Annotated in this window: 64 protein-coding genes, 2 tRNA genes and 1 pseudogene (1 of these 67 only partly in view); 33 read left to right on the plus strand and 34 right to left on the minus strand. The window is 62.8% G+C overall.

What is annotated here, in order from left to right; all coding sequences use genetic code 11:
- Positions 1-1,444 (plus strand): chaperonin GroEL (gene groL, locus NKH49_RS24145; protein WP_352928243.1); only part of this gene is annotated, 1,444 nt, incomplete at its 5' end.
- Positions 1,445-1,690: 246 nt separating this feature from the next.
- On the opposite strand, the gene NKH49_RS24150 is transcribed toward groL, so the two are convergent.
- Positions 1,691-2,290: a TetR/AcrR family transcriptional regulator gene (locus NKH49_RS24150; protein ID WP_352928245.1), complete on the minus strand. Its 600-nt coding sequence runs from the start codon at positions 2,288-2,290 to the stop codon at positions 1,691-1,693.
- A gap of 95 nt (positions 2,291-2,385) precedes the next feature.
- Between NKH49_RS24150 and NKH49_RS24155 the strand changes: the two genes are divergently transcribed.
- The 3 genes from NKH49_RS24155 to NKH49_RS24165 are packed head-to-tail and all read left to right on the plus strand — an operon-like array spanning position 2,386 to position 4,295.
- Positions 2,386-3,396, plus strand: a complete 1,011-nt coding sequence (locus NKH49_RS24155; protein ID WP_352928247.1) for a zinc-dependent alcohol dehydrogenase family protein — start codon at positions 2,386-2,388, stop codon at positions 3,394-3,396.
- Between the two features lie 49 nt (positions 3,397-3,445).
- Positions 3,446-3,892 (plus strand): OsmC family protein, encoded by a 447-nt coding sequence (locus NKH49_RS24160; protein ID WP_352831811.1) that lies wholly within the window; start codon positions 3,446-3,448, stop codon positions 3,890-3,892.
- A gap of 16 nt (positions 3,893-3,908) precedes the next feature.
- Entirely contained in the window at positions 3,909-4,295 is a 387-nt protein-coding gene (locus tag NKH49_RS24165) for a nuclear transport factor 2 family protein (protein ID WP_352472667.1), read from the plus strand.
- 26 nt (positions 4,296-4,321) lie between these two features.
- On the opposite strand, the gene NKH49_RS24170 is transcribed toward NKH49_RS24165, so the two are convergent.
- Both NKH49_RS24170 and NKH49_RS24175 read right to left on the minus strand, forming a co-directional pair.
- Positions 4,322-4,933, minus strand: a complete 612-nt coding sequence (locus NKH49_RS24170) for a LysE family translocator (RefSeq protein WP_352928249.1) — start codon at positions 4,931-4,933, stop codon at positions 4,322-4,324.
- 86 nt (positions 4,934-5,019) lie between these two features.
- Positions 5,020-5,439, minus strand: a complete 420-nt coding sequence (locus tag NKH49_RS24175) for a nuclear transport factor 2 family protein (protein WP_352684920.1) — start codon at positions 5,437-5,439, stop codon at positions 5,020-5,022.
- A gap of 219 nt (positions 5,440-5,658) precedes the next feature.
- Here NKH49_RS24175 and NKH49_RS24180 point away from each other — a divergent pair.
- Together NKH49_RS24180 and NKH49_RS24185 are read left to right on the plus strand one after the other, a co-directional pair.
- Positions 5,659-6,102 (plus strand): annotated as a pseudogene (locus tag NKH49_RS24180) (cupin domain-containing protein); the annotation flags it as partial.
- 96 nt (positions 6,103-6,198) lie between these two features.
- The gene (locus tag NKH49_RS24185; RefSeq protein WP_352874705.1) at positions 6,199-6,531 is read left to right on the plus strand and encodes a helix-turn-helix domain-containing protein; all 333 of its coding nucleotides are present in this window, start codon (positions 6,199-6,201) and stop codon (positions 6,529-6,531) included.
- A 34-nt stretch (positions 6,532-6,565) separates the two neighbouring features.
- Here the strand turns inward: NKH49_RS24185 and NKH49_RS24190 are convergent, their stop codons facing one another.
- The 8 genes from NKH49_RS24190 to NKH49_RS24225 all read right to left on the minus strand — a co-directional run bounded on the left by NKH49_RS24190 (position 6,566) and on the right by NKH49_RS24225 (position 10,073).
- On the minus strand, positions 6,566-6,907 hold the full coding sequence (locus NKH49_RS24190; protein ID WP_352928321.1) for a YkgJ family cysteine cluster protein: 342 nt from the start codon (positions 6,905-6,907) through the stop codon (positions 6,566-6,568).
- Between the two features lie 50 nt (positions 6,908-6,957).
- On the minus strand, positions 6,958-7,122 hold the full coding sequence (locus tag NKH49_RS24195) for a hypothetical protein (protein ID WP_023722752.1): 165 nt from the start codon (positions 7,120-7,122) through the stop codon (positions 6,958-6,960).
- Position 7,123: 1 nt separating this feature from the next.
- Positions 7,124-7,531: a hypothetical protein gene (locus tag NKH49_RS24200; protein WP_352472663.1), complete on the minus strand. Its 408-nt coding sequence runs from the start codon at positions 7,529-7,531 to the stop codon at positions 7,124-7,126.
- On the minus strand, positions 7,531-7,758 hold the full coding sequence (locus NKH49_RS24205; protein ID WP_023677608.1) for a hypothetical protein: 228 nt from the start codon (positions 7,756-7,758) through the stop codon (positions 7,531-7,533). The genes NKH49_RS24200 and NKH49_RS24205 overlap by 1 nt, the downstream gene beginning before the upstream one ends.
- Positions 7,759-8,101: 343 nt before the next feature.
- Complete coding sequence (locus NKH49_RS24210; RefSeq protein WP_010915421.1) at positions 8,102-8,311, minus strand: cold-shock protein; 210 nt, start codon at positions 8,309-8,311, stop codon at positions 8,102-8,104.
- Between the two features lie 97 nt (positions 8,312-8,408).
- Complete coding sequence (locus NKH49_RS24215) at positions 8,409-8,744, minus strand: hypothetical protein (RefSeq protein ID WP_352928251.1); 336 nt, start codon at positions 8,742-8,744, stop codon at positions 8,409-8,411.
- Between the two features lie 8 nt (positions 8,745-8,752).
- Entirely contained in the window at positions 8,753-9,544 is a 792-nt protein-coding gene (locus NKH49_RS24220; protein ID WP_352928253.1) for an SDR family oxidoreductase, read from the minus strand.
- Between the two features lie 67 nt (positions 9,545-9,611).
- Entirely contained in the window at positions 9,612-10,073 is a 462-nt protein-coding gene (locus NKH49_RS24225; protein WP_352928255.1) for a RidA family protein, read from the minus strand.
- Positions 10,074-10,170: 97 nt separating this feature from the next.
- Between NKH49_RS24225 and NKH49_RS24230 the strand changes: the two genes are divergently transcribed.
- Positions 10,171-11,022: a LysR family transcriptional regulator gene (locus NKH49_RS24230; RefSeq protein WP_352928257.1), complete on the plus strand. Its 852-nt coding sequence runs from the start codon at positions 10,171-10,173 to the stop codon at positions 11,020-11,022.
- Between the two features lie 19 nt (positions 11,023-11,041).
- On the opposite strand, the gene NKH49_RS24235 is transcribed toward NKH49_RS24230, so the two are convergent.
- Complete coding sequence (locus NKH49_RS24235) at positions 11,042-11,797, minus strand: SDR family NAD(P)-dependent oxidoreductase (RefSeq protein ID WP_352928259.1); 756 nt, start codon at positions 11,795-11,797, stop codon at positions 11,042-11,044.
- 83 nt (positions 11,798-11,880) lie between these two features.
- Positions 11,881-12,549: a glutathione S-transferase family protein gene (locus NKH49_RS24240; protein ID WP_352743453.1), complete on the minus strand. Its 669-nt coding sequence runs from the start codon at positions 12,547-12,549 to the stop codon at positions 11,881-11,883.
- 147 nt (positions 12,550-12,696) lie between these two features.
- Between NKH49_RS24240 and NKH49_RS24245 the strand changes: the two genes are divergently transcribed.
- Entirely contained in the window at positions 12,697-12,876 is a 180-nt protein-coding gene (locus NKH49_RS24245; RefSeq protein ID WP_352928261.1) for a CsbD family protein, read from the plus strand.
- Between the two features lie 63 nt (positions 12,877-12,939).
- Here the strand turns inward: NKH49_RS24245 and NKH49_RS24250 are convergent, their stop codons facing one another.
- The gene (locus NKH49_RS24250; protein ID WP_502907929.1) at positions 12,940-14,067 is read right to left on the minus strand and encodes a metallophosphoesterase; all 1,128 of its coding nucleotides are present in this window, start codon (positions 14,065-14,067) and stop codon (positions 12,940-12,942) included.
- A 122-nt stretch (positions 14,068-14,189) separates the two neighbouring features.
- Between NKH49_RS24250 and NKH49_RS24255 the strand changes: the two genes are divergently transcribed.
- Complete coding sequence (locus NKH49_RS24255) at positions 14,190-14,783, plus strand: hypothetical protein (RefSeq protein WP_352452760.1); 594 nt, start codon at positions 14,190-14,192, stop codon at positions 14,781-14,783.
- A gap of 62 nt (positions 14,784-14,845) precedes the next feature.
- Here the strand turns inward: NKH49_RS24255 and NKH49_RS24260 are convergent, their stop codons facing one another.
- Positions 14,846-15,439: a TetR/AcrR family transcriptional regulator gene (locus NKH49_RS24260; RefSeq protein ID WP_352928264.1), complete on the minus strand. Its 594-nt coding sequence runs from the start codon at positions 15,437-15,439 to the stop codon at positions 14,846-14,848.
- Between the two features lie 150 nt (positions 15,440-15,589).
- On the opposite strand from NKH49_RS24260, the gene NKH49_RS24265 reads away from it, so the two are divergent.
- The 5 genes from NKH49_RS24265 to NKH49_RS24285 all read left to right on the plus strand — a co-directional run bounded on the left by NKH49_RS24265 (position 15,590) and on the right by NKH49_RS24285 (position 20,073).
- Positions 15,590-16,372, plus strand: a complete 783-nt coding sequence (locus NKH49_RS24265; RefSeq protein WP_352928266.1) for an NIPSNAP family protein — start codon at positions 15,590-15,592, stop codon at positions 16,370-16,372.
- A gap of 114 nt (positions 16,373-16,486) precedes the next feature.
- Positions 16,487-17,245, plus strand: coding sequence for an SDR family NAD(P)-dependent oxidoreductase (locus tag NKH49_RS24270; RefSeq protein ID WP_352928268.1), 759 nt, complete (start codon positions 16,487-16,489; stop codon positions 17,243-17,245).
- 264 nt (positions 17,246-17,509) lie between these two features.
- Positions 17,510-18,907, plus strand: a complete 1,398-nt coding sequence (fumC, locus tag NKH49_RS24275) for a class II fumarate hydratase (protein WP_352588580.1) — start codon at positions 17,510-17,512, stop codon at positions 18,905-18,907.
- 159 nt (positions 18,908-19,066) lie between these two features.
- On the plus strand, positions 19,067-19,501 hold the full coding sequence (locus NKH49_RS24280) for a DoxX family protein (RefSeq protein WP_352928270.1): 435 nt from the start codon (positions 19,067-19,069) through the stop codon (positions 19,499-19,501).
- Between the two features lie 140 nt (positions 19,502-19,641).
- Entirely contained in the window at positions 19,642-20,073 is a 432-nt protein-coding gene (locus NKH49_RS24285) for a DoxX family protein (protein ID WP_352472645.1), read from the plus strand.
- 245 nt (positions 20,074-20,318) lie between these two features.
- On the opposite strand, the gene ppx is transcribed toward NKH49_RS24285, so the two are convergent.
- Entirely contained in the window at positions 20,319-21,851 is a 1,533-nt protein-coding gene (gene ppx / locus NKH49_RS24290; RefSeq protein ID WP_352541623.1) for an exopolyphosphatase, read from the minus strand.
- On the minus strand, positions 21,851-24,052 hold the full coding sequence (locus NKH49_RS24295) for an RNA degradosome polyphosphate kinase (RefSeq protein WP_352472643.1): 2,202 nt from the start codon (positions 24,050-24,052) through the stop codon (positions 21,851-21,853). The genes ppx and NKH49_RS24295 overlap by 1 nt, the downstream gene beginning before the upstream one ends.
- Before the next feature lie 149 nt (positions 24,053-24,201).
- Between NKH49_RS24295 and NKH49_RS24300 the strand changes: the two genes are divergently transcribed.
- Positions 24,202-24,447 carry a zinc-finger domain-containing protein gene (locus NKH49_RS24300; RefSeq protein ID WP_254820632.1) on the plus strand — a complete coding sequence of 82 codons (246 nt, stop codon included), beginning with the start codon at positions 24,202-24,204 and terminating at the stop codon, positions 24,445-24,447.
- A gap of 19 nt (positions 24,448-24,466) precedes the next feature.
- Positions 24,467-25,681: an FAD-dependent monooxygenase gene (locus tag NKH49_RS24305; RefSeq protein WP_352928272.1), complete on the plus strand. Its 1,215-nt coding sequence runs from the start codon at positions 24,467-24,469 to the stop codon at positions 25,679-25,681.
- Between the two features lie 27 nt (positions 25,682-25,708).
- On the opposite strand, the gene NKH49_RS24310 is transcribed toward NKH49_RS24305, so the two are convergent.
- Positions 25,709-26,380 carry a TIGR02117 family protein gene (locus NKH49_RS24310; RefSeq protein WP_352771166.1) on the minus strand — a complete coding sequence of 224 codons (672 nt, stop codon included), beginning with the start codon at positions 26,378-26,380 and terminating at the stop codon, positions 25,709-25,711.
- A 104-nt stretch (positions 26,381-26,484) separates the two neighbouring features.
- Between NKH49_RS24310 and NKH49_RS24315 the strand changes: the two genes are divergently transcribed.
- Genes NKH49_RS24315 through NKH49_RS24325 form a run of 3 tightly spaced genes read left to right on the plus strand, consistent with a single transcriptional unit; the run spans position 26,485 to position 28,511 of the window.
- Positions 26,485-26,748 (plus strand): metal-sensing transcriptional repressor, encoded by a 264-nt coding sequence (locus NKH49_RS24315; RefSeq protein ID WP_023719742.1) that lies wholly within the window; start codon positions 26,485-26,487, stop codon positions 26,746-26,748.
- A complete protein-coding gene (locus tag NKH49_RS24320) occupies positions 26,745-27,767 on the plus strand; it encodes a cation diffusion facilitator family transporter (RefSeq protein WP_352928274.1) in 1,023 nt (340 codons plus the stop codon). Before NKH49_RS24315 ends, NKH49_RS24320 begins: the two co-directional genes overlap by 4 nt.
- A 30-nt stretch (positions 27,768-27,797) precedes the next feature.
- Positions 27,798-28,511, plus strand: coding sequence for an urease accessory protein UreH domain-containing protein (locus NKH49_RS24325; protein ID WP_352928276.1), 714 nt, complete (start codon positions 27,798-27,800; stop codon positions 28,509-28,511).
- A 74-nt stretch (positions 28,512-28,585) separates the two neighbouring features.
- Here the strand turns inward: NKH49_RS24325 and NKH49_RS24330 are convergent, their stop codons facing one another.
- The 5 genes from NKH49_RS24330 to NKH49_RS24350 form a co-directional block, all read right to left on the minus strand.
- Positions 28,586-30,502: a multicopper oxidase domain-containing protein gene (locus NKH49_RS24330; RefSeq protein WP_352501894.1), complete on the minus strand. Its 1,917-nt coding sequence runs from the start codon at positions 30,500-30,502 to the stop codon at positions 28,586-28,588.
- A gap of 255 nt (positions 30,503-30,757) precedes the next feature.
- A complete protein-coding gene (locus NKH49_RS24335; protein WP_031212005.1) occupies positions 30,758-31,507 on the minus strand; it encodes an amino acid ABC transporter ATP-binding protein in 750 nt (249 codons plus the stop codon).
- Positions 31,508-31,576: 69 nt separating this feature from the next.
- The gene (locus NKH49_RS24340; RefSeq protein WP_352771783.1) at positions 31,577-32,734 is read right to left on the minus strand and encodes an amino acid ABC transporter permease; all 1,158 of its coding nucleotides are present in this window, start codon (positions 32,732-32,734) and stop codon (positions 31,577-31,579) included.
- A gap of 4 nt (positions 32,735-32,738) precedes the next feature.
- Positions 32,739-33,926, minus strand: a complete 1,188-nt coding sequence (locus NKH49_RS24345) for an amino acid ABC transporter permease (protein ID WP_352472636.1) — start codon at positions 33,924-33,926, stop codon at positions 32,739-32,741.
- A gap of 63 nt (positions 33,927-33,989) precedes the next feature.
- Complete coding sequence (locus tag NKH49_RS24350; protein ID WP_254820740.1) at positions 33,990-35,018, minus strand: amino acid ABC transporter substrate-binding protein; 1,029 nt, start codon at positions 35,016-35,018, stop codon at positions 33,990-33,992.
- A 427-nt stretch (positions 35,019-35,445) separates the two neighbouring features.
- On the opposite strand from NKH49_RS24350, the gene NKH49_RS24355 reads away from it, so the two are divergent.
- The 4 genes from NKH49_RS24355 (at position 35,446) to NKH49_RS24370 (ending at position 38,493) form a co-directional block, all read left to right on the plus strand.
- Entirely contained in the window at positions 35,446-36,615 is a 1,170-nt protein-coding gene (locus NKH49_RS24355; RefSeq protein ID WP_352928278.1) for a cystathionine beta-lyase, read from the plus strand.
- 252 nt (positions 36,616-36,867) lie between these two features.
- Positions 36,868-37,539 (plus strand): RNA polymerase sigma factor, encoded by a 672-nt coding sequence (locus NKH49_RS24360; RefSeq protein ID WP_352928280.1) that lies wholly within the window; start codon positions 36,868-36,870, stop codon positions 37,537-37,539.
- A 103-nt stretch (positions 37,540-37,642) separates the two neighbouring features.
- Complete coding sequence (locus NKH49_RS24365) at positions 37,643-38,167, plus strand: DUF4142 domain-containing protein (protein WP_352472633.1); 525 nt, start codon at positions 37,643-37,645, stop codon at positions 38,165-38,167.
- An 11-nt stretch (positions 38,168-38,178) separates the two neighbouring features.
- Positions 38,179-38,493: a cupredoxin domain-containing protein gene (locus NKH49_RS24370; RefSeq protein ID WP_352928282.1), complete on the plus strand. Its 315-nt coding sequence runs from the start codon at positions 38,179-38,181 to the stop codon at positions 38,491-38,493.
- Between the two features lie 105 nt (positions 38,494-38,598).
- Here NKH49_RS24370 and NKH49_RS24375 read toward each other — a convergent pair whose 3' ends face one another.
- The 3 genes from NKH49_RS24375 to NKH49_RS24385 form a co-directional block, all read right to left on the minus strand.
- Complete coding sequence (locus NKH49_RS24375; RefSeq protein ID WP_352928284.1) at positions 38,599-39,819, minus strand: anion transporter; 1,221 nt, start codon at positions 39,817-39,819, stop codon at positions 38,599-38,601.
- Positions 39,820-39,877: 58 nt separating this feature from the next.
- Positions 39,878-39,954 (minus strand) — tRNA-Arg (locus NKH49_RS24380).
- Positions 39,955-40,004: 50 nt separating this feature from the next.
- Entirely contained in the window at positions 40,005-40,310 is a 306-nt protein-coding gene (locus NKH49_RS24385) for an ETC complex I subunit (protein ID WP_352472630.1), read from the minus strand.
- Positions 40,311-40,470: 160 nt separating this feature from the next.
- Here NKH49_RS24385 and NKH49_RS24390 point away from each other — a divergent pair.
- Positions 40,471-40,547: transfer RNA gene (locus tag NKH49_RS24390), tRNA-Pro, on the plus strand.
- Positions 40,548-40,671: 124 nt separating this feature from the next.
- On the opposite strand, the gene NKH49_RS24395 is transcribed toward NKH49_RS24390, so the two are convergent.
- Positions 40,672-41,496 carry an alpha/beta fold hydrolase gene (locus tag NKH49_RS24395; RefSeq protein WP_352928286.1) on the minus strand — a complete coding sequence of 275 codons (825 nt, stop codon included), beginning with the start codon at positions 41,494-41,496 and terminating at the stop codon, positions 40,672-40,674.
- 126 nt (positions 41,497-41,622) lie between these two features.
- On the opposite strand from NKH49_RS24395, the gene NKH49_RS24400 reads away from it, so the two are divergent.
- Entirely contained in the window at positions 41,623-42,651 is a 1,029-nt protein-coding gene (locus NKH49_RS24400; RefSeq protein WP_352928323.1) for a GlxA family transcriptional regulator, read from the plus strand.
- 439 nt (positions 42,652-43,090) lie between these two features.
- On the opposite strand, the gene NKH49_RS24405 is transcribed toward NKH49_RS24400, so the two are convergent.
- From NKH49_RS24405 to NKH49_RS24420, 4 genes are read right to left on the minus strand one after another with little or no spacing between them, the layout of a single operon-like run.
- Positions 43,091-43,426: a hypothetical protein gene (locus NKH49_RS24405; RefSeq protein ID WP_352615716.1), complete on the minus strand. Its 336-nt coding sequence runs from the start codon at positions 43,424-43,426 to the stop codon at positions 43,091-43,093.
- Between the two features lie 10 nt (positions 43,427-43,436).
- Positions 43,437-44,138: a DnaA regulatory inactivator HdaA gene (gene hdaA / locus NKH49_RS24410; RefSeq protein ID WP_352928288.1), complete on the minus strand. Its 702-nt coding sequence runs from the start codon at positions 44,136-44,138 to the stop codon at positions 43,437-43,439.
- A gap of 5 nt (positions 44,139-44,143) precedes the next feature.
- Complete coding sequence (locus NKH49_RS24415; protein ID WP_352615714.1) at positions 44,144-45,340, minus strand: AI-2E family transporter; 1,197 nt, start codon at positions 45,338-45,340, stop codon at positions 44,144-44,146.
- Positions 45,312-45,869: a CDP-alcohol phosphatidyltransferase family protein gene (locus tag NKH49_RS24420; RefSeq protein WP_352472672.1), complete on the minus strand. Its 558-nt coding sequence runs from the start codon at positions 45,867-45,869 to the stop codon at positions 45,312-45,314. Before NKH49_RS24420 ends, NKH49_RS24415 begins: the two co-directional genes overlap by 29 nt.
- 199 nt (positions 45,870-46,068) lie before the next feature.
- Here NKH49_RS24420 and NKH49_RS24425 point away from each other — a divergent pair, with 199 nt between their 5' ends.
- The 8 genes from NKH49_RS24425 (at position 46,069) to NKH49_RS24460 (ending at position 51,022) form a co-directional block, all read left to right on the plus strand.
- A complete protein-coding gene (locus NKH49_RS24425) occupies positions 46,069-46,713 on the plus strand; it encodes a glutathione S-transferase family protein (protein ID WP_352615711.1) in 645 nt (214 codons plus the stop codon).
- Positions 46,714-46,825: 112 nt separating this feature from the next.
- Entirely contained in the window at positions 46,826-47,491 is a 666-nt protein-coding gene (locus NKH49_RS24430) for an Imm52 family immunity protein (protein WP_352472625.1), read from the plus strand.
- Positions 47,492-47,584: 93 nt separating this feature from the next.
- Positions 47,585-47,992 carry a hypothetical protein gene (locus tag NKH49_RS24435; RefSeq protein WP_352472624.1) on the plus strand — a complete coding sequence of 136 codons (408 nt, stop codon included), beginning with the start codon at positions 47,585-47,587 and terminating at the stop codon, positions 47,990-47,992.
- Positions 47,993-48,103: 111 nt separating this feature from the next.
- Positions 48,104-49,168 carry a phosphoribosylformylglycinamidine cyclo-ligase gene (gene purM, locus NKH49_RS24440; RefSeq protein WP_352615706.1) on the plus strand — a complete coding sequence of 355 codons (1,065 nt, stop codon included), beginning with the start codon at positions 48,104-48,106 and terminating at the stop codon, positions 49,166-49,168.
- A complete protein-coding gene (gene purN / locus NKH49_RS24445; RefSeq protein WP_352928291.1) occupies positions 49,165-49,869 on the plus strand; it encodes a phosphoribosylglycinamide formyltransferase in 705 nt (234 codons plus the stop codon). The genes purM and purN overlap by 4 nt, the downstream gene beginning before the upstream one ends.
- A 59-nt stretch (positions 49,870-49,928) precedes the next feature.
- Positions 49,929-50,216 (plus strand): type II toxin-antitoxin system ParD family antitoxin, encoded by a 288-nt coding sequence (locus NKH49_RS24450; RefSeq protein WP_352472621.1) that lies wholly within the window; start codon positions 49,929-49,931, stop codon positions 50,214-50,216.
- Positions 50,209-50,502 (plus strand): type II toxin-antitoxin system RelE/ParE family toxin, encoded by a 294-nt coding sequence (locus NKH49_RS24455; protein ID WP_352472620.1) that lies wholly within the window; start codon positions 50,209-50,211, stop codon positions 50,500-50,502. The genes NKH49_RS24450 and NKH49_RS24455 overlap by 8 nt, the downstream gene beginning before the upstream one ends.
- 4 nt (positions 50,503-50,506) lie before the next feature.
- On the plus strand, positions 50,507-51,022 hold the full coding sequence (locus NKH49_RS24460; protein ID WP_352472619.1) for a SixA phosphatase family protein: 516 nt from the start codon (positions 50,507-50,509) through the stop codon (positions 51,020-51,022).
- Positions 51,023-51,130: 108 nt separating this feature from the next.
- Here the strand turns inward: NKH49_RS24460 and NKH49_RS24465 are convergent, their stop codons facing one another.
- From NKH49_RS24465 to NKH49_RS24475, 3 genes are all read right to left on the minus strand, one after another.
- Complete coding sequence (locus tag NKH49_RS24465; protein ID WP_352928294.1) at positions 51,131-51,403, minus strand: DUF680 domain-containing protein; 273 nt, start codon at positions 51,401-51,403, stop codon at positions 51,131-51,133.
- 277 nt (positions 51,404-51,680) lie between these two features.
- Positions 51,681-51,914, minus strand: a complete 234-nt coding sequence (locus NKH49_RS24470; RefSeq protein WP_352472617.1) for a DUF680 domain-containing protein — start codon at positions 51,912-51,914, stop codon at positions 51,681-51,683.
- A 378-nt stretch (positions 51,915-52,292) separates the two neighbouring features.
- Positions 52,293-54,033: the 3' portion of a cation:proton antiporter domain-containing protein gene (locus NKH49_RS24475; protein ID WP_502906660.1), read on the minus strand. The gene runs 482 nt beyond the window's last position; 1,741 of the gene's 2,223 nt are visible here — the last part of the coding sequence; its start codon lies off the right edge, out of view; the stop codon is at positions 52,293-52,295.

The raw sequence follows: 54,033 nt of genomic DNA on the forward strand, positions 1-54,033 counted from the left end.
GCAGATGGTCCGCGAAGTTGCTTCGAAGACCAACGACATCGCCGGCGACGGCACCACCACCGCGACCGTTCTGGCACAGTCGATCGTCCAGGAAGGCCACAAGGCGGTTGCCGCCGGCATGAACCCGATGGACCTCAAGCGCGGCATCGACCTCGCCGTCGCCGACGTCGTCGCAACGCTGATCAAGAACGCCAAGAAGATCAAGACCTCGGAAGAGGTTGCCCAGGTCGGCACCATCGCCGGCAATGGCGACGTTTCGGTCGGCTCGATGATCGCGGAAGCGATGCAGAAGGTCGGCAATGAGGGCGTCATCACGGTCGAGGAAGCCAAGACCGCCGAGACCGAGCTCGAAGTCGTCGAAGGCATGCAGTTCGACCGCGGCTATCTCTCGCCCTACTTCGTCACCAACGCCGAAAAGATGGTTGCGGATCTGGAAGACGCCTACATCCTGCTCCACGAGAAGAAGCTCTCCAACCTGCAAGCCATGCTGCCGATCCTCGAGGCTGTCGTGCAGACTTCGAAGCCGCTGGTCATCATCTCCGAGGACGTCGAAGGCGAGGCCCTGGCCACGCTGGTCGTCAACAAGCTGCGTGGCGGCCTGAAGATCGCTGCCGTCAAGGCGCCGGGCTTCGGTGATCGCCGCAAGGCCATGCTGGAAGACATCGCCATCCTCACCGGTGGCCAGGTCATTTCCGAAGACCTCGGCATCAAGCTCGAGAATGTCGGCCTCAACATGCTCGGCCGCGCCAAGAAGGTGTCGATCTCCAAGGAGAACACCACCATCGTCGACGGCGCCGGCAAGAAGGCCGAGATCCAGGGCCGCGTCGCCCAGATCAAGCAGCAGATCGAGGAGACCACCTCGGACTACGACAAGGAGAAGCTGCAGGAACGTCTCGCCAAGCTGGCGGGCGGCGTTGCCGTCATCCGCGTCGGCGGTGCGACCGAAGTGGAAGTCAAGGAAAAGAAGGACCGCGTCGATGACGCCCTCAACGCGACCCGCGCGGCCGTCGAAGAAGGCATCGTTCCCGGCGGCGGCGTCGCACTGCTGCGCGCTTCGCTGAGCATCAAGGCAACCGGCGCCAACTCCGACCAGACCGCGGGCATCAGCATCGTGCGTCGCGCGCTGCAGGCTCCGGCCCGTCAGATCGCGGCCAACGCCGGTGCGGAAGCATCGATCGTTGCCGGCAAGATCCTTGAGAACAAGGGCGCGACCTTCGGTTACAACGCCCAGACCGGCGAATATGGCGACATGATCGCCATGGGTATCGTCGATCCGGTCAAGGTTGTGCGCACAGCCCTGCAGGACGCGGCCTCGGTCGCCGGCCTGCTGGTCACCACCGAAGCCATGATCGCGGAGGCTCCGAAGAAGGAGTCGGCTGGCGGCGGCATGCCTGGCGGCATGGGCGGCGGCGGCATGGGCGGCATGGGCGGCATGGACTTCTAATCCAGCCAATCTCGCAAGCTTACGGAAAGGGCGGCAGCGATGCCGCCCTTTTTCGTTTATGTGGCGGAAATTGAGAGGCCGTCCGATCCCAAGTAAGCAGGCGCGTATCCCGCAGGACGCGTCTGTTCGGCTACCATGCCGTTGCTTCCAGGCGTCGCGGCGGCGCAGAACATGAATCGTCGAGCTGCAGCCTTGGCCCTTTTGGCGGAACGCCGCGCCGCCTTCGATGCGATGAAGGCATAAACGTCAATGCACCGCGGCAGCGGCGCTCTTGGCCGGCAATGCCCCCTCAATCAGCGCCGCGACCTCATCGGCTACCGCCAGCACCGGGGCGCGGTCGTGGGTGGCGCGTGCGATCACCATCAGTCCTTCAAGCGATGATTCGACCAGCAATGCCAGCGCGTGCGCGCGTCGCTCGGGCACCCCTGCCCTGACGAAGGCCGCCCTGAGCAAGCCTATCCATTGCTCGAAGGCGGACCGGCACAATTCGGCCAGTTCCGGCATGTCGATCGGCGAGTCCAAGACCACGGGCGCGATCGGGCAACCGAGCGTGAACTGATTGTCTTCCAGCATGCGCGCGACCGACTGGTAGATGTGGTGGACGGCCACCGCCGGGTCCTTTTCGGCCGCAAGGGCCTCGCCCAGCCTTTTCGAGACGTCCTCGACGCTGTCGCGCGTCACCTCGATGACCAGCTGGTCCTTGCCGCCCGGAAAATGAAAATAGAGCGAGCCTCTCGGCGCGCCTGAGGCGCTCAATATGTCGTTGAGCGAAGTGCCGTGATAGCCGCGCTGCCGAAGCAGGCGCCCCGTGGTCTCGAGTATGCGGGTACGGGTGTCGTTCGCCATGTCAACCTCTGTCAGGAGTGAGCATTATAGGCCTTGCCTCGAATATGACAATCGGTCTACATAATATGTAGATCAGTCTACATATCGAGAGGCAAATGCGCAGTTATCGTCTTGAAGGAACCTGCGGGACCAAGTGCCTGGTGATGCGCGACGAGGCGCAGCCGACGCCGAAGCCGCACGAGATCGTCGTGCGTGTCCGCGCCGCTTCGCTCAACCGCCGCGACACGATGATCCTCAACGGCAGCTATCCACTGGCGCCGCGCCAAGGGGTCGTTCCGCTGAGCGATGGTGCCGGCGAAGTTGTTGCGGTCGGCGAGGCCGTCACCCGCTTTGCGGTCGGCGACCGCGTCACCGGCAGTTATTTTGCGCGCTGGATCGATGGCCGCATCAATGCCGGTCTGATCGACCAGCTTGGCTGCACGCTGGACGGGATGCTGGCCGAATACGCCGTGCTCGACGAGCAATGGGCGGTGCGGCTTCCCGATCATCTCGACTGGCATCAAGCGGCGACACTAACCTGCGCCGGCCTGACCGCCTGGAATGCCGTGACGGCGGCCGAAATGCCGAAGCCCGGCCAATGGGTTCTTGTCATCGGTTCAGGTGGCGTCGCGCTATTTGCGCTGCAATTCGCCAAGCTGCTCGGCTGCCGTGTCGTGGCAGTCAGCTCGCGCAACGAGAAGCTGGACCGGCTGCGGGCGCTGGGCGCCGACCTCGTCGTCTCGACCGCCGACATGCCGGAATGGGGTGCTGCGGTGCGCGAGCAGATCGGCGGCATCGACCTCGTCGTCGAGACCGGCGGCCCGCCGACCTTCGCGCAATCGATGATCGCCTGCGCGCTTTACGGGCGCATCGTGCTTCTCACCATACAGGATGCGAAAGGCGGGACGGTGCAGATCCCCGGCCCGGTCTACCAGCGCAGCCTCGCCACCATCAGCCGCCTGTTCGTCGGCAATCGCACCAACCTCGAAGCCATGCTGCGCGCCATCTCGGTGCATCGCCTCAGGCCTGTCATCGACAAGGTGTTCGCCTTCGACGAGGCCAACGACGCCTATCGCTATTTCCAGCAAGGCGACGTCTTCGGGAAAGTGGTCGTCGACAGCGCCTGACTGGTCCGCCCCAAAATCTGATCGACCCTCAAATCAAAGGAGAGACACAATGACCATTCGTGAAGCAAAGGCCCAATGGCAGGGATCGTTGAAGGAAGGTTCGGGCCGGCTGAAGCTCGGCAGCGGCGTCTTCGAAGGCGCCTACTCGTTCCCGTCGCGTTTCGAGAACGGTCCCGGCACCAACCCCGAGGAATTGATTGGGGCGGCGCATGCCGGCTGCTTCTCGATGGCGCTGAGCACCGTCCTCGGCCGCGAAGGTTACACTCCCGCACGCATCCACACGATCGCCAAAGCGCATCTCGGCGCCACCGCGGCCGGACCGACGCTGACCCGCATCGAGCTGGAGACCGAGGCAAGCGTCGCCGGGTTGGCGGCGGGGGAGTTCGAGCGGCTGGCGCAGACGGCCAAGGAGAGCTGCCTCGTGTCGCGGGCGCTGGCCGGCGTCGCAGTGATCACGCTCAAGGCCCGCCTCATCGAAACCGCTACCGATCACTGAAGGGAAGGAATATCCAATGACACAGGAACTCGTCATCGACATCGCCGCCGCCAAACGCTCCGCCGAAACGGCCGAGATCATGCGGCGCTACAACGACGTCTTCCAGCGCCACGACCCGTCGGCGCTCGACGATCTGGTGGCGGAAGATTGCGTGATCGAAAACACCACGCCGGCCCCGGACGGCGCCCGCCGCATCGGCAAGGGCGCCTGCGTCGAACTGTGGTCGGCGATCGCAACCGGACCCGGCACGCGCTTCGACATTGAAGAAACTTTCGTCGCCGGCGATCGGGCGACGATCCGCTGGCGCTACTGGATGGGCGACGGCAATTCGCTGCGCGGCGTCAACCTGATGCGCGTGGCGGACGGGCAGATTGTCGAGGCCATGGGCTATGTGAAGGGATAGATTTGCGCTGCCCGCGACCTTCCTGTCTACCGGTCCGCCAGCGCCAGTTTGGCGCCGAGCATGACAAAGGCTCCGGCGAAGGTACGGCGCATCCAGGTCAGCACCTTTGGCCGCGACACGACATGGCTGCGGATTGACGCCGCGAAAACGCCGTAGCCGACAAAGACCACGAAGGTGAGCAGCATGAAGATGCTGCTGAGTTCCAGCATCTTCGACAGCGCATGCGGTTCGGTGGTGCTGACGAATTGCGGCAGGAAGGCAAAGAAGAAGATCGACAGTTTTGGGTTGAGGATGTTGATGAGGATGCCCGAAGTGATCACTTTGCCGGCCGAGCGCGGCGCAACATTTTCTTCGACGCTCAGGCCACCCTTCTCCTTCAGCGTGTTCCAGGCCATGTAGAGCAGGTAGGCGACGCCGAGATATTTCAGCGTCTCGAAGGTGACGGCACTGGTGTGCAGCAGCGCCGCGAGGCCGGTGATGGCGGCCGCCATGTGCGGAATGATGCCGAGCGTGCAGCCGAAAGCGGCAATGATGCTGGCGCGCGCACCACGCGAGAGCCCGGCGCTCAGCGTATAGAGAACGCCGGTACCGGGCGAAGCCACGACAATCAGCGACGTCAATAGAAATTCGATGCTCACGGATGGTCTCCCGGTGCTGGCCCTGCCGCCGGCAGCGTAATCAGCGAAACGTGCGGGCACAAGCCAACCTGAGAGCCTATGCGCATTCAGATCATGCTGTTGGCGTGCAGCTTGCTATCGGCAATAGGCTGCCGAACTTCCCAGTGTTCGACCAGCTTGCTGTCCTTCAGCCTGAAAATGTCGACAATGGCCAGGCCCTCCTCCTCCGGTTCGCGTTTTGCGTGCATGTGCACGATGACGAAATCCCCTTCTGCAAAAATCCGCTTCACCTCTCCCCTTACGAGGGGAAATGACTGTTTGAGCTGCTGCAGATAGGCTTTGAAGCCGTCCGCACCATCCGCAATGTTCGGATTGTGTTGGATGTAGCGTTCGCCAAAATGCATCGAAGCAGCTTCGATGTTGCCCTGGTTTACCGCTTTGTCGATGAAGTCCAGGACGATCGTCTTGTTGGTCTCGAGCGAATTATGGATCTTGGCTGGAACTGGATTTGATGGTTCGTCACGCATGTTTTTGCTCCTTCAGGTGCCTGCTTCTGCCCGGTGTGGACGGGAGCGTCCGCAGGCCGATATTGCCAACATGATCAGCCACGCTTGTGAGACGGTCGATACGCTATTCGTCTAGATTCTTATCCAATCGTCTAATATCGTCAATCTGGTTATCGGCCGAGGATGGTTCTCATGGATGCCTTGTCCGAAGTTCTTGCTTCGCTGAGATTTGGCAGCGCCATGATCGGCAGCGCGACCCTGCATCGGCCCTGGGGTATTTCGGTGGATCCGACAAGGAATGCCGCCATCCACGTCATCCAGAACGGCGAATGCTGGCTGCGGTTAGCCGGTGAAAGGGAGCCGATCCGCTTAGGCGAGGGAGATGTCATCCTTGTCGCGAGCGGTATCGGGCATACCCTTTGCAATCCGGCGGATGCACCGACGGCATCGATATCCGCCGTCTTTTCCGCGAATCGGAGCGAAGCGGGACCGAAAAGCGAAAGCGTCGCGACAACTCTTCTTTGTGCGAGATATTCACTCGACGGCGTCGGGCCATACCCGATGGTTTCGCTGCTTCCTCCGCTGATCCGTTTGACCCGAAATCAGATTGGCACCAGCGAGCCGCTGCGGCTTGCCCTGGAACTTCTGCAGGTCGAAGCGAAAGGCGATCTCGGCGGCCACGACATTGTCGCCCCACGCCTTCTCGACAGCACGTTGATCTTCTTGTTGCGTGCCTGGATCGAACATCAGCCACTCGGAACAGGGGGATGGTTTGGCGCCTTGCGCGACAAAGGCATTGCGCAGGCTTTGCGCCTGATCCACGAGCGGCCGGGCAATCCCTGGACCATCGCTTCCCTTGCCAGCGGCGCGGCACAGTCTCGAGCCACCTTCGCGCGTCGCTTCGCTCAACTGGTAGGACAGCCGCCGCTATCCTATGTGACCCGGTGGCGGATGAACCTTGCCGCCAGGGCGCTGCGGGAAACGAACCAGAACATCGGCGAGATCGGGCGCGCCGTCGGATATGAATCGGTGCCGTCGTTCTCGCAGGCATTCAAACGATTGACCGGACGATCGCCCGGCCTCTACCGCAGCGACTTTCGCGCATCTGATTGACGAAATTCAAACTGGGACGCCAGCCCGAGGGCCGTCATTCAAGCGTCGGCAGACCGTGAGCCCGACGCGCGATCAGGCAGTCGTCATCGCCCGGCATGCAGGCGCGGCAGACGTCGGGGCGGATGTCGTAGATGCCGCAGGCCGTTGACTTGCCGACCTCGCCGCACAGTGCCGAACAGCGCGCGCCGTCGCAGCGCATACCGGCTTCGTCGGCAGCCACGTATTTTTGCGGGATAAGGTCGAGCTGCGCGTCATCCTCGGTGGAGAAGCGCGGCCATCTGGACGAGTAGGCGCAGCAGGCGCCACAGGTCTGGCAATCGAAGGCAACCGGACCGGCGCCCTCTCGTGGCGACGTAAACTCCTCTGCGACCGCCAGGGCAAGCAGCCTTGGCGCAGATTTCCGGCCGGCATTTTGCTGCAAGGACGCTATTTCTTCTTGGGCTTGCGCGGCGGTGCTTCCGCCGGCGACCTGAACAGATCGGTGCCCGCCTCGGCGGCTTCGCCGGTTTTTGGCGCGGCCGCCGGCTTGGCCGGCTTCACGGCGGCAGCAGGCGCTGCCGGCTGGCCCTTGGCGGAAAACTTGATTGCCATATCAATCCTCGTCAGAGAAACGCGATGATGGCGCATTCGGATTGCGAAGGCGGCCGATGAGCGCCGAAACGGCCGTGATGTTCATTTCTTCGGGCGACCAGTTCCTGGCTTCCTCGATGTGCCGGGGCGCCAGTTCGCGATGCGTGCTGCCGCTGTAGGCAGCATCCGGATAGGTCACGCGCTCGTGCGTCTTGGCGTTTTCCCGGACATATTCGATCAGATAATTGGGGCATTCGGCGCGGCCGCGCACGCCGAGCCGCACCTGAGCATCGCCGTGGACACGCCGGCAGCGCTCAAGCTTTTCGAGCACGCGCCGGACATATTCGACCGGCTTGTCTAGTTCACCCACGACATCGGCGATGGTCGAATCGGCGGCGATCGCCTTTTGAGGCACGCGTTTGGTGGCCATCAGCGTTTGCCTGCGCGTTTCGGCGAGGCCGCGAGCGCAACCGCCGCCGCCATGTCGTCGGCTTCCTTCTCCAGGCGCAATTCGCGCAGCCGCGCGGTCTTGGCTTCGCGGGCCTGGCTGACGGCATCCCGTTCGGAATTGATGCGGTCGAGCGACATCGACTGGGTCCGCGTCTTGCTGAAAATGGATTCGGCCTGGTCGCGGGGTTTTTTTGAAGTTGCGGTCAAGGTCTTTCTCCCGGGTCGGAGCACGCCGCCGAAAAGTGGCGAGACTGGTCTTTCGGCCAGGATCCCGCACAAAGCAATACGGCAGCCGGTTTCAAATTGCTGGAACGTCCTTAGCACGTCCGGGCCGTCGAGCAGCGCTCTTTCGGCGGTCGAAGCGCAAAAATGAAAAAGGCCAGGCACCGCCTGACCTTCCATAAGAGCGCCTGCGCATCCCGAGAGACGCGCAAAGAAACGTTCTTCTCATGCGCATGAGCGGGACTTAACATCCCCGCGATCGTGCGCTGGAATTTGCCATTCACCGGTGCCAGTACATCCGTGGTCACCGGTGAGGCTGAATTCCGTTTTAGGCCGCCTTCAACTGGTCGGCGGACATCTTGCCCGACTTGTTGTCGCGGACCATCTCGTAGCCAAGCTTCTGGCCCTCGACGATGTCGCGCATTCCGGCGCGCTCGACGGCTGAGATGTGGACGAAAACGTCGGCAGAACCGTCGTCAGGCTGAATAAAACCAAAACCCTTGGTGGCGTTGAACCATTTAACTGTGCCTGTGCTCATAACGAACCCTTTCCATGGCAAATATTCGTTCGCCGTCATGCGGATGCACAACAACGTTTGTCTCGACTTTGATGGGGGAAGTTCGCCAAAGGCGCGCCTAGGCACGCGGATAACAAAAGTCGGTCAAACAAATATCGACAAAATTCTTATAGACTTCTTTGCGCGTTGTGTCAATTTTTTTTGATTTGCCACACTCGCGGAGACGCGCGGCGGCGGCCCGCGCCAGCACATCGGACGGCGAAAGCCGGGCTATTGCCCGCCGAAAAAACCAATCAGCCGGGAACCATTTTGGCGCCGGGGCATTTTTTTCGGTGTCGAAAGCCGTTCTCGAAAGAGCGATCTTGAGAAAAGGCGGACGACAAACAGGACGCCCCCCGCGCAGATAAAAGGCACGAGGGGCGTTCCTGTGATGCGACCATTCGCGCCGCTGCACCCTGCCCCTCACAGCATGGCCCGGCTGAGCCCGCCATCCACCGGCAAAGCCACGCCGGTGATATAGGCGGCGTCGTCGCTGGCCAGGAACGCGGCAACCGCGCCGAATTCGGCGGGGGTCCCGTAGCGCTTTGCCGGGATTTCGGCCTGACTCTCGGCGGCGATCACAGCAGCGTCCACACCCCTGTCGGCGGCGTCCATCGCGTCGAACCGCTTCGTCCGGTCCGTCGCAAAACGGCCAGGCAGCAACAGGTTGACGGTGACGCCGTCCGCCGCCACTTCGCCGGCCAGGGTCTTGGCCCAGCCGGCAAGCGACGCGCGCAACGCATTCGAAGCGGTGAGGCCGGGGATCGGCTCGCGGACGGACGTGGAGGAAACGGCGATGATGCGCCCCCAGCGCCGCGCCCGCATGCCTGGCAGGAAAGAAATGGCGATGCGCATCTGGCTCAGCACCATGCTGGTGAACTGCTTCTCCCAGACACTCGCATCGAAGACGCTGGCCGCGAAGGGCGGCGGGCCGCCGCCATTGAGCAGGACGATGTCGATCCGCTGATGCTCGTCCTCGATGGCACGGATCAGCCGGGAGACGCTGTCGTTGTCGGAAAGATCGGCGCTGAAGGTCGAGCAGACGGGGCTGGCGGACTCGATCGCGCACCGCGCCGCATCCAGGGTCTCCTTCCCGCGTCCGACCAGGATGATCTCGGCGCCTTTCGCCGCGAGCGCTTCGGCAACGCCGAAACCGAGGCCCTTGCCTCCGCCGAGAACAAGCGCCTTCCGCCCCTCAAGATTTGCGCTAATCAAGCCAAGTCTCCTCTGGTTTCACTGCGCAGCCTCGGGATCAGGCCCGAGGCCATGCTTTGGGCGTGCATCAGCGAACATGCACAATGGCGTCGGCTTCGACCGGAACATTGGCCGGCAAGCCGGCCATGCCGAGCGAGCAGCGGGCGTGCTCGCCACGCTCGCCGAAAACATGGAGCAGAAATTCGGATGCTCCGTTGCCGACCTCCGAATAGGCCGCAAAGCCGGCCGCCGCGTTCACATAGACGGTCAGCTTGGCGAATCTCACGACGCGGTCGAGATTGCCGTCCAAGTCCTTGTCCAGCCAATAGACGATGTTGGCCGCGCAGAGCCGGGCGGCGTTCCGCGCCGCGGCCAGATCGATCTCTGCGCCGACCTGGCCGATCGCAGCGATCTCCTGCCCGATCTCGGGGATCTGACCGGAGACATAGACGATGTCTGCGACCCGAACCGTCGGCGAGAACGGCAAAGCGGGCCGATCGAGCGACGGCCAGGCGACACCGAACTCCTCAAATCTTTGTCTGTAGGACAAGGTGGCTGCTCCTGTTTTCGTTGGTGCGAGCGGACCTTGAATTCAGATCGGGCTTTCGGGTAGCCTGATAGTGCTGACACAGCTATCAGGAATTCTTATGACTGGTGATATCGACGTCAGGCTGCTGCGCGCCTTCGTCACCGTGGCCGACACGGGAACGGTGAGCCGGGCCGCCGATCGGCTTGCCCGCACCCAGGCGGCGGTGAGCATGCAGCTTCAGCGCCTCGAGGGTGCAGTCGGCGCCGAGCTGCTGCGCCGTTCGCCGCGCGGCGTGACGCTGACCGAGGCCGGCGAGATCCTGCTCGCCTTCGCCCGCAAGGCCATCGCGATCGGCGACGATGCCAGGCGCGAAATAGAAGGCCGCAGGCTGGTCGGCCGTGTCCGGCTGGGCATCGTCGAGGATTTGGCGGTGACGCGGCTGCCGTTGATCATTGCCGAATTCCGCCGCCGGCACCCTTCCGTGGAGATCGAGCTGACATCAGCCAGCAGCAGCGATCTCAGCAAGTCGCTGGGCGAAGGAAAATGCGACATCGTCATGGCCGATCCGGCGCGCTTCACAAAGGCGCCGCGAGGCCATCTGTCACGACAGTTGGTCTGGGCGGCAAGCCGCATGATCGAGATCGATGACGAGGTCGAGCTTCCGCTGATCATCTTCGAAGGCGCCTGCTCCTGGCAGGACAGAATGCTGGCCTCGCTCGCCGAGGCCGGGATCGGCTGGAAGATCGGCTGCCGCGTGTCGACTTTCGCGACGCTGATCTCGGCGCTGAGGGCCGGGCTTGGCATCGGCCTTCTGCTGCAGGAAGGACTACCGCCCGACTGCCAAAGCCTCAACGGACGCTTCAACCTGCCGCCGGCGCCGATGGCGGATTTCGGCGTCTACCTCGCGAGGGACCCGTCGCGGCTGGTCGAGGAGTGTGGCGATTTCCTGCGGGCGGGATTTGAGGCGTAGCGAAAATATCTGACGCCGTTCACCGTTCCTGGTCGGTCGGGCGGATGACGATCTCGTTGACGTTGACGTGTGCCGGCTGGCCCACGGCGTAGAGAATGGCCGCGGCGATGTCCTCGGCGGTCAGCGCCTCCATGGCGGCGAGCCGCTGGTCGAGCCCGGCCTTCGCCGCCGGGTTGGTGACATGGTCGCCGAGTTCGGTGCGCACAAGGCCAGGCTCGATGACGGTGACGCGAACCTTATCGGCATAGACTTCGCGGCGCAGCGATTCGGAAAAGCCAACGACGCCGAACTTGGTTGCGGCATAGCCGCTGGCGCCGGGATTGGCGACGCGGCCGGCGATCGACGAGACATTGACGATGTGACCCTTGGCGGCCCTGAGATGCGGCAGCGCCGCCTTGGTGACGCCCATCAGCGCCAGCAGGTTGAGCTCGATCATGCGGCGCCAGTCGTCGAGCAACGCCTCGGCGGCCGGCGACAGAAGCATCACCCCGGCATTGTTGACGAGGATGTCGAGGCGGCCCCATTCGGTGACAACCTTGTCGACCATGGCGGTGACATCGTCGTTGCTGGTGACGTCGGCCTCGATGCGGAGCGCCGTGCCGCCGGCCTTTTCGATACGTGCGGCCAGCGCTTCGAGACGATCGGCGCGACGTGCGGCAATCGCCACCTTGGCCCCGGCGGCTGCGAGCGCCGCAGCGGTTGCCTCGCCGATGCCCGAGGAGGCGCCGGTGACGAGTGCGACCTTGCCGGCCAGTGCGGAAGAAACAGAAGTCATTGTGAAGTCTCCAAGGCCCCTGCCCGAGCTTCAGATAGGCCGTGGGCCGCAAAGCGGAAGACCGGCTCCTCGGTTGCTCGGCTCTATTCGTCGGGACCGGGCTCCGGCCAAGGCTCTTTCGCCGCCTCGGCATACCAGTGGCGCATCGCCGGTATTGAAAGCACGGCGTCGACATAGGCGCGGGTGTCGGGCGCCAGCGTGCCGCCATAGGTGTCGAAGCGGGTGACGACCGGCGCGTACATGGCGTCGGCCGCGGTGAAACGGCCAAACAGGAACGGGCCGACTTTGCCGTGTTTTTCGCGGCATTCGCGCCATAGCCCTTCGATGCGCGCCCGTTGCGTCTCACCTTCGGCGTCGAGCGGCTTGTAGCCTTTCGGCCGGCGCAAATTCATCGGCCAGCCATAGCGGACCTCGCGAAAGCCGGAATGCATCTCTGTCGCCGCCGAGCGGGCCAGCGCGCGGGCGCCGATGTCGGCCGGCCAAAGCTCTTTCCCGGGAAACAGCTCGGCGAGATATTCAAGGATGGCAAGGGTTTCCCAGACGATCCGGACCTCGCCATTCGGCAGCCGATGGTTCAGCACCGGCACCTGGCCGGTCGGCGATATCCTGGCCAGATTGGCCGCGGTCTCGGGCGTGCGCAGGCGCACAAAACCCTCCTCGAACGGGATCTCCAGGTGCTTCATCGCCAGCCATGGCCTCAGTGACCACGACGAAAAACACTTGTTGCCGATGAAGAGCGTGAATTCAGCCATTGTTCCTCCGGCCCTGTCTGTTCGGGCGTTCTGGTGCACCCTATCCTGTCGGCTTCGCGGCCGGAAGCTATCCCAATCGACGGGCAGAACCCGGAACCTAAGCGATCCGCGACCGTTTCTCCAGGCGAACGGTTCAGGAGATGCGAGATGGTGAACAAGGATCAGGTTGCCGGCGTTGCCAAGCAAGCCAAGGGCTCGGTCAAGCAGACCGCCGGCAAGGCCACCGGCAACAGGCGCACCGAGACCGAAGGCGACGTCGACAAGGCGACCGGCAAGATGCAGAAGGCTTACGGCGACGTGAAGGACAAGGTGAAGAAGGCGCTTTGAGGGTGGCCCTTCGCAAACGAGGAAAAGGCGGCTCGGCCGCCTTTTTTGGCCCTCTCCTGCCCGTCAGAAAGTCAGGCTTTTGCTGTATGCATTGGTGAAGGTGACCTCGCCATGATCTCCGGCGGCTTCGCCCAGCACCACATCCATGCTGTTTCCCGTCACCCGCGCCAACGCAAAGCCGCCCATGAAGGCGGCCTTCGGCTTGAACAAGTCGACCTCGTCACGGTGGTAGATCATCGGCGTCGCGTGCTGGTGGCCATGGAAGATGCCGACGACGTTGTAACCCTTCAGCACAGCCAGCAGCGCCTGCCTGTCGGCTTCGCTCCACCAGTGCGGCGGACCCTTGCCGCCGTCGTCGAAGGTTTTCTCGGCGGCGTCCCATCTTTCGATCGAAAAAGTATCCCAGCCATAATGCTGGAACAGGATGACCGGGCGGCCGTCGCCGGCATAGGTGGCCAGGTCCTGCTTCAGCCATGGCAGGCTGCTGGTGGCGCCATGGCCGGTATCGCCGGCGAAACGGTGCGTCTGGACAAGATGCAGGCCGCCCCAATCCCATGAATAGCAATCGGTCCCGACATCGTAGTCGGTCGCCGGCGCAGGCGGCTTGAAGAACACGCCGGGGCGGTGGTTGATCTCGACGTAGTCGCGCATTTCGCGGCGGTACCAGTCGACATGCGAGCGCGGGCCGTTCTGGTCGAGGTCGTGGTTGCCGAGGCCGACATAGACCGGCATGTGCACGCGGTCAGGGCCGACGCCTTGCTGGTAGCGCTGGCTGAACTGAAGCAGTTGCGTGCCCTCGCTGGGCTGGGTGATCTGGCCGCCGCCATCATCGGTGATGTCGCCGCCAACGACGAGGCCGAGCGGCGTGCCGATGTTGCCCGTCGAGCGCAGGCCGGTGGCAACGCCATCGATTTCAGCCGGCCATTGCCTGTCGCCGACGCCGTTGAGTGCGGCGACATTGCGCAGCAAGGCAGCGTCTGTCTTGCCCTCCTGCTCGCAATGCGGGCTCAATCCGTTTGCCATGCGGCAGGCATGGACATCGGCGATGAACAGAAAAGTGGCGTCGATCGGCGGGATGCGCTGGCCGGTCTGGCCGAAGGCCGGGTGCGAAACGGCGCCGGCCGCGGCAAGGCCCGCTGCCTGCATCAGGAACCTGCGCCGGGAAACCGGCCGGGCGGGAATGCGATACATCATGCGCTAAAATTCAGCACGACGCGGACCGGCAGTCCAGTTGCTCGCAAAGTATGTCGACACGTTCTCCCAGGTCTGGCATTGCTTTCGGCATTCAACTTGCGCGGGCAAAGGAGGACGCCATGAAAGCTACATCCATCGGCATGACAATGGCGATTCTGGCGGTGACGAGCGCAGCGCATGGCGCCGGGTGCATCGACGCCAAATCGGCCAAGGCCGGCTTCATTCTCGAAAGGCCCGGCATCCACAGCGAATTTCGTCCGGCGGCGGGCGGAATGGTGGCGGTTGCCAACAAATACCAGTCGCAATCGCCGCAGTCGCAGTACCTGTTCGGCGGGCTGATCGAAGTGTTTCGCGACAGCAGCACGGGGCAGCTGGCGATGATCCCGTTTTCCGATCTCAGGAAGGTGTTCCCGCTGAAGGCGGGTGCCAAGAGCAAGATCGTATTTGCCCGTCTCGCACCGAACAAGCCGCCGAAGGGCACCGAGACGCTGGAGATCAACGTCAAGGGCAAGGAGACGTTCAGCCTGGGTGATTGCAAATACTCCGTGCTCGCAGTCAAGCAGACGATCAGGAGCGAGGCCGGCGAGACGCGGGACGAATTCATCGCGCTTTACGCACCCGACCTGCAGGCAGTTGTGGCCAGGCGCTATGACGAGGGCACCAGTGCCGAAAGCGTGGTCGGCTACGAGCTGATCAAGCCGCTGCCGAATTAGGAGAGCTCGGCCTCCCCGCCTCGGTCGCGATATCAGCGACTGCGGCCTCTGTCCTGCCAGCGTTAAAGCGCTCTGTGCAGTATCCTGCGACGTCGCCTCGTGACTCCCTGTTCCAATGCCATCAGGCAATCGCGCAGCACGCTTGCGTCCTGCGCGGTCTTGGCCATCGACATGGCGCCGGAATAGGTGGCGACAGCCAGCGACGCGAAGCGCTGCGGATCGATGCCCTGCTCCCGGCCCGCCTGCTGGTCGGCCCTGACCTTGTCGGCGATCGCCTGACGCCAGGTAGAAAAAATGCTGGCAAGGGCAATGCGGAAATCCGGATCGGCAAGCGACAGTTCATGCGCCAGGTTGTTGAGCGGGCAGCCGCGCACGAATCCCTGCTGCTCCAGCTCCGCCGCGATGGCCGCGAACACGGAGCGCACGCCCTCGCGCGCTGAGGGAGCCATCCGCACCGGCGCGATCCATGTCTCTTCTACGGCGGCGGCGACCCGCTCCTCGATCACTGCGAGCGCCAGCGCCTTCTTGGTTGGGAAATGGTGGTGCAGCGCGCCGCCGGTGACGCCCGCCGTCGCCATCAGGTCGCCCATGCTGGACGCATGATAGCCGCGTGCCTGAAACGCCTCCTCGGCGACATCGAGCACCTTTTTGCGCATGCCTTGGGGGTCGTTGGTGCGTTTTTGAGGCCGCGACCTTGGGCGAGCGGATATCTCTGCTGACATCTTCACACGATAGCAGATTGACAAAACAGGACAACCGGTCTGTTTTGTAAAACAGGATGACTGTCCTGTTTTGGAGATCGCGCAATGAACCCGCCTTTGAACGCCCTACCTAATCCCGATCTGCTCGCCTCGCCCGTCGTCGAACTCAGGCAATACACGCTGAAACCCGGCAGGCGCGAGACGCTGATCGGCATCTTCGACAATCACCTGATCGAGGGCCAGGAAACCGCGGGGATGACCATCATCGGCCAGTTCCGCGATCTCGACCGGCCGGATATGTTCGTCTGGCTGCGCGGCTTCGACGGTATGGAAGCGCGGAAAAACGCTCTGACCGCCTTCTATGACGGGCCGGTCTGGACTGCCTGGCGCGACGCCGCCAACGCCACGATGATCGATTCTGACGACGTGCTGCTGCTGAAGCCGGCCTGGCCAGGCGCCGGCCTAGACCTCTCGGGATCACTACGATTACCCCAGGCGGACCTCGAAAAACCGTGCGCAGGCAGCGATTTGCAGGCAATTGTTGTCATCAGGATTCATCATTTGCAACCGGGCCTGGAAGCCCGTTTCGCCAATGACTTCCAGACCGCGGCCCTTCCGGTGCTCGCCGCATTTGGCGCGTCGCCGCTCGCCGCCTTCGTTACCGAGCATGCCGAAAACAGCTTTCCGCGGTTGCCGGTGCGGGCCAGCGAAAACGTCTTCATCAGCATCACCGGTTTCGCCAGCGCCGATGCACATGCCCGCCACGAGGCAGCCTTGGCTGCCTCCCCGGAGTGGCAAGTGTTCGAGCAGAGCGTGCAGTCACGTATGGCCAAGCCGACTGAGACTTTGCGGCTGTCGCCAACCTCACAATCGCTGCTTGGGCGGTGAGACGAGGCGAAGTTTCATACGCTGGGATAGGCAGGCGACTTGACCCGGAGTGCAGGCAGCGCTGCTCTGGGGTTCATGCCGCCGGCGGAAGACGGCAATGCGCGGGAGTGTTGGATGAGACTAGGCGGCAAACGGGCACTGGTCACCGGCGGCTCGGACGGGATCGGGCTGGCAATCGCCGAGGCTTTCTTGCGCGAAGGCGCGGACGTGCTGATCGTCGGCCGCGACGGCAAAAAACTCGACGCCGCCCGCAAGCAGCTCGGGGATAATGTCGACACGCTGTCGGCCGATTTGTCGGCCATTGCCGGCATCGATGCCGTGGTCGAGCATGCCAGGCGCGGCCCACCTGTCGATATCCTCGTCAACAATGCCGGCGTAGCGTTCCTTGTGCCGTTCGAGACCGTCAGCGAGGACCAGTTCCAGCAGTCATTCGCGCTCAACGTCACGGCGGTATTCTTTCTCACCCAACGGCTGTTGCCGCATCTCGCGCCGGGTGCGGCTTCGGTGATCAACATCTCGTCCTATTTCGCGCACAAGATGATCCCGAAGCGGCCGTGCAGCCTCTATTCGCTGTCGAAGGGCGCGCTCAATTCGCTGACCAAGTCGCTCGCCTTCGAGCTCGGGCCGCGCGGCATAAGGGTCAACGCGATCGCGCCCGGCACGGTCGACACAGCGATGCGGCGCAGGTCGATCGAAAACCTGCCTGAGGCCGCGCAAGCCGAGCTCAAGGCCTATGTCGAGCGCAGCTATCCGCTCGGCCGCATCGGCCGGACCAGCGACCTTGCCGGCATCGCGGTCTATCTCGCCAGCGACGAAGCAGCATGGACCAGCGGCGGAATCTTCGCCGTGGATGGAGGATACACGGCGGGGTAAGGTTGCGAGCTCCCCCCTCGAGGGGGAGATGGCCGGCAGGCCAGGAGGGGTCGTCTCGCGTGGAACACCAGCCTGTTCCGTCCGCTATGGGAGTTGCGTCAAGACCTACCGCCTCCCTCTGTCGCCTTCGGCGACATCTCCCTCTCAAGTGGGGAGATTGCCAGCACCTTCAACCGGTTTGCATTCCCGTCACCCGCAATCTCCGCTTGAAGGCATTTGTGCAACGCGATACGCCGTTTGCAAATTGCAAACCGGAGAGACTTCGTGAGCGCGCCAGAGACCAGAACCGAAACCGACACGTTCGGTCCCATCGAGGTCGCCGCCGACCGCTATTGGGGCGCGCAGGCGCAGCGTTCGCTGGCCAATTTCAAGATCGGCTGGGAGAAACAGCCGGCCTCGATCGTTCGGGCGCTGGGCATCGTCAAGCGGGCGGCAGCGGAGGCCAATATGGAGCTGAAGCGGCTCGATCCGGCGATTGGCAAGGCCATTATCGAGGCCTCGCAGGAGGTCATCGACGGCAAGCTGAACGAGCATTTCCCGCTGGTCGTCTGGCAGACCGGCTCAGGCACCCAGTCCAACATGAACGCCAATGAGGTGATTTCCAACCGGGCGATCGAGCTTTTGGGCGGCGTCATGGGATCGAAGAAGCCGGTGCATCCCAACGACCACGTCAACATGAGCCAGTCGTCGAACGACACCTATCCGACGGCCATGCACATCGCCTGCGCCGAGCGCATCACTCACGACCTGCTACCGGCGCTAAGACATTTGCATACGGCACTCGAGGCCAAGACCAGGGCTTTCGCCCACATCGTCAAGATCGGCCGTACCCACACGCAGGACGCGACGCCGCTGACGCTCGGCCAGGAATTCTCGGGCTACGCGGCGCAGGTCGCCTCGTCGGTCAAGCGCATCGAGATGACCCTGCCCGGCCTGCAGGAGCTAGCACAGGGCGGCACCGCGGTCGGCACCGGCCTCAATGCGCCGGTCGGTTTTGCCGAAAAGGTGGCGGCGCGCATCGCCGCGATCACCGGCATCGATTTCGTCACCGCGCCGAACAAGTTCGAGGCGCTGGCCGCCCATGATTCCATGGTCTTCTCGCACGGCGCCATCAATGCCTGCGCGGCGGCGCTGTTCAAGATCGCCAACGACATCCGCCTGCTCGGCTCCGGCCCGCGTTCGGGCCTCGGCGAATTGTCGCTGCCGGAAAACGAACCGGGCTCCTCGATCATGCCGGGCAAGGTCAATCCGACCCAATGCGAGGCGATGACGCAGGTTTGCGTGCAGGTGTTCGGCAACAATGCGGCGATCAGCTTCGCCGGCAGTCAGGGCCATTTCGAGCTCAACGTATACAATCCGCTGATGGCCTATTGTTTCCTGCAATCGGTACAGCTGCTGGCCGACGCTTCCGTGTCGTTCACCGACAATTGCGTCGTCGGCATCGAGGCCCGCGAAGACAACATCAAGGCAGCACTCGACCGTTCGCTGATGCTGGTGACGGCGCTTGCGCCGACGATCGGCTACGACAACGCCGCCAAGATCGCCAAGGCGGCGCACAAGAACGGCACCACGCTGCGCCAGGAAGCGCTGGCCACCGGGCTGGTCAGCGAAGCCGATTATGAGCGGCTGGTGCGGCCGGAGGACATGACGCATCCAGGCTAGGGCGTTGATATGCCTGGATCTCAACACCCATGTTGATCGCGAAAACGTTACCTTGGTGAACAATCCGTAACCAATCTGGCATCTTTGGTGAACAGTCGGCCTGCGCTAACTAGACGGGTATCCCAAGCCGTTTGGCCAAATCCTTCTGGAGAGTTACGCATGTCCACCAACACGTCCGCCAATAATTCGTTTGCCGGTTCCGGCACCGCCGCCGGCGCCTCGGGCACGATCCTGCTCGCCCGCATCCTGCTTTCGGTCATCTTCCTGCTTTCGGGTTTCGGCAAGCTGACGGCGATTGCCGGCACCGCCGGCTATTTCGGCAGCCTTGGCCTGCCGCTGCCGATGGTGACCGCCATTGTCGTCGGCCTTATCGAACTGCTTGGCGGCCTGGCCATCCTCGTCGGCTTCCAGACCCGGATCGTCGGCTGGGTAATGGCGATTTTCACCGTCGCCACCGCGCTGGTCGCCCACACCGGCTGGGCCGATCAGATGCAGATGATCAATTTCATGAAGAACCTCGGCATTGCCGGCGGCTTCCTCGTGCTCGCCTCCTCGGGCCCAGGCGCGTATTCGATCGACGCCAAGCGCGGCTGAAGCAGTCCAGCATTTCCTGAACAAAAGGGGCGCGGAATTTTCCGCGCCCCTTTTTCGTTGTCGTTTGTGCCTGTCGGTCCGCTGACCGGAATTCTGCTAGGATCGGGCTCTTGGCCACCCGGCCGACAACGGAGGTTACCATGCCCCGCAATGCGCTGCTTTTGCTTTCCCGACTGCTGTTCGCCGCACTGTTCGTGCCGTCCGGCTTCCACGCGCTGACCGACATTGCCGGCACGACCGGCTATTTCGCCGGCCTTGGCCTGCCGCTGCCGACGCTGGCTGCCTGGGGCACCGGGCTGTTCGAACTGATCGCCGGGCTGCTCATCCTTGTCGGCTTCAAGACGCCGATCGTGGCGCTGCTGCTCGCCGCCTTTTGCGTCGCGACAGCGTTCATCGGCCACTATGGCCAGGGCGGCGGCGATCCGACGCTGACCTTCATGCATTCGCAGATGCTGATGAAGGACATCGCGATATCAGGCGGTTTTCTGGCGCTGGCGATGGCTGGCGCGGGTGCATGGTCGGCCGACGGCCGGATGGCTGCGGTGGGATCCAGAGGAATTGCTTCAGTCTAGATCCAGCTTTCTCGACCGTCCAATTGTCGAAGTCGGCGCTGCCCCTCATCGCCCTGCCGGGCACTTCTCCCCGTATAGTGACGGGGAGAAGGAAGCTGGCCGAGATCTCGGCACCGTTACTGCAACGCTGGAGGTGAGCGAAATCCTTTGCGAAGGTGCCCTTCTCCCCGTCACTATACGGGGAGAAGATGCCGGCAGGCAGATGAGGGGCGGCGCAGACCTGAAGCGATTGCCTGGCTGAGACACTACTTCACCGACATGCTAGGCCCGCCCTCGACCGCCAGCACCAGCCGACGGTTGGTCACCCTTGCCAGTTGTGCCAGCCGGCCGGCGGGCCGCTCGCCGTAAAGATCGGCCAGCGCTGCCGGCAGCACCAGCGCCAGCACGCCATTGCCGCGGTTTTCCCATTTCAGTCGCGACATGACGCCGGGCATTGCCGCCGTCAGGAGATAGACGACGCGCAGCAGCGCCGCCAAGACGCGGGCGCGCTCGAGATAGCGCGGTGTCGCCAGTCCGCGGATTTCCGGAGCGGCTTCATTGAACACGCCCTCGTGGCGAAACAGGCTGACAAGCGCCAGGAAGGCGCGGCCGGGATGATCGACGCCGATGAAGGAGGCGTGGGCGATGATGTTGAGCGATTGCTTGCCGCGATATTCGGGATGGGCACGCCAGCCGATATCGGCGAGCAGGCAGGCGGCGTGGCGGTAGCGCGCCTCATCCCTGGTCTCGTCGATGCCGAAGGCGGCGAACGCCTTGCCGGTCCACTCGACAAGCTCATGCGCGTGGTCGACCGAGCGCGAGCGCAGGCGGGCAAGCTCTTCCGCCGCCGAGATCAGCGGATCGGCTTTCTGCTCGGCCTTGTCGAGCAGCGAATAGAGAAAGCCCTCGCGCACGCCCAGCGCCGACACGATGATCTTCGACGGCTGCATCGCCGCCATGATCTCCTGCAGCACGATGGCGCCATAGGGCAGCAGCGAGCGGCGGTTCTTGGAGATGCCCTCGATGCCTTTGATCTTGTCGATCTCGGCCTTGGCAACCTGCCGGAGGAAGTTCGCGGCGCTTTCGATGCCGATCTCGTAATGGTGCATGACGCCGAGCGGGTAGTTGGTCATTTCCATGTGCAGCCGGGCGAGGTTTCGCCAGGTGCCGCCGACCGTGTAGAACGCCCTGCCCTGCCCGCCCTTCAGCAATTTCGCCCGCGCCAGTTGCTCGCGCGTGATCCTTGCCGCCTGGGTCAGCGAGTTCTTCGCCATGTCCTGCAGGCGCAAGCCGCCCAACGGCAGCGTGATGCCGTCACCGATCGTCTCACCGTCAATATCGATCAGCTCGAGGCTGCCGCCGCCAAGGTCGCCGGCAATGCCGTTGGCCGGATGGAAACCGGAAATGACGCCGAGCGCCGAATAATGGGCTTCCTCGCGGCCGCTCAGCACCTGGATCTCGGTCTTGAGCACATCCTCGGCGCGGTGGATGAAGTCGGGGCCGTTGACGGCCTCGCGAGCGGCGGCGGTCGCCAGCACATATATGCGCTCGGCGCCGGCCTGGTCGGAGAGCGCGCGGAAGCGGCGGAACTCTTCCATCGAGCGCGTCACCGCCTCGGGATCGAGCTTTCCGGTCGAAACGATGCCGCGGCCGAGGCCGGCCAGCATCTTTTCGTTGAACAGCAAGGTCGGCGAGCGCGCCAGTCCTTCATAGATGACAAGACGGATCGAGTTCGATCCGATATCGATGATGGACAGCGGTCGGCGGTCCTGAAGCCGGCCCTGGGACGCTGAAATCATCAGCCCGTCGCTGCGTTCTGTTTCTTGCGGCGCTTGAACTGCGCGATGCGCTTGGGCGCATGCGACTTCAACGCATCGCCCCGTCCGGACAGGCTCGGATTGGTCATGAAATATTCCTGCGCGTTGAACGGTTCCTCGCCCTCCTCCAGCACAACGCGCCGGGAGGTTCCGTCAGCCAATACGTCGAAACTTTGCTGGTTGTCCATGATGTTGCCGAGCATGATCTGGCCGAGCACCTGCTCATGCACAGTTGGATTGGTGATCGGCACCATGGTCTCGACGCGGCGGTCGAGATTGCGCGGCATCAGATCGGCCGAGGAGATATAGACGATCGCCCCGTCCGAGGGCAGGCCGTGGCCGTTGCCGAAGCAATAGATGCGGCTGTGCTCGAGGAAACGGCCGACGATCGACTTCACCCTAATGTTCTCCGATAGGCCGGGCACCTGCGGTCTCAGGCAGCAGATGCCGCGCACGACGAGATCGATCTCGACGCCGGCGCGGCTGGCATCGTAGAGCGCATCGATGACGATCGGGTCGACCAAGGCGTTCATCTTCATCCAGATGCGGGCCGGCCTGCCCTCCAGCGCGTGGCTGATCTCATCCGAAATGTGCTGGAGGATGCGGTCGCGCAGCGTAAACGGCGAGATGGCCAGCCGCATCTGCTCGGCCGGCTCGGCATAGCCGGTGATGAAGTTGAACAGCTGGGCGACATCGCGCGCGATCGTCGGATCGGTGGTGAAGAAGGACAGGTCGGTGTAGATGCGTGCCGTGACCGGGTGGTAGTTGCCGGTGCCCAGATGCACGTAATTGCGCAGCCTGCCATCCTCGCGGCGCACCACCAGCGACATCTTTGCGTGGGTCTTCAGTTCGAGAAAGCCGAAGACGACCTGGACGCCGGCGCGCTCGAGGTCGCGGGCCCAGCGGATGTTGGCTTCCTCGTCGAAACGCGCCTTGAGCTCGACTAGCGCGGTCACCGACTTGCCGGCCTCGGCGGCGTCGACCAAAGCGCGTACGATCGGGCTGTCGTTGGAGGTGCGATAGAGCGTCTGCTTGATCGCCACCACTTCCGGGTCGGCCATTGCCTGGCGCAGGAACTGCACCACCACGTCGAAAGATTCGTAAGGATGGTGGACGATGATGTCCTTCTCGCGGATCGCCGCAAAACAATCGCCGCCATGCTCGCGGATGCGCTCGGGAAAGCGGGGATTGTAGGGGGTGAATTTCAGATCGTCGCGGGCGACGGCGACGATCTCCGAGATCTGGCTGAGCGCCAGCGGACCGGTGAGCACGCTGATCCGGCTTGCCGAAACGCCAAGCTCGCCGGCGACGAAGTCGCGCAATTCGGGCGGCATCAGCCGGTCGAACTCGATCCGGATGACCGAGCCGCGGCGTCGCCGCTTCAGCGCCGTCTCGAACAGCCGCACCAGATCCTCTGATTCTTCCTCGACCTCGATATCGCTGTCGCGGATGATGCGGAATGTGCCGGAGCCCTTGACCTCATAGCCGGGGAACAGCTTGCCGATATAGAGACTGACCGCCTCTTCGAGTGGAATGAAGCGGACATGATGCTTGCGATCCGGCAAACGGATGAAGCGCCTCAGCGCCACCGGCAGGCGCAGAAGCGCGCTCATTTCCTCGCCGTTCTTGCGATGGCGCAATTGCAGCGCCATCGAGAAACCGAGATTGGGAATGAACGGAAACGGATGCGCCGGGTCGATCGACAGCGGCGTCAGGACCGGAAATACCTGCTCCTGGAAATGGTCCTCGAGCCAGGTCTTCTCGTCCTTGGTCAGCGCATCGCGGGTGATGCTTTCGATGCCTTGTTTGTCGAGCAGCAGCATCAGCGCCGAAAGGCTGTTCTGCTGGTCCTCCTGCAGGCGCTCGACCTCGCGCAGCAATTGTTCGAGCTGCTGCTCGGGAGTGCGCCCATCCGGGCTCTTCAGCACGATGCCTTCGCGCACCTGGCCGGCAAGACCGGCGACGCGGACCATGAAGAACTCGTCGAGGTTGGCGGCCGATATCGACAGGAAGCGAACACGCTCGAGCAGCGGATGGTTGGCGTTCAGCGACTCTTCGAGCACGCGCCGGTTGAATTGCAGCCAGGAAAACTCGCGGTTGACGAAGCGGTCGGGATTGCCGCCTTCGCGGCTCGCCGCCTCGACGGTGATGAATTCGTTCTGCACCGGCTTCAGTTCGTTCATGGTTTCCGCTCTTCCCACACCGTTCGACGACCATAGCCTTAACCGGCTTAACTTATCCTCTGACAGGCTTTTGCGACAGTTTCATTTCATCGATCTTGCAAAGAGACGGGTTATGATCCAGATGCAATCGACAAGATCAGGAGACGACGATGGCAGGCGGTTCCATTCCCCATTTCCAGAACGATGCGGGCTATCCGGCAATCGACATCGGCGTCAAGGAATTCATGTGCACCGGCGCCAATCCGCCTTTCGACCATCCGCATGTATTTCTCGACATGGGCGACGACAATGAAAAGGTCTGCCCCTATTGCTCGACGCTCTATCGCTATTCGCCGAAACTGAAGGCATTGGAAACGCAGCCGCCGGGCTGCCTCTATATCGACCAGGCCGCCTGATTCTTCCGCGACAAGCCTGATGCAGGAAACGCAGTCCCGGCAGGTGGTCATCGCCGGGGCGGGCGTCGCCGGGCTGACCGCGGCACTGGCCTTCGCCGAGCGCGGCTATCGGGTAAAACTGTTCGAACAGGCGCAGCACCTCGAGGCTGCCGGCGCCGGTATCCAGCTTTCGCCCAACGCGACGCGCATCCTACGGCAGCTCGGCGTACTCGATCGGCTGCTGCCGACGTCGGTGCGCCCGGAGGCGGTCGTGCTCAAGGATGCCGCCACGCTGCGCAAGCTGGCGCGCGTACCGCTTGGCCAGGCGGCCGAAACGCGCTGGGGAGCGCCCTATCTCGTTGCCCACCGCGCGGATCTGCAGTCAGCGCTGATGCAGCGAGTTTCGGAGCAGCCCGGTATCGATCTGATCGCCGGCGCGCGGGTGACCGACATCGCAGCCGGATCGAAAGGTGTTACCGTCACTGCATCGGCTGATGGCGACACGGTCGAGGCTGGCTGTCTTTTGATCGGCGCCGATGGCGTCTGGTCGTCGGTGCGAGAAACGCTTGCCCGCAACGCAGCCGATTTCCGGAGAAGCCGGTTTTCTGGCGAGCTTGCCTGGCGCGCCACGGTGGCCGCGGACAGCCTTGCCGGACAAGCCTTCAGGGCGATCGGTGCGCCCGATTGCGTTACCGCATTCCTCCATCCAGGCTTCCATATGGTCGCCTATCCGGTCAGCCGTGGCACTGTCTTCAACCTCGCGGCCTTCACCAAGGGCGAGCGCATCGCCGAAGGCTGGTCGGGGTATGCCGACCCCGCCAGCCTCGCCAGCGCCATGCGCGGTACCGCGCCGGCGCTGGTTCGCCTGGCGAACGAGGCGGCGCCGTGGACGGCATGGCCGATCCACATTGTCGAGCAGCGGCGGTGGACGACGCCGCAAGGCATCGCGCTGATCGGCGATGCGGCGCACGCGATGACGCCGTTTGCCGCACAGGGCGCGGCGATGGCGATCGAAGACGCGGTAACCCTTGCCGGCTTCGTTGCGGCCTCCACAGCCGATCTTGAGGGGGCGCTTGCCGCCTGGGAACAGGCGCGGCGGCCGCGCGTCGCCCAGGTCGCCCGCCGCGGCGCCGTCAATCGCCTCGCCTGGCATGCGGCCGGGCCGGTGGCGATGGCCCGCAACCTGTTCCTGGCGATGCGCTCGCCCGAAAAACTCGCCGCCGATCTCGACTGGCTCTACGGCTGGCGGGCGTAGGACGTTCGGCGGTCCTAAGTCGCCCGGTCAATTGTAAAGCCGCATCGACAGGCCGAGCGATGCCGGCAGCGGGTTCCACCAGCCGGTGCGCAGCCCGGCGGTGCGCAGTGCCGCCGCCGCCCAGGTGTTGCAGCCGACCAGCGCGTTGAAACGGCCATTGCCTTCGAAGAAACGATCGAAACGGGAATACGCCGCATTCTCGATCGGCATGGCCCCGCTCGGTCCCTGCCGGAAGCTTCCCGCAATGTAATCGAGCAGCGCCGTAAACCGCTCCTCGCCGATGTCGAAGCCGGCGACGTCGGGATGCGGCTCGGCGATTTCGCCTGAAATGTCGACATGCATCACCGAGGCATCGACGGTCAGCGCCTTCATCACCGGCACTGCCTTCAGTTCCGACCAGGTCGGCGTCTCGAGATAGAAGGCGCGGCCGCCCCAGCCGAAGACGATGTAGCGGACCTCCGCCACGTCTGCTGGAATGCCGGCATCGACCAGGAAATGGAAGCGCCGGCGCACATCGTCGTCGACCGGGATGGCGATGTCGGTGTGGATCGGATTTTTCAGCACCAGGATGCGGTGGCTTGAGCCGATCGGATCGGCAACTGCCGCCGGCCAGAGCGGGCGCGGCAGCAGTGTGCCCAATGCCACCGCAAGGACTGCTGCAACGACCAGCAGGCCAAGAAAACGGGCAAGCTTCTTCATGGGAAAGGCATAGAACAAGCAATGCTCAAGGTGAAGCCCCTCCGAAAGTTGCACAGCTGACTTAGAGCTTGACGCGTATCCTCCCCGGGAGGATACGCTGAGGCATGTCAGATCACCTCCACGCCTCGCATCCTTCCATCATAAAGCGCCTGAAGCGCGCGCAAGGCCACCTTGCGGCGGTGCTGGCGATGATCGAGGCGCATCGCCCTTGCGTTGACTTGGCGCAGCAGCTTCATGCCGTCGAAAGGGCCATCAGCAGCGCCAAGCGCGAGCTGATCAACGATCACATCGAGCATTGCCTGACCGACAGCGTCGAAACCGGCGGCAACTCGCTGGCGGAACTCAAGCAGCTGGCGAAATATCTATGAATGCCATCGTAGCCCGCATTCTGGACTGGCTCGGGTTCGGCTCGCACGCCGCACATCATCACGGCGATCACGGTCCGCACGGTCACAGCCATGGCGTCATCGACGCGACAATTGCCACCACCGACCGGGGCATCTGGGCAATCAAATGGTCGTTCGTGATCCTGGCCATCACCGCGGCATTGCAGATGGTCGTGGTTGCGTTGTCGGGGAGCGTGGCATTGCTGGCCGACACGATCCATAACATCGGCGACGCGACCACGGCGATCCCGCTCTGGATTGCGTTCGTTCTGGCGCGGCGCAAGCCGTCGCGGATCTTCACGTATGGCTTGGGCCGGGTCGAGGATCTGGCCGGCATCATCATCGTGCTCATCATCCTGTTCAGCGCTGTAGTCGCTGCCTACCAAGCCATCGACAGGCTGATCAATCCACAAGCGGTGACACACCTGGGCTGGCTGACTGCGGCGGGCATTGTCGGCTTCCTCGGCAACGAGGCGGTTGCCGTGTTCCGTATCCGCGTCGGCCGCGAAATCAACAGCGCGGCACTGATTGCCGACGGCTACCACGCCCGCACAGATGGACTTACCAGCCTTGCCGTGGTCATCGGAGCCATCGGCGTCTGGTTTGGCTTTTCCTTGGCCGATCCGATCGTCGGCCTGCTGATCACGATTGCGATCTTCGGTATCGTCTGGCAATCGGCCCGCTCGGTGCTGACCCGCATGCTGGATGGAATCGAACCCGGTGTGATAGACGAAATCCGACATGCCGCCGAGCATGTTCCGGGCGCGCGCATTGTCGATGCCAAGGCGCGCTGGATCGGTCATAGATTGCACGCCGACATCGCAATTGCCGCGGACGAAACCCTGCCGCTGTCGGCGGCCAACAAGATCGCCGCAGCGCTGAAGGACGAACTATCCCAGCATATGCCCGCCCTGGCTGAGGCGAATGTGCGGTTTTCAACGGAACGTGGAGAGAACGGCCATCCTCACGAGCACACGCATGACCACGGCCACATGCACTGACGCTCGCCGATTTTCTGCTAGTCTTGTCCGATGTTCCAGACGCTCGTCGAATTTCAGCGCACGATCTATCTGACGCTCGGCGAACAGATCAAACTGCTTGCGGCCGGAGGCAATTGGCTGGCGTTCATGGCCTTCCTGCCGATGGGCGTCGTGTTCGGGGCTGCCCATGCGCTGACGCCGGGGCACAGCAAGGCCGTCCTGGCGACTCATCTTGCCGGTTCGGATGCGAAGGTCTCGCGTGGTCTGCTCGTATCTATCACGCTATCGTTCACGCATGTGACGATTGCCGTTCTGATTGCGGCTCTCTCGCTGCCACTGGTCTCAATAGCATTGGGCAGCGTCGGCCGCGCTCCGCTTCTGGAGCACACCAGTCGCGGGCTGCTCGGCCTCATTGGCATCTGGACGCTCTGGCGCGCTTTGAGCCACAGCCATCACCACAGGCACGAGGGCGAGGCTGTCGGCGTCATGGCAGGCCTGATCCCATGTCCGCTTACGCTTTTCGCGATGACTTTCGCGATGTCCAGGGGTGTTCCGGCAGCGGGCGTCCTGTTTGCCATCACAATGATGGTCGGCGTGGCGCTGACGCTGTCCTGCGTCGCCGTGTTGTCGATCGTGTTTCGGGAACGGCTTGTTCAGTTTTTCGCGCGCCAGCCACGGCTGTTCGAAACCATCTCCCGGGCCATCGAGGGCGCCGCCGGTCTCGCCCTTGCCGGCGTCGCTGTCTGGCAGATCACCTCAGCTTGAGAGAAAATTTGGCCCCAGCCACTGCATGGCGTCCGGGCCGGTGCACCGGCTGGAACGAGCCTAGGCGACGCCGGTCATGTCACATCGATCACGACCATCAGTCCGCCGCCGCCCTTCTCCTCGACATTGTTGTTCGTGGTGTGATGCGGGATGTGGCAATGGATCAGCCATTTGCCCGGACGCTGCGCCTTCCAGATCACGTCGTAGCGCTGACCCGGCCCGACGTTGATCGTGTCGGCAAGGAAACGACCCGAAGCGGGGACCGTCTCGCCGTCGCGGGCAACGACCTCGAACGGTCCGCCATGGATATGCATCGGATGGATGAAGCCGTTGTTGGTGCCGATGAACCGCACCTTGAGCGTCTCGCCGACCTTCATCGGGATCGTCTCGGTCGAGGGATAGGCCTTGCCGTTGATGGTGAAGAAATTCGGCATGCCGCCATCCATCGGCATCGACGGGTAGGTCAGCCCTTCCCGCACCAGCCATTCCTGAAGCTCGATGACGTAATCATGGTCGGCCGCGACCTCGTCGGCGGGATTGGCGGGATCGATGATCAGCGCACCGTAGAGGCCGAGCGCCTGGGTCCGGTCCGGCTTGGCATGAGGGTGATAGAAATAGGTTCCGTGCTGGGTCGCGGTGAATTCGTATGAATAGGATTGCCCGGGCTCGATCGGCGGCTGCGTGATCTCGGCCGGCCCATCCATCTGGTTCGGCAGGATCAAGCCATGCCAATGCACCGTCGTTTCCTCAGGCAGGCCGTTGGTGACGTTGATCCTGACCCGATCGCCCTGGCGAATATGAATTCGCGGACCGGGAATCTGGCCGTTATAGGCATAGGCGTCGACCGCGACGTCCGGCAGGATCTGCCAGCGGACCACTGAAGGCCTGAGCTCGAACACCTTGATGCCGTTCTCCATCCGAAACGGCAGTTCCTGGTCGCCCCTTGCCGTCAGGCCATAAGAGGCGGCCACGAGGCGTGGATCGGTAGCCGCCATGTCGCGCATTGTATCGGCTGGCGTGTCGCGATCCATGATCATGCCTCGCGGCATGATCACCCCGCCGACATCGCGTGCCGACAGCGTCAGGTTCAGCCAGTTCGCCGGCGCGACCATGCCGATGGCGAGCGCCAGCAGGGAGACGGCACCCAGGGCAGCGACCTGCGGCGTCGTGGCATCCGTCTCCATGTGATGGCCGCCGCCTTTGCCTTTGTGGGAAACCATATCGTGGTGCTGCCCGCGATGGCCGCTGGCGTCGGCCTGCTGCATTTGTATCTGCGCATGTTGCCTCGTGGCAGGCTGCTCCCGGACATCGATGCCGGCTGCCTGCGCACGCTGCGTCATCAGCCCATGCTTCAGCCCCCGGGCGACCAGCCAGACATTGGCCGGATAGGCAAGCGCAAAACCGGCGATGACGCCGATCGACATCACGCCCCAGAACAGCAGCTCCGTCGGTTCCATCGCGCGCATGTCGCGGCCCATCATCAGGAAGCTCATGACCGGCGCCATGCCGGCCATCATGAAGTTCATGGAGATGAACTCGGGCAGGAAGCTCTTGCGTACGTTTTCCCAATAGGTGCCGCCCATCATCGATTTCATGAACAGCGACTGGAAGATGAACAGGCCGAAGGCAAAGCCGGCGAGATATTCGACGATCAGGTCGATCCACATCGGCAGGCCGAGCGCCGCCGTGACGGCGGCGGCAAGAATGATGCCGGTGGCATCGCCGGCGACGCAGTGGATGGTGGAGCCGACGCCCTGCTTCCAGAGCGGCCGGGTGAAGAGTTCATGATCGCCCGGCCGGGGCTCCTTGTCGGCGAGCACGTAGAGCAGCAAGCCGAGCGGACCCATATAGAGGGTGACCAGGATGAAGCCCCATTTCATCACCACCGGCTCGGGATTGTTGCGATATTGGTCGAAGCCGACGTAAAGCGTCGAAGCCAGCGCCAGCGCGAACCAGACGACGAGGAAATAATCGATCGGTTGGATGAGCATCAGGATGAACCCGTGACCTGCCGCCGCACGCGCCCACGCGGCTCGTTATACAACTCCCAATGGCAATGAACGCAGCCGGCGCGCTTATGATCCGTGCCGGCGCTAGTTACCAGGTTGCAACGTGACCACTCGAACGGCCTGAAGCACGCTTGCTATCTTCTCGCGTAGCGCACGGTCAGCGCTCGCCGAATACGCGCGAAGCCAGCAAGACAGAGAGGCGTGATCCGCCGGTCTTGTCCCGAACCGGAGTAAGGATCAGTGCAGGATCTGCGACAGGAACAGCTTCGTGCGCTCATGGCGCGGGTGGTCGAAGAACTCGGCCGGCGTGTTCTGCTCGACGATCTGACCCTGATCCATGAAGATCACCCGATTGGCGACTTTGCGCGCAAAGCCCATTTCGTGGGTGACGCAGAGCATGGTCATGCCTTCCTCGGCCAGCCCGACCATCGTCTCCAGCACTTCCTTGATCATTTCCGGATCGAGAGCCGAGGTCGGCTCATCGAACAGCATGATGCGCGGGTTCATGCACAGCGAGCGGGCGATCGCCACGCGCTGTTGCTGCCCGCCGGAAAGCTGGCCGGGATATTTGTTGGCCTGTTCCGGGATCTTGACGCGCTTGAGGAAATGCATGGCGATTTCCTCGGCCTGTTTCCGCGGCATCTTGCGCACCCAGATCGGCGCCAGCGTGCAATTTTCCAGAATGGTCAGATGCGGGAACAGGTTGAAGTGCTGGAACACCATGCCGACCTCGCGACGCACCTCGTCGATCTTCTTCAGATCGTTGGTCAGTTCCTTGCCGTCGACTATGATCTTGCCCTTCTGGTGTTCCTCCAGCCGGTTGATGCAGCGGATCATCGTCGATTTGCCGGAGCCCGACGGGCCGCAGATGACGATCCGCTCGCCGCGCATCACCTTTAGATTGATGTCCTTCAGCACATGGAATTCGCCGTACCATTTGTGCATGGCGATGATGTCGATGGCGACATCGGTGGTGGAAATGTGCATCTTGGCGGCATTGACCTTGATCTCTTCCGCGCTGACGGCGTTTTCTATGGCCATGACAAGGTCCCCTTTTTAGCGTTTGTGGCCGGTGTCGAGACGGCGTTCCGTGTACATTGAATAGCGCGACATGCCGAAGCAGAACAGCCAGAAGATGAACGCCGCGAACACCAGGCCGGATCTGGCCGTCTGTGGCGTCGCCCAATTCGCGTCGGAGAAGTTCTGCTTGACGATGCCGAGGAGGTCGAACATGGAGATGACGATGACCAGGCTGGTGTCCTTGAACATGCCGATGAAGGTGTTGACGATGCCGGGAATGACCAGCTTCAGCGCCTGCGGCATGACGACCAGGCCCATCTTCTGCCAGTAGCTGAGACCGAGCGAATCGGCGCCCTCATACTGGCCTTTGGGGATCGCCTGCAGGCCGCCGCGCACCACTTCGGCCATGTAGGCGGCGGCAAACAGCGACACGCCGATCAGCGCGCGCAGGAACTTGTCGAAGCTGACGCCGGCCGGCAGGAACAGCGGCAGCATCACGCTGGCAAAGAACAGCACCGTAATCAGCGGGATGCCGCGTACCGTCTCGATGAAGATCACGCACAGCAGCTTGACTATCGGCATGTTCGAGCGCCGGCCAAGCGCCAGCACGATGCCGATCGGCAGCGACACGGCAATGCCGACGAACGACAGGCTGAGCGTCACCAGCAGTCCACCCCAACGCGACGTCTCGACATGCGGCAGGCCGAACATGCCGCCGACCAGCAGAACGAAGGCGACGACCGGCAGTACAAAAAAGAGAAGAATGGCATTCAGCCCCTTGCGCGGTATGCGCGGAATGAGCAACGGCACCAGCAGTGCCACGAACAGGATGGCCACCACGATCGGCCGCCAACGCTCCTCGATAGGATAGGTGCCGAACATGAACTGGCCGAACTTGGCGTTGACGAATGCCCAGCAAGCACCGGTCCAGCCATCCGGCTGGATGCCGCCTTGCGCCACGGTGGCGCAGACCGAGCGGTCCGGTCCAGTCCACTGGGCGTTGATGAAGGCCCAATTGATGATTTGGGGCAGGATCACAGCGACCAGCGCAATGCCAACGATGGTGAGAATGGTGTCGCCCGTGGTGGCAATCAGGTTCTTGCGGATCCAGGCGGTGAGGCCACGCTCGCTCGACGGCGCCGGTTGGGCCAGCGCCATCTCCGTCCGCACCCAGGACATGTCGTGTTCCTGCATGGCCCTACCTCTCCACCAGCGCCATCCTGGCATTGACGACGTTCATGATCGCCGACGTGATCAGGCTGAGCGCGAGATAGACAGCCATCATGATCACCACGCCTTCAACCGCCTGCCCGGTCTGGTTCAAGACAGTGCCGGCAGTCGCCGTCAGGTCCGGATAGCCGATGGCGATGGCGAGTGAAGAGTTCTTGGTCAAGTTCAGATACTGGCTGGTCAGCGGCGGAATAACGATGCGCATCGCCTGCGGCACGACGACAAGCCTGAGGATCGATCCCGAGCGCAGCCCGAGTGCCGCGGCCGCCTCGGTCTGGCCCGTGCTGACGCCCCTGATGCCGGCGCGCACGATCTCGGCGATGAAGGCGGCCGTATAGCAGGACAACGCCAGATAGAGTGACAGGAACTCCGGTCTTACCTGAAAGCCACCGACCAGGTTGAAAGTCGATTGTTTCGGGAATTCGAAGGTCAGAGGAAAGCCGCTCAGCGCGTAGGCCAGCAGCGGCAGGCCGACGATCAACGCTATGGATGTCCAGAGCACCGGGAACGGCTGGCCCGTCGCCATCTGCCGCTGCCGCGCCTTGCGGGCGACGAACCAGGCCATGGCAAGGGCGAGGAGCAGGGCGACCAGGATCAGCCAGGAGCCCTCGCCCCAGACAGCGCGCGGAAAATAGAAGCCGCGCTGGTTGAGAAAGGAGCCGAACGGCAAATTGATGCTCTCGCGCGGCGGCGGCAGCACGGCGAGCACGCCGGAATACCAGAAGAAGATGACCAGCAGCGGCGGGATGTTGCGGAAGACCTCGACATAGACCGTGCAGATCTTCCTGATCAGCCAGTTGCGCGAAAGCCGGCCGATGCCGACGATGAAACCGATAATGGTGGCGGTGATGATGCCGACGACGGCAACGATCACGGTGTTGATGAAGCCAACCAGGATGGCTCGGAAATAGGTCGAATCCGACGAATATGCGATCGCGCTTTCGCTGATGTCGAAGCCGGCGCGGCCCCTGAGGAAGCCAAAGCCGGAAGCGATGTGCAAGCGCGTCAGATTGACGATGACGTTGTGGGTAACCCACCAGACCCCCGCTACCAGCAGGACGAGGACCAGCGCTTGAAAGAATATTCCGCGGACACGAGGATCATTGATGAAGGAACCGCGGCTTGGCTCCTCGCGAAGAACTTCCTGCGACGCCATTCGACAGTCCCCTGGAAAGAGAGACCGGAAGGCAGACGATCTGCCTTCCGGATCCATTTTCGATCAGCGGATCGGCGGAGCGTACTGCAGGCCACCCTTGGTCCACAGCGCGTTGATGCCGCGCGCGATCTTCAGCGGGCTGCCCGAGCCGACATTACGCTCGAACATCTCGCCGTAATTGCCGACGGCCTTGACGATGTTGACGACCCAGTCGTTAGAGACGCCGAGATCGGTGCCGATCTTGGTGTCGGCTTCCTGGCCGAGCACGCGCTTGATCTCTGGACTGTCCGAGTTCTTCATCTCGTCGACATTGGCCTTGGTGATGCCGAGTTCCTCGGCGTCGAGCAACGCGAAATAGGTCCACTTGACGATGTGGTACCATTGGTCGTCGCCCTGGCGTACGGCCGGCCCAAGCGGTTCCTTGGAGATGATCTCGGGCAACACGACGTGGTCGGCCGGCGCACCGAGCGTCAGGCGGATGCCATAGAGGCCCGACTGGTCGGTGGTGTATACGTCGCAGCGGCCGGCGTCATAGGCGGCGTTAACCTCTTCCAGCTTTTCGAAGACGACAGGATTGTACTCCATCTTGTTCGACTTGAAATAGTCGGCAAGGTTGAGCTCGGTCGTGGTGCCGCTCTGCACGCAGACCGCCGCGCCCGAAAGCTGCAGCGCCGAGTTCACGCCCGGTAGCTTCTTGGCGTTGATCATGAAGCCCTGGCCGTCGTAATAAGTCGTGCCGATGAAGTTCAGGCCGAGTGCGGTGTCGCGATTGATGGTCCAGGTGGTATTGCGCGACAGGATGTCGATCTCGCCCGACTGCAGAGCGGTAAACCGCTCCTTGGCGCTGAGCGGCGTAAACTTCACCTTGGTGCCATCGCCGAACACGGCGGCTGCCACAGCGCGACAGAAGTCCGCGTCGATGCCTTGCCACTCACCCTTGTCGTCCGGCGCCGAGAAGCCGGCCAGACCGGTCGAGACGCCGCATTGGATGAAGCCCTTCGCTTTGACATCGTCGAGCGTGGCCGCCGAAGCCGCCGAAGCCGCGAATCCAAACGCGGCGGCGCCCAAAACGCCGATTGCAATGTGTTTCATGACCCACAGACCCTTTTCTGTTTTTTCCAGGCGAACCTGACTTTTTCCCGTGTGAACGCAGCTATGTATCCCGGCCCATTACCGGAATCCCGCATCGTAACCGACGCGCTGCCTCCCATTCACGAACAACATCGAAGGCGATTATTCCTGTGAGGTCAAGGGAAATGACCAAATCCGAAAGACTTTGAAAACCAACTGCCTGAAATGCCTGAAATTGCAGACAAACGCGCTCGCAAATCGGCCAGCGCGCCAATAAAGCCGGCAAAGTCCGACCATGAGTTGCCAAGCGCACTTGGCAGCCTTCCCGCAGGTCCACGGCTCGTTGCTGAATTGGCATATTCAAGACCTTGGCCTGGCGAGTGCGGTGCGGTTGCGCGGCCAATGCCGCCGCACTATGGCTAACGACCAACCCATGGGACGAAAAGCAATGGCAAAAGACGACAGCGAGATGGGCGTCAACACACGGCTCGCCCATTCCGGCAACAACCCGCATGACTATTTCGGCTTCGTCAATCCGCCGGTGGTGCATGCCTCGACCGTGCTCTATCCCAATGCGGCGGCGATGGCTTCACGCAGCCAGAGATACACCTACGGCACGCGCGGCACGCCGACCACCGATGCGCTGAACAGCGCGATCGATGCGCTGGAAGGTTCGGCAGGCACGGTCGCGGTGCCGTCCGGCCTGGCGGCCGTGGTGCTGCCGCTGCTCGCCTTCCTGTCGGCCGGCGATCATCTGCTGATCGTCGATTCCGTTTATCATCCGACCCGCAACTTCGCCGACACGATGCTGAAGCGGCTGGGCATCGAGGTCGAGTATTACGAACCGCGCATCGGCGCCGGCATCGCGGCGCTGATCAAGCCCAACACCAAGGTGGTGTTCACCGAATCGCCGGCCTCCAACACTTTCGAGGTGCAGGACATACCGGCCATCGCCAAGGCAGCGCATGCCGCCGGCGCCATCGTCATGATGGACAACACCTGGGCGACGCCGCTCTACTTTCGCCCTCTCGACCATGGCGTCGACATCTCGATCCACGCGGCGACGAAATACCCGGCCGGCCATTCCGACGTGCTGCTCGGCACGGTGTCGGCCAATGCGGACTGCTGGAAGCAGCTTTTCGAGACGTTCAACACGATGGGCTGCTGCGCCGGGCCTGACGACGTCTACCAGGTGCTGCGCGGCCTGCGCACGATGGGTGTGCGGCTGGAGCATCATCAAAAGAGCGCGCTTTCCCTCGCCGGCTGGCTCGAGGGTCAGCCGGGCGTAGCGCAGGTGCTGCATCCCGGGCTGCCCAGTCATCCCGACCACGCCATGTGGAAGCGCGATTTTTGCGGATCGAGCGGCATCTTCTCGATCGTTCTCGCGGGCGGCGGACAGAAGCAGCAGCACGCCTTCCTCGACGCGTTGAAGTTTTTCGGCCTCGGCTATTCCTGGGGCGGCTATGAGAGCCTTGCCGTGCCGGTATTCCTTGGCGACCGCACAATCGCCAAGGGCCCGTATGACGGGCCGCTGGTGCGCTTGCAGATCGGGCTCGAGGATGTCGAGGATTTGAAGGCCGACCTGGCGCGCGGGCTGGCGGCGGCCGCACAGGCCTGAGCCAGCACCTTTCCAGGCTGAGTCAGGAAATCGGCGTAACAGCTTGGAAAAATTGCGATCCTGAGTGATGTCATAGCGACCGATCAGCCGATGACACGGCGTCTACAAAATAGAGACGCCGGTGTGGTGGAGGCGTTAGAATAGCCTCTGCCGGCGCTTGAAACGGATCGAGGCCGGCCGGCGGATCGGTCGGGAACCTTTTGTCGGCCGATTCATCCAATGTCCGATGAGAAGCCTATCAGGAGATCGGCCATGCCTGCTGCGTTGACGGCAACGCCCGCCGCTTCCGGCGACATGCAGCTTGTCGGCCGCGCGCTGGCACGTGATAGCGATGCATTCCGCACCATCATCAAGACGCACAACCAAAGGCTCTACCGCATCGCCCGAGGCGTCGTACGTAACGACAGCGAGGCCGAGGACATCGTCCAGGAGGCCTATGTCAGTGCCTTTGCCCATCTCGAGTCCTTTCGCGGCGATGCCTCGCTCGCCACGTGGCTATCGCGTATCGTCATCAACGAAGCGCTCGGCCGTTTGCGCAAAAGGCGGCGAATGGTAGCGATGCCTGAAAACCCGCAAGCCGAAATCATCCGGTTTCCCCTCAACCCGAGCGACGATCCGGAGCGGACGATGGCGCAACGGCAGATCCTTGAGCTTGTCGAACGGGCAACCGACAGTCTTCCCGATGTCTACCGGATGGTGTTCGTGGCGCGCGTCATCGAGGGATTGAGCATCGAAGAAACCGCCGAACTGCTTGGCGTGCGACCAGAAACCATCAAGACCCGGCTGCACCGCGCCCGCGCGCTGGTGCGCAAGGCGCTGGACGACCAGATCGGCCCGGTGCTGCTCGACGCCTTTCCCTTCGCGGGCCGGCGCTGCGAACGGCTGACCAATGCCGTGATGCAGCGGCTCGGTCTTTCCGGATAGGTCGCGCCGATTTTCGCGGGAACGTTTTCCCGTGACCTGCATCCAATGAGCATCACTGAAACGAAGCCCGATGCAGTTCCGCGTCGGGGCGAAGGAGAGCATCATGTTTATTCGATCGACCACGGCACTGGCCGCATTTTTCCTGCTTAGCGCAGCGCCCTTGTCGCAAGCTGCCGACAAACCGACCGATCCGCAGATCGCACATATCGCCTACACAGCAGGCGTGCTTGACGTCGAGGCGGCCAAGCAGGCGCTGAAGAAATCGAAGAACAAGGAGGTGGTGGATTTCGCCAAGGACATGGTGCGAGATCACGAGGCGGTCAACAAACAGGCTCTCGACCTGGTCAAGAAGCTCAAGGTCACGCCTGAGGACAATCCGACCAGCAAGGCGCTGACCAAGGCGGCGGCCGAGGAACGTGCCAAGCTTGCCAAGCTCAAGGGAGCGGCGTTCGACAAGGCCTATGTCGCCAACGAGGTGGCCTACCACAAGCAGGTCAATAGCGCGCTCGAAACTCTGCTGATCCCGTCGGCCAGCAATGCCGAGCTGAAGAGCCTGCTGGAAACCGGCCTGAAAATATTCCAGGGCCACGAACAGCACGCCGAACACGTCGCCGGCATGCTGAAGTGAGGATCGAGCCAATGGCGTCGAGGCGGCATCTGTGGGTTGCGCTGGCATTGGCCATGGGTGCCCAGCCGGCCAAGGCCGACACCATCGAGGTGACGATCGAGAAGCTTGTGTTTTCGCCGGCAAAGATCGAGGCGAAGGTCGGCGACACGGTCAGGTGGGTGAACAAGGACGTGTTCGCCCACACGGCAACCGTCAACGGCGCCTGGGAAGTGATGATCCCGCCGAAGAAGGCGGCGAGCCTGACGGTGAAGAAGGCGGAATCGGTCGATTATTTCTGCCGCTTCCATCCCAACATGAAAGGCCATCTGACGGTGACATCGCCCTGACTGGCTGATGCATGTCGCGCAAAATCGTGCAGCGGTTTTGCGATAACGACATGCATAAAAAAGCCTAAAGCGCGCCGCATGAGGTCGGTCTAATGCGACGCGCTTTTAGGCTGCCAGCCATGCCGTCCCTACGAGAAGCGTGACCAGCGTCAACGGCAGGCCGACCTTGAAGAAGGCGATGAAGCCCAGCGGTTTGCCGGAGACCCGCGCGTGCTCGGCAACGATCAGATTGGCGACCGAGCCGAGCAGCGTGAAATTGCCGGCCAGCGTCGAGCTCATGGCGACGACTAGCCAGGCCCGCTCGGGGTTTTCCAGTCCGGGCACGAACGGCTTCAGCGCCAGCACGGCCGGGACATTGCTCATGATGTTGGACAGCACCGCGGTGAAGCCGGACAGCCGCCACACATCATTCAGCCCGAGGTCCTTTGCCGAGGCGACGATATCGGGCGTCAGCAGTGTCTTCTCCGCCCCGGCGACGACGATGAACAGCCCGGCGAACATGAACAGCAGCGGCCCATCGATCTCGCGATAGATGCGCTCAGGTTTGATGGCGCGGGTCAAAAGAAGAATGGCGCCGCCGATCAGCGCAGCCTTGGCAACGGGAACGCCGGCAAAGAAGGCGACCGCCAAACCGACACAGACGACCACCGCCTTCACCACCTGCCCCGGCAGCATGCGGCCGCGATAGACTTCGGGGCTGAGCTCGGCCTTGCGCGAAAATTCAGCGCGGTAGACGATGCGGATGATGACGATGACGGCGACGAGGCCGAACGCCGCGACCGGCGCCAGCGCCGCCGAGAAGGCCGGATAGGAAATCCCCGACAGCGCGCCGATGACCATGTTCTGCGGATTGCCGGTGATGGTGGCGACGCTGCCGCAATTCGAGGCCGTGGCGGTGGCGATCAGATAGGGAACCGGGTTGCGGTTGATGACGCGGGTGACATGGACGACGATCGGCGCCATGACCAGGCAGATGGCGTCGTTGACCAGGAACGCCGACAGGACGCCGGTCAACAGCGTCACCATCACCAGCAGCATGAACGGCGCATGCGCATGCTCGATGGCGAAGCCGCCGAGCGCGCGAAAGGCGCCCGACACTTTCAGATGCGCCACGACGATCATCATGCCGAGCAGAAGCGTGATGGTGTCGAAGCTGATGGCGCGGTAGGCGTCCTCGATGTCGAGCGCGCCGATGGCGATCATCGCCGCACCGCCGAGCAGCGCGATCCCTGCCCGGTCGAGGCGCAGTCCGGGTATCCTGCCGATAGCGACGCCGGCATAGGTCAGAACAAGGATCAGCAGTGCCGCCGCGCCCATCGCTGTCATGTGTTGGAAATCCTGTGCGACTGGCGGGTGAAGCTGTCCGGAATGGACCTGAAAATATTGGCGATCCCGACAGGATTCGAACCTGTGACCATCGGCTTAGAAGGCCGGTGCTCTATCCAGCTGAGCTACGGGACCGCTGGCCGGCCGCATGACCGGCGGATTGTGCCGGCAGGGCCGGTATGGGATCAATGCGTCCAGGGCGTCCTGCGGTCATAGCGGAAATTCTCCGCATAGGAAATCTGGCGGCGCTTGATTTCCTTCGGCTCCTCGACGCGGAAAGCCAGCCCTTCCTTCTCAGCGTAGGCGACCGCGTCCTCTCTTGTGTCGAAGGTCAGCCTGATCTGGCTTCGCATGTCGCCGGACGTGGTGTAGCCCATCAGCGGATCGATCTTCTTGCGCTGCTCCGGATCGAATTCCAGCACCCAATAGCCGGTCTTGGCCTTGCCGGACTGCATCGCGGTTTTGGCTGGGCTGAAAATGCGGGCTGACATGACCACCTCATTGCTGGTTGCAAGCACACGACCCCGAGACCACATTACTGTTCTCTGGCCATGCACTAGCCCGTCATTACTGCGCAATGCCGCCGGCAGCAAGGCCGATGGCTTTTTACGCTTGCTTTGGCGGGCTGAAATCACTAGGCAACAGACCGTTCGGAGTGTAGCGCAGCCTGGTAGCGCATCTGGTTTGGGACCAGAGGGTCGGGAGTTCGAATCTCTCCACTCCGACCATTCATCAAGCGAATCTCGTCGGCAGGGCAAGCGGATCACGCTCGAGTGTGTCTGCCGTCGCCGGTCATGTTTAAGCGACGGACGGACAGCACGAGCCCGCGCTGCCCGTCCGACATGCAAGCCGTCAGCCCTGGATGAAGGCCAGCAGATCCGGATTGATGATCTCCGGATGGGTGGTGCACATGCCGTGCGGCAGGCCCTTGTAGACCTTGAGCGTGCCGTGCTTCACCAGCTTGGCCGCAAGCAGCGCGGAATCGGCGATCGGCACGATCTGGTCGTCGTCCCCGTGCATGATCAGGACGGGCACGGCAATCTTCTTGAGATCGTCGGTGAAGTCGGTCTCGGAAAAGGCCTCGATGCAGTCGTAATGAGCCTTGGCGCCGCCCATCATGCCCTGGCGCCACCAATTGTCGATAGCCCCTGGCGAGACCTTGGCGCCCTCGCGGTTGAAGCCATAGAACGGGCCGGCCGGCACGTCCCTGTAGAACTGGGCGCGGTTAGCGGCCAGAGCCGCGCGAAAGCCGTCGAAGACTTCGATCGGCAAGCCGCCGGGGTTGCTGTCGGTCTTGACCATAATCGGCGGCACGGCGCCGATCAGCACCGCCTTGGCAACACGGCCGCCGCCATAAAGCGCGACGTAACGCGCCACCTCGCCGCCACCGGTCGAGTGGCCGATGTGGATCGCATCCCTGAGATCGAGATGCGCCGCCAGCGCCGCAACATCGGCGGCGTAGGTGTCCATCTCATTGCCGGTCGCGGTCTGCGACGAGCGGCCGTGCCCGCGGCGGTCATGGGCGATGACGCGGTAGCCCTTTTCGAGGAAGAACAGCATCTGGTTGTCCCAGTCGTCTGAGCTCAGCGGCCAGCCGTGATGGAACACGATCGGCTGGCCCTTGCCCCAATCCTTGTAGAAAATCTCGGTGCCGTCATGGGTGGTGAATGTGCTCATCGTCCTACTCCTTGATGGAAAAGTTAGGGGTAACACGGAGTTTTAGCCCCTTCAGCTGGACAAATTATAACAGTGCGGCCAGGGTGAGCATTGGCAAAACGGACATTCAACGTGGCAAAACTGACAATGACGGCGGCGCGTGATCTGATCGAAATCGGCCTTGTCTTGTATCCCGGCGTGCAGGAAGCAGCCGTGCTCGGCCTGACCGATCTTTTCATGCTGGCAAACCGGCTGGCTGTCGAGCGGTCGCCCGAGGCGGCGAGGCTTCGCGTCAGTCATTGGCAATTGGAGGACGCGGGCCACACCGTAGTCCGCACCTTCGACAGCGACCCCGGCGCCGACAATGAACCAGCCATGGTTATCCTCCCGCCGACCTTGGGAGATCCGATCGCTCGGGAAGCAGCCGCGCCCTATGCCGGCTGGCTCAGGGACCGTCATGCGGCAGGCGCGACGCTCGGTTCGGTCTGTGCCGGCGCTTTCGTGCTTGCCGAGACCGGCCTGCTGTCGGGTCGTGCTGCGACCACGCATTGGGCCTATCGCGACGCGCTGGCGCTACGCTTTCCAGACATCCTGCTCGACGCCGACAGACTGGTCATCGACGATGGCGACATCATCACCGCGGGCGGCTACATGGCCTGGACTGATCTCGGCCTGAAGCTGGTGGACAGGGTGCTCGGGCCGACCGTCATGATGGACACGGCGCGTTTCATGCTGGTCGACCCGCCGGGCCGCGAGCAACGCTTTTACAGCCCGTTCGCGCCGCGGCTGACCCACGGCGACGAAGCGATCCTCAAGGTGCAGCACTGGCTGCAGGCGAACGGCGCGCGCGATGTGACGCTTGGCGCCATGGCCGATCACGCCGGGCTGGAGGAGCGGACTTTTCTGCGGCGCTTCCGCAGCGCCACCGGCCTCAAGCCGACCGAATATTGTCAGCACCTGCGCGTCGGCAAGGCGCGCGAGATGCTGGAAACCACGATGCGGTCGATCGACCAGATCGCCTGGGAGGTCGGCTATGACGATCCCGGCTCCTTCCGCAAGGTATTCGCCAGGATAACCGGCTTGGTGCCCGGCGACTATCGCCGGCGCTTTGGCGTGGAACGAGCGGCGCTTGGGGGAGACGATCGGTCTGAAACGGTAGCGAGGCTAGAGCAATGACGGACCGACCAATCGCGACCTGCGATGAGTGCGGCAGCACGTATTTTTCCGACAGCAGCGCAATGGCCAGTCTATGTGCCGAATGCGCATCTCTGCTCTATGGATATCCAAACTGCGAACATCATTTCGAAAGCGGCCGATGCACGGCCTGCGGGTGGGACGGCTCTCGATCAAAATACGTCGCCGACATCATTTCCAGGCAAGACCGACAGCGTTGAGAATAGCGCTATCAGCTGGCGAGAAAATCACACTTCAAGGCGACTGGTCGGATCCCGCATATGGCAAGCTCGCCGGGAAGAGAACCCCAACCGCCCCATCTCCCGGCGAGCCTACAACCTGATTTGGTACGCAATCAGGACCGGGGTTAGCCGGCAAGCTGTCAGGTGCAAGACAGATGCCAGGTTTGTTTCCCGAAATGAGACACCGGCCGAGGTAAGAACTAGGTATATGCACCTTCCCCGGCCCAGCCAAAAACCATTGGCCGTAGTTCTTCAAGGGCGGCTTGCAGCATTTCGGGAGACGCGTGGCGTTCCTCTCTAGCACCCCATTGTGTAGCGCTTTTAGGATCCAGCACCGACGCCACAATGGTTACGTTGCCGTTGACGTCAGGCAAATTGAGCCACAACTGAGCACGACGATTGCCATTCTTGCCGTAAACCCAGATAGAACGGACATCGTCGTCGCGATATTTCGTGGCGACCCGTATTCCGTGCCGATTTGCCCACGACATCAGAAACGGATCAATGATGTCGTATGCACTGAATTCAGATGTCATTTTGTATCCTCTAAATCTCGAACTCGCCCTGCCCTTCATCCATGGCGCTGACGGTCTCGGCTGCGAGGGCTCGCGTTATCGGCGTCTTGCGCTCGAGCGCGGTGCGGTCGAGCCGTTCGACCACCCGCATGGCAGTGGCCAGCGAGCGCTCGATGCGGCGCACCAGATATTGCACGACATGCGGCTCGACCTCGACCTGGCGGTCGGCGAACAGCTTTGTGATGACGCCGGCCAGCAGAAGATCGTCGGGTTCGTGGATCTCGACGGTCGCCGCCGCCTTCAGCCGCGACGCCAGGTCGGGCAGCCTGACGCCCCAGGCGGACGGGAAGCGCCGCGCCGTCAACAGCAAGCTCGAGCCGGCGCCGCGCACCGCGTTGATCAGGTGGAAGAGGCCGTGCTCATCGATCGGGCCGGCATCGACATCGTCGATCAGGGCCGGATGCGGGCCGAGATTTTCGATGCAGTCGCCGATGCGGCCGGCCTCCACTTTCACGGCGTCGGCGCGGGTCCGCCAGATCGAGGCCAGATGGGTTTTTCCCGAGCCGGCCGGGCCGGCCAGCACGACGACCGGCGACGGCCAGTCCGGCCAGCGGTCGACAAGCGCCGCCGCCTGGCTGTTGGTGCTGGAGACGACGAGCTCGTCGCGCGAATAGCCTGTGCCGTGGCCTAGATCGAGCGGCAATTGACGCGGCGGATCGATCTTGTCCGGCATCTGGCTCAACCGCGCGCGCCCCCGCGGCGGCGCACCTGCAGCGGCGGCACCGGCTCGTCGGCGTGGCCCTTGTAGAGCGGCGATTCGAGATAGCGGGCGATGGCGAAGCGCACCAGAACGGCAACGGCGGCGGAAGCCGGAACGGCGATCAGCAGGCCGACGAAGCCGAACAGCGCGCCGAAGGCAAACAGCGCAAACATCAGCCATACCGGATGCAGGCCAACGCTTTTGCCGACCAGCCTTGGCTGCAGGATGTTGCCCTCGATGAACTGGCCGACGAAGAACACACCGGCCACCGCTGCGATCATGGTCCAGTCCGGCCAGAACTGGACGAAGGCGACGCCGACGGCCAGCACCAGGCCGGTCAGCGAGCCGACATAGGGGATGAAGGAGATCAGTCCGGCGAACAGACCGATGAGGATGCCGAAATTCAGGCCCGTCAGTGTCAGGCCGGTGGCATACATGGCGCCCAGCACCAGGCACAGCGTGCCCTGGCCGCGCACGAAGCCGGCGGTCGCCGTGTTGATGTCCCTGGCGATCGTCCTGACGGTCTTGACATAGTCGCGCGGCACCCAGCTGTCGACGATTGTCACCATGCGGTCCCAGTCGAGCAGCATGTAGAAGGCGACGACCGGCGTCACCACGAACAGGCTGACCACCGAGACCAGCGCCACGCCGGAGCTCCAGATCGAGGTGAACACGGTGGTCAGGAGGCCGAAGCCGGAGGTCAGCAGCGAGTTCAGGCCTTCGCGCAGGCCGTTGGCGTCGACGCCGAATTTCTCTTCCAGCCATTTCGGGTCGAAGCTGGTGATCAGGCTCTGCAGCCGGGTCAGATAGTCCGGCAGCTTGCTGGCGAAATCAGCCATCTGCGAGGCGAGCACCGGAACCAGGATGACGACGGCCAGCACCAGGACGACGATGAAGGCGATGAGGATGACCACCGTCGCCATCAGCCTGGAGAGGCCGAGCCGCTCCAGCCGGTCGGCGACAGGGTCGAGGAAATAGGCGAGCACCATGCCGGCGACGAACGGCAGAAGGATGCCGCTGAAGACATAGAGGAAGACGGCGAGGATGATGGCGCTGATCAGCCAGAAGCGGATCTGGCGGCGAAACGATGCCGATGCCGCAGCCTCCGCTGCCGCAGCCTCAGCTTCAGCGTCGATGGACCGTTCGTCAGGTGCCGGGTGTGGAGCCTTCGCCATAGCCGCTCATATGCCTCAGCCAAGCCACGAGATAGGCCGCGGCCGAAGCCACGGTCAAGACCCCGGACAGCAATATGAGGGCCGGCCTCAGCGGATCGAGATGGATGTCGAAGGCGAGTTCGCCCAACACCACTGCCGCCAGCACGATCTGGATCGCGGTGTTGGCCTTCGACACCAGGAGCGGCTTCATCTCGACGGGATGCGCCATGACGGTGGACAAAAGCACGGCGCAGACGATCAGTGCGTCGCGCGACACCATCGTAACGACCAGCCACAGCGGCAGTTCGCCGCTGAAGCCCAGGACCACGAAAACCGAGACCAGCAGCAGCTTGTCGGCCATCGGATCGAGATAGGCGCCGAGCCTGGAAAACTGATTGAAATGGCGGGCGATGAAGCCGTCGACGCCGTCGGAAATGCCGGCAATGAGGAAGCCGGCAAAGGCCCAGTCCCAGCGGTCCTGCAGCATGGCCAGCACCACGGCCGGCACCAGCACGAAGCGCATGATCGTGATCATGTTGGGGATGGTCAAACGCATATCCCGTCGCTCTTGTTTGCCGATACATGATGGAGATGGAGGGTTACGGCAAGTAAGAAGCGACACAGAAGCTGCCAATCTCCCCACGAGGGCGCCGGCAATGAAATAGGTCAAGACCGATGTCGATTTCGGGGAGGCTCATTCGTCTCACGATAGCAAGCCGAGGAATTCGCCCAGCAAGGAAACGGACGCGATGACAATCACTATCACAGCATTTGAACGATCGCCCGATGGCGGCAAGGGACTGGCGCGCGATACGCGTGTTCGCTGGGCGCTCGAAGAAGTGGGGCAGCGGTATGAGGTTCGTCTTGTTTCCTTCGCAGAGATGAAGGCGCCTGACCATCTGGCCATCCATCCCTTCGGCCAGATCCCCACCTATGAGGAAGGTTCTCTCTCGCTGTTCGAGACCGGCTCGATCGTCTTTCATCTTGCTGAGCAGCATGCGGGCCTGCTGCCGAAGGATCGCAATGCCCGCGCGCATGCGATCACGTGGATGTTTGCCGCACTTAACACCGTCGAGCCGCCGATCCTCGAATTAACGACGGCAAGAATATTCGAACGTGACAAGCCTTGGAGCGAGGAGCGCTTGCCGTTGGTAAAGGACCGTGTTCGCGCTCGGCTGGACAAACTCTCGGCCCACTTGGGCGTCGCCGACTGGCTCGATGATACGTTCAGCGCAGGCGATTTATTGATGGTGTCAGTGCTGCTGCGACTGAGAATGTCAGGCATTTTGGACGAATATCAAAACTTGGCTGCCTATGTAGCGCGCGGGGAAGCACGGCCGGCCTATATCCGGGCTTTCGCCGCGCAATTTGCGATCAACGCACAGGGGGCGTGAAGATTAGCCAGCATTGAACTAACCAAATGGAAGCGAGCCCGAAGCGCGCGCGCTCTCCTTTGGCGACGCCAGTCAAGAAAGCTGGTACGTCTCCCGTATTCGAGGGGACGCCATGTCGATCAACATCTATGTCTACTGGGGGGCGAGGAGAAAGGACGCCGAAGAGCTGGTCCCGCAGTTCCAGGCGCATTTCCGGGCCTTGGACGAAGCCGACGACAGGTTCGCGAGGTGGGCCCCGCGCGGCAGATCGCTCAAAAAAGCAATCGCCTCCAAGCCGGTCAACACCTCGTCGTGCGAGGTTCTCCATCGCTGGCTGTTAAAGGGCCGGAACAAGACGGACATGCCTCCGAGACAGCCCGTTCCTGAACTGGGATACAATGTGTCGCTGTGGAACCAGCGCCAGGCAAATATAGAGGCGTCCACATCAGTCCATTGCGGTTCCTTTTCCAAATATCTGTCGGAAGACAGCCAGAACAATGCTTCGCTGGAGTTTAGCTACAAAGCTGGAGCCGAACCGGTGAATACAAAGGTTTTGCTCGGCCTATTTCTCAAGTTCATTGATATCTGGGAACCCAGTTGGGGTTCGATCTGGCGGCACGTTCATGAGGGACATCCAGCCGGGGCGCGTTGGAACCCAAGACATGTTCAATATGCCTTCTTCCAGTCACCGGGAGGACGCGGGCACGATGAACGATTTATGGGACAGCAGCAGACCCTCCCCAAGGGCGGTCGCCTCTGGACGGACGAAACGGCAGTGCCTTTCCTGGAAGAGACGTAAGTGCCCGGTATTCCGCTGCCGTCCTTGCAAGACGCTGTTGCCCATGCGAAGAGCCCGTGAAGCGACAGCCTATTTCCCCACTGCTGAATGACGATGGCGCAGAGAATCACAATCGCTTGGCGAGTAACGCTTTGTTATCTGGCCGGACTGACAGAAAGTCTTTTGGTCTTCGCATTTTTCGGAGCCCCGCACCGCAAGGTGGCGACGCAAGATCTCCTGTGGGCCTTCGCTCTTGAGCTGGCCGTGGGCGTGGTCGTCTCTTGGCCCCTCTGGCTGACCGCCGCTGTCGTCGCGTTCGTTTTCTCAAGATCAGTCGTTGCAAATCCAGGTCTGTGGGCTGCCGCGGCGGCTTTGATCGCCGCCGGCTTCTCGTATGGGACCCTGCCCTTCGACGGTGAGATCAGGTCTCTTGCCACCGTCGGAGGCCTCGCCGCAATTCTGGCAGGGATTTCTTTTTATTGTTGGAGTGTATCGCGCCCGGTTCCCGCGGCATCCAACTGAAAACACCATTAATCGCGCGCTTGCCTTGCGGGGCAAAACCGTTCATGCGAAGAGCCCGCACGCGAGTGAAAACAGCGACAGGCAAGCGCAACAGATGAGCAGGCGCCGGAAATGAGCAAGCGCAAGAACGGGCTCACCTATGCCGAAGCGGGCGTCGACATCGACGCCGGCAATCTCATGGTCGAGAAGATCAAGCCGCTGGTGCGCGCCACCCGCCGGCCGGGCGCCGATGGCGAGATCGGCGGCTTCGGCGGCCTGTTCGACCTCAAGGCCGCCGGCTTCACCGATCCGGTGCTGGTGGCCGCCAATGACGGCGTCGGCACCAAGCTGAAGATCGCCATCGATGCCGGCAAGCACGACACGATCGGCATCGACCTCGTCGCCATGTGCGTCAACGACATCGTCGTGCAAGGCGCCGAGCCGCTGTTCTTCCTCGACTATTTCGCCACCGGCAAGCTCGATCCCGACCAGGGTGCCTCGATTGTCGGCGGCATTGCCGCCGGCTGCCGGCAGGCCGGCTGCGCGCTGATCGGCGGCGAGACGGCGGAGATGCCCGGCATGTATCACGACAAGGATTATGACCTTGCCGGCTTTGCCGTCGGTGCCGCCGAACGCGGCCAGCTGTTGCCGACCGACGACATCGTCGAGGGCGATGTGCTGCTCGGCCTCGCCTCGTCGGGCCTGCATTCGAACGGCTTTTCGCTGGTCCGCCGCATCGTCGCCGTAAGCGGCCTTGGCTGGAACGATCCGGCGCCGTTCAATGACGAAGCGACGCTGGCCGAGGCGCTGCTCGAACCGACCCGCATCTACGTCAAGTCGATCCTCAAGGCGATCCGCAACACCCACGGCATCAAGGCGCTGGCCCATATCACCGGCGGTGGCTTTCCCGAAAATATCCCGCGCGTTCTGCCCAAGGATTTTTCGGCCGAGCTCGATCTCGGCGCCATCGAGGTGCCGCCGGTGTTCTCATGGCTGGCCAAGACCGGCGGCGTCGCGCCGGAAGAGATGATGCGGACCTTCAATTGCGGCATCGGCATGATCCTGGTCGTCGCCTCCGGCCAGGCGGCGCAGGTCGCCGCCGTTCTGCAGGAGGCCGGCGAGACGGTGACGCCGATCGGCCAGATCGTGCCGCGCCGCGATGCCGGCGTCATCTATCGGGGCTCGATTGGCCTATGAGGAAACGGACGGTCGTACTGATCTCGGGGCGCGGCTCCAACATGACGGCGCTGGTTGCGGCGGCGAGCAACCCAGCCTATCCGGCCGAGATCGTCGGCGTCATCTCCGACCGCGCCAATGCCGCCGGCCTTGGCATCGCCGCGGCGCGCGGCATCGCCACCAGAGTGATTTCGCGCTCCGACCATGCCAGCAAGCAAGCGCATGACGCGGCGATCGATGCGGCCCTCTTGTCGTTCGGCGCCGAGATCGTCGCGCTGGCCGGCTATATGCGCATCCTCGGCGCGCGCTTCGTAGAGAAGTGGCAGGGCCGCATGATCAATATCCACCCTGCCCTGCTGCCTGCCTTCAAGGGGCTGGATACGCATGCGCGGGCCCTCCGCGCGGGCATGCGCATCCATGGCTGCACGGTGCATTTCGTCACGCTCGACATGGATGACGGGCCGATCATCGCCCAGGCCGCCGTGCCGGTGATGGTCGGCGACAATGAGGACACGCTAGCCGCGCGCGTGCTCAAGGCCGAGCACCAACTTTATCCGCTGGCGTTGGGCCTTGTCGCCGAAGGCAAGGCGCGGATGGAAGGCGGCCGCACGGTGTTTTCGCGCTTCGCCGACGATGCCGACAACGCCACGTCGGTGGTGATCGCGCCCGACCCGCTGCGCGAAGAGACCGATCTCGAGCACCTGGCGCGGATCACGCCGTGAGGGTCAGTTCTTGAATTTGGTAGCAAATTTTGCTACCGTTTTCGCGAGGAGACGGCTTGATGGCGACAGTCGAAAAAGTCAGCGTAGCGCTTTCCCCGGAACTGCTGGACATGGTCAAACGCGCGGTGGCCAGCGGGCAGTACGGTTCGGCAAGCGAAGTGATCCGCGAGGCACTGCGCGAATGGCGGCTTCGCCAGCCCTTGCGCGAGGCCGAAGCGGAGCGGTTGCGGAAAGTCTGGACGGAAGGGCTGGAGAGCGGTCCGTTTGCGCCGTTCGACATCGAGGACATAAAACAGAAAGCCCGCGGCCGGTTGGGCAACACCGGCAAAAACCGGCGGAATGGCTGACATCCGCATTGTCCACAGCCCGGCGGCAGAAGACGACCTGATCGATATTTGGTTTGGCATTGCAAGGGACAACCCGCTTGCCGCGGACCGCTTTTTGGATGCTATTGCCGAGCGCATCGTGCAATTGGGCACATTCCCGGAATCCGGTCCCAAGAGGCCCGACATCGCTGCCGAGGTGCGGGCGTTGACGATCGGCAACTATCTCGTGCTTTATCGCCTGGCCGAACAGCGCGTCGAGATCGTCCGCGTCGTGCATGGCGCACGCGACGCTTCGGCCTTATTTTGAATCCATGAAGCAACTGCTGCTCCTGCGTCACGCCAAGTCGAGTTGGGACGATCCCAACCTCATCGACTTCGACCGGCCGCTGTCCGCGCGCGGGCTGAAGGCAGCACCACTGGTCGGGCGCGAACTGGCCCGGCGCGGCTGGCTGCCGGAGCTGGCGCTGGTGTCGCCGGCGCTGCGCACCCGCGACACGTGGCGGCTGGTCTCGGCGGAATTGCCGGCGAAGGTGCAGGCCAAATTATCCCAGGCGCTCTACGAGGCGGCGGCGGCGGACATCCTCGCCAAGGTGCGGCAAGTAAAGGCGGGGACTGGAACGCTGCTGGTGCTTGGCCACAATCCCGGGCTGGAGGAGTTCGCGCGCGGGCTTGCCGGGGCTGGATCGGACCAAGCGGCGCTGAAGAAGCTGGCGGAAAAATACCCCACCGCGGGCCTGGCTCGGTTCGACGTCGACGGCGATTGGACCGGTCTCACCTTCGGCAGCGCCCGACTGACGCACTGCATTTGGCCGAAGGATCTTCGCTAGCGACTGCCTGACAGGCCGGGGGATCGCCGACCTTTCGACCAAACCCGGCTTCGCGCAAACAAAAGCGGCGGGCCAGGCCCGCCGCTCTTTGTGCTCCCGGTTAAGGAACTAACGGCCCCAGTCGCCCCGGCCAGATTGGGGCACTACGGGTTGATCCGTGCCGAACCGGGTCGTCGCCTCGGTGTCGACGGCGTTGTGCTCGGCCGTCAGCGGCTTGCGGATGGAACCGGTAAACCCGCTGTCGATGGTGCCGACAGGCGCGTTGCCAACAGGCGCGGCCGGCTGGTTGACGCCGTCCGAACCATAGTGATCACTGCCTGCAAAGGCGCTGCCCGTGGCGACGAGGACGATGGTGGCGACGGTAAGAGCAGTCTTGGTCATTTCAGGTACTCCAATGTACTGGTCATTCGTGAGTTGTCATTGCTTTCGACGCATTCGAGATGAGAGCGCTGTCCGCGCCGACGAATACGCACCCGGCTTTTTTCCGATGTGCACGTTGCTGGACGATTTCAGCAACCGAGATTGTGGCTACAGATGAAACCTGCAAATCAAAGTATTCGATTGGCGCAGGATGCTATTCGGCGCACACGCCCGTTGATACGCGACAGCAAGAGTAGCGGGCCAAGCCCGCCGCTCTTTGTGTTGCGGGCCGTGATAATCAGCGGCCCCAGATGCCTTGGCCGGATTCAGGCGCCACCGACTCGGAGGTTGTCTTGGCACCGGTATGCTCGGAAGTAACTGGCTTGCGGATCGAACCGGTGAAGGTGTTGTCGACGTTGGCAGCAGCAGCGGCCGGCTGGTTGACGTTGTCCGAGCCATAATGGTCGCTGCCGGCAAAAGCAGTGCCGGTGGCAACGAGGATGGCGGCGGCGGTAAGAGCGAGCTTGGTCATTTCGGTACTCCGGTAGTTCTTTGGTCTGTCCGTCAAGTGGCGTGCCTCGGGAGGAATTCGCGTCGCTCGGACCAACCCCAGATGGGTCGGCAAGCCTGTCGTTTCCAATCACGAAAATTTTGTACGGGTGCGCCAAATTGGCCGCTTGAAAATCCGGCATAAGGTCCCTTCTGCCACAATCTTCTGATTTCTTTTCAATTAGTTATGCGGTCAGTGGTGATTTGCCGCGCGAACATTCTTTGAGCCGGCGTTCACCCTTTCCTGTACTCTCTGCTAACGGAACCGAGCCGTTCGGTTCGAGTTCTTTTACGCTTGGCTGATCAGCGCTTTCAGAGGCTCGATCGACATTCCTGCCGACCGATCAATGCGCGGTGAAATTCACGCTGCCAGCTCAGCGCCAGCGGCGTCGTGCTTGGGCCGCGCGCTGGCCAGAAGCACGACCGGGCAGTTGCAGGCGGCTAAAACAGCGCCGGCGGTTTCACCGAAGAACAGGTCCTCACCCGGACGTTGGGTGACGCCCATCACGACGATCGCCGCTCCTTTGGCCGCCTCCCGGGTGATCGCCTTGTCGGGTGTGACGCGGGTATGGAACGCTGTGTCGATATGCAGGCCATAGCGGCCCGCCAGATCGGCGATGTCTTTCAGCACGGCCTCTTCGCGGCTATGTGACATCGATGTCGACCTGCGGCCCTTGGCTGCCTTTTGCGAGACGTAGAGAACCTTGATCCGCGCCCGGTTTGGACGGGCCAGCGCCAGCGCCAGGTCGGCGGCGCGACGCGCCACCTGGGTACCGTTGACGGGGACGAGAATGCTGGTGCCGGCCTTCAGCGTCGGCATCTTTTCGCCAGCATTGCCGCCGTTCAGGACCAGGCAAAGCGGGCCGTCAAATCCTGCGGCAATGTCGTTGAGGGCCGGCGCGAAGGCGCCATCGGCGGTCAGCACATTGTCCAGGCCGACCAGCAACAGGCCGTATCCCTTGCGGGCCTCTTCGGCGATCGTCTCACCCGTGGCCTCCAATTCGGTGCGGGCCGTCAGATGGACTTTGTCGACAAGCGTATCTTCGATCCGTTTCACCGCCTGAGCGCTCTTTTTTGCACCCTTTTTGATTTCCTGGAGGGCGCGCTCCTGTCCCTTGCTGTCGGTCGGCCTGTCAACTCGGCCGTCTTTCGGCTGAAGCAAGGTGGTGGGCAGGCGAAGCAAGGTGGTGGGCATGCCGCTGCCTCCGCCGACCAGTCCGGCGAGATATGCAGTGAACTTGCCGATCCTGCTGTCGTCGATCAGCACCAGCAGCCTCTCCAGCCTGGAAATGAAGCCGTATTCGTCCAACGCCTCGCGCTCGACACGCTGCTGCTCGTCGTGCCCAACCGGCAGCCGGCCGAGCGCCCAGCGCAGCATCGGCGGCATGGCCAAGGTGGTGATCACGGCCATGGTGACGATCATGGTGAAGAGATTGTGCGACAGGATGTTCATCGACAGGCCGATGCTGGCGACGATCACCTCGGTCGAGCCGCGTGCGTTCATGGCACTGCCGACGGCGATTGCTTCCTTGAGCGACATGGCGGCGAGCTTGGCGCCGATGAACGCGCCGCCAAACTTGCCGATGCTGGCGATGATCACGAGAGCGCCCGTCAGCATGGCAAGGGTTGGATCGGCGAGCACTGTGAGATCGGCGGACAGCCCCGCCATGCCGAAGAAGATCGGCATGAACAGCGCGGTGATGACGCCGCGCAGCTGGCCTTCGATATGGCTGGAGAGGATGGGTGATTCACCAACAAGGATGCCGGCGACGAACGCCCCCAGCACGGTATGGACGCCTATCAGATTAGTGATCAGCGCCATCGCTCCCATGATGATGAGGATCATGGTGATCACCGCAAACTCGCTGCGGAATTGATCGTTGGTCCAGCGGATCAAGGTGAAGACAAGACGGCGGCCAATGGTGAAGGAGAACACCATGAACAGTGCCACCGCGGCGATGGTGGTCACCAGCGGCGCGAACTGTAGCTTGCCATTGGTGGCGATGCCGAAGGTTACGGCGATGACCAGCCAGCCGATCGTGTCCTCGATGATCGCCGAGGAAATAATCACCTGTCCGAGGTTGCGGCGCATGAAGTTCATC

It is taken from the genome of Mesorhizobium sp. M1088, assembly GCF_040318575.1.
Classification (GTDB): Bacteria; Pseudomonadota; Alphaproteobacteria; order Rhizobiales; family Rhizobiaceae; genus Mesorhizobium.

Coding starts and splice junctions, on each gene's coding strand:
- NKH49_RS24150 (WP_352928245.1), bottom strand. CDS start 2,290: ATGGCGAACGACACCCGTACCCGCATACTCGAGACCACGGGGCGCCTG.
- NKH49_RS24155 (WP_352928247.1), top strand. CDS start 2,386: ATGCGCAGTTATCGTCTTGAAGGAACCTGCGGGACCAAGTGCCTGGTG.
- NKH49_RS24160 (WP_352831811.1), top strand. CDS start 3,446: ATGACCATTCGTGAAGCAAAGGCCCAATGGCAGGGATCGTTGAAGGAA.
- NKH49_RS24165 (WP_352472667.1), top strand. CDS start 3,909: ATGACACAGGAACTCGTCATCGACATCGCCGCCGCCAAACGCTCCGCC.
- NKH49_RS24175 (WP_352684920.1), bottom strand. CDS start 5,439: ATGCGTGACGAACCATCAAATCCAGTTCCAGCCAAGATCCATAATTCG.
- NKH49_RS24195 (WP_023722752.1), bottom strand. CDS start 7,122: ATGGCAATCAAGTTTTCCGCCAAGGGCCAGCCGGCAGCGCCTGCTGCC.
- NKH49_RS24200 (WP_352472663.1), bottom strand. CDS start 7,531: ATGGCCACCAAACGCGTGCCTCAAAAGGCGATCGCCGCCGATTCGACC.
- NKH49_RS24210 (WP_010915421.1), bottom strand. CDS start 8,311: ATGAGCACAGGCACAGTTAAATGGTTCAACGCCACCAAGGGTTTTGGT.
- NKH49_RS24230 (WP_352928257.1), top strand. CDS start 10,171: ATGACTGGTGATATCGACGTCAGGCTGCTGCGCGCCTTCGTCACCGTG.
- NKH49_RS24235 (WP_352928259.1), bottom strand. CDS start 11,797: ATGACTTCTGTTTCTTCCGCACTGGCCGGCAAGGTCGCACTCGTCACC.
- NKH49_RS24240 (WP_352743453.1), bottom strand. CDS start 12,549: ATGGCTGAATTCACGCTCTTCATCGGCAACAAGTGTTTTTCGTCGTGG.
- NKH49_RS24245 (WP_352928261.1), top strand. CDS start 12,697: ATGGTGAACAAGGATCAGGTTGCCGGCGTTGCCAAGCAAGCCAAGGGC.
- NKH49_RS24250 (WP_502907929.1), bottom strand. CDS start 14,067: ATGTATCGCATTCCCGCCCGGCCGGTTTCCCGGCGCAGGTTCCTGATG.
- NKH49_RS24255 (WP_352452760.1), top strand. CDS start 14,190: ATGAAAGCTACATCCATCGGCATGACAATGGCGATTCTGGCGGTGACG.
- NKH49_RS24260 (WP_352928264.1), bottom strand. CDS start 15,439: ATGCGCAAAAAGGTGCTCGATGTCGCCGAGGAGGCGTTTCAGGCACGC.
- NKH49_RS24265 (WP_352928266.1), top strand. CDS start 15,590: ATGAACCCGCCTTTGAACGCCCTACCTAATCCCGATCTGCTCGCCTCG.
- NKH49_RS24270 (WP_352928268.1), top strand. CDS start 16,487: ATGAGACTAGGCGGCAAACGGGCACTGGTCACCGGCGGCTCGGACGGG.
- NKH49_RS24280 (WP_352928270.1), top strand. CDS start 19,067: ATGTCCACCAACACGTCCGCCAATAATTCGTTTGCCGGTTCCGGCACC.
- NKH49_RS24285 (WP_352472645.1), top strand. CDS start 19,642: ATGCCCCGCAATGCGCTGCTTTTGCTTTCCCGACTGCTGTTCGCCGCA.
- ppx (WP_352541623.1), bottom strand. CDS start 21,851: ATGATTTCAGCGTCCCAGGGCCGGCTTCAGGACCGCCGACCGCTGTCC.
- NKH49_RS24295 (WP_352472643.1), bottom strand. CDS start 24,052: ATGAACGAACTGAAGCCGGTGCAGAACGAATTCATCACCGTCGAGGCG.
- NKH49_RS24300 (WP_254820632.1), top strand. CDS start 24,202: ATGGCAGGCGGTTCCATTCCCCATTTCCAGAACGATGCGGGCTATCCG.
- NKH49_RS24305 (WP_352928272.1), top strand. CDS start 24,467: ATGCAGGAAACGCAGTCCCGGCAGGTGGTCATCGCCGGGGCGGGCGTC.
- NKH49_RS24310 (WP_352771166.1), bottom strand. CDS start 26,380: ATGAAGAAGCTTGCCCGTTTTCTTGGCCTGCTGGTCGTTGCAGCAGTC.
- NKH49_RS24315 (WP_023719742.1), top strand. CDS start 26,485: ATGTCAGATCACCTCCACGCCTCGCATCCTTCCATCATAAAGCGCCTG.
- NKH49_RS24320 (WP_352928274.1), top strand. CDS start 26,745: ATGAATGCCATCGTAGCCCGCATTCTGGACTGGCTCGGGTTCGGCTCG.
- NKH49_RS24325 (WP_352928276.1), top strand. CDS start 27,798: ATGTTCCAGACGCTCGTCGAATTTCAGCGCACGATCTATCTGACGCTC.
- NKH49_RS24330 (WP_352501894.1), bottom strand. CDS start 30,502: ATGCTCATCCAACCGATCGATTATTTCCTCGTCGTCTGGTTCGCGCTG.
- NKH49_RS24335 (WP_031212005.1), bottom strand. CDS start 31,507: ATGCACATTTCCACCACCGATGTCGCCATCGACATCATCGCCATGCAC.
- NKH49_RS24340 (WP_352771783.1), bottom strand. CDS start 32,734: ATGCAGGAACACGACATGTCCTGGGTGCGGACGGAGATGGCGCTGGCC.
- NKH49_RS24345 (WP_352472636.1), bottom strand. CDS start 33,926: ATGGCGTCGCAGGAAGTTCTTCGCGAGGAGCCAAGCCGCGGTTCCTTC.
- NKH49_RS24350 (WP_254820740.1), bottom strand. CDS start 35,018: ATGAAACACATTGCAATCGGCGTTTTGGGCGCCGCCGCGTTTGGATTC.
- NKH49_RS24355 (WP_352928278.1), top strand. CDS start 35,446: ATGGCAAAAGACGACAGCGAGATGGGCGTCAACACACGGCTCGCCCAT.
- NKH49_RS24360 (WP_352928280.1), top strand. CDS start 36,868: ATGCCTGCTGCGTTGACGGCAACGCCCGCCGCTTCCGGCGACATGCAG.
- NKH49_RS24365 (WP_352472633.1), top strand. CDS start 37,643: ATGTTTATTCGATCGACCACGGCACTGGCCGCATTTTTCCTGCTTAGC.
- NKH49_RS24370 (WP_352928282.1), top strand. CDS start 38,179: ATGGCGTCGAGGCGGCATCTGTGGGTTGCGCTGGCATTGGCCATGGGT.
- NKH49_RS24375 (WP_352928284.1), bottom strand. CDS start 39,819: ATGACAGCGATGGGCGCGGCGGCACTGCTGATCCTTGTTCTGACCTAT.
- NKH49_RS24385 (WP_352472630.1), bottom strand. CDS start 40,310: ATGTCAGCCCGCATTTTCAGCCCAGCCAAAACCGCGATGCAGTCCGGC.
- NKH49_RS24395 (WP_352928286.1), bottom strand. CDS start 41,496: ATGAGCACATTCACCACCCATGACGGCACCGAGATTTTCTACAAGGAT.
- NKH49_RS24400 (WP_352928323.1), top strand. CDS start 41,623: ATGACGGCGGCGCGTGATCTGATCGAAATCGGCCTTGTCTTGTATCCC.
- NKH49_RS24405 (WP_352615716.1), bottom strand. CDS start 43,426: ATGACATCTGAATTCAGTGCATACGACATCATTGATCCGTTTCTGATG.
- hdaA (WP_352928288.1), bottom strand. CDS start 44,138: ATGCCGGACAAGATCGATCCGCCGCGTCAATTGCCGCTCGATCTAGGC.
- NKH49_RS24415 (WP_352615714.1), bottom strand. CDS start 45,340: ATGGCGAAGGCTCCACACCCGGCACCTGACGAACGGTCCATCGACGCT.
- NKH49_RS24425 (WP_352615711.1), top strand. CDS start 46,069: ATGACAATCACTATCACAGCATTTGAACGATCGCCCGATGGCGGCAAG.
- NKH49_RS24430 (WP_352472625.1), top strand. CDS start 46,826: ATGTCGATCAACATCTATGTCTACTGGGGGGCGAGGAGAAAGGACGCC.
- NKH49_RS24435 (WP_352472624.1), top strand. CDS start 47,585: ATGGCGCAGAGAATCACAATCGCTTGGCGAGTAACGCTTTGTTATCTG.
- purM (WP_352615706.1), top strand. CDS start 48,104: ATGAGCAAGCGCAAGAACGGGCTCACCTATGCCGAAGCGGGCGTCGAC.
- purN (WP_352928291.1), top strand. CDS start 49,165: ATGAGGAAACGGACGGTCGTACTGATCTCGGGGCGCGGCTCCAACATG.
- NKH49_RS24450 (WP_352472621.1), top strand. CDS start 49,929: ATGGCGACAGTCGAAAAAGTCAGCGTAGCGCTTTCCCCGGAACTGCTG.
- NKH49_RS24455 (WP_352472620.1), top strand. CDS start 50,209: ATGGCTGACATCCGCATTGTCCACAGCCCGGCGGCAGAAGACGACCTG.
- NKH49_RS24460 (WP_352472619.1), top strand. CDS start 50,507: ATGAAGCAACTGCTGCTCCTGCGTCACGCCAAGTCGAGTTGGGACGAT.
- NKH49_RS24465 (WP_352928294.1), bottom strand. CDS start 51,403: ATGACCAAGACTGCTCTTACCGTCGCCACCATCGTCCTCGTCGCCACG.
- NKH49_RS24470 (WP_352472617.1), bottom strand. CDS start 51,914: ATGACCAAGCTCGCTCTTACCGCCGCCGCCATCCTCGTTGCCACCGGC.